Here is a 56943-nt window from a genome sequence, read left to right on the forward strand (position 1 = left end):
GGGGATCCATCACCCGGAAATAGATGACCGCGTTGACCTTGAGCGAAACGTTGTCCTTGGTTATCACATCCTGCGGCGGCACGTCCATCGCGATCGTGCGCAGGCTGATCTTGACCATCCGGTCGATCATCGGGATCAGGAAAAACAGTCCCGGCCCCTTGGCTTTGGGCAGCAGGCGGCCCAGGCGGAAGATCACGCCGCGCTCGTATTCACGCAAGATCTTGATCATACTGGACAGGAAAAGCACGACAATGACCAACAGGAAAAATAGCATGTAAATTTGCTGCTGCATCTGGAGCCTCCTGCTGTGAATGGAAAATATCCCGTCGCCGTTCCCGCACGGTATAACCATCACCCCGCGGGAACGGCGACACGGGCGCCGCGGTGCATCCGGGACTACTGTTCCAGCTGCTCTACGATCAGGATCAGGCGCTCCACGCCGGTAACGCGCACGGGCTTGTCGGTTTCGATGGTGCCCGAACTGCTGCGCGCGCTCCAGATTTCACTGTGGATAAACACCTTGCCTTCGGGCGCAAGCTCGCTGATAGCGCGGCCCGCTTCGCCAATGAGCCCCTCGTTGCCGGTGGTGGTCCTACTGCGCAGGCTCTGGACCGCCTTGCCCACCACGAAAACGAAAAAGGCCGCGGTCGCGATAACCGTCGGAATCAGCACTTCCCAACTGATCGATAATTCCGGCATGGTAGGTGAAAACTCTCCGCGATAAAGCATGATGGAGCCCAGCACCAGGGAGACAACGCCTCCCACGGTGAGCAGGCCGAAACTGGGGATTTTAATCTCCAAGATGAACAGTACGATCGCAAAGACTATCAGCAGCGCGGCCGCCATGTTGATCGGCAGGGTCTGGAAAGCGAAAAACGCCAGGATCAGGCTGATCCCACCCACCACGCCGGGGAAAATCAGTCCCGGGTTCGACAGCTCGAAATACAGGCCCGCCAGGCCGGCCATGAAGAGGATATAGGCTATATTGGGATCTCCCAGCCGGTCGAGTATCCGGTAGCGCCAGTTATACTCGTGGACGACTATCCGGGCTCCGGCCAGATCGAGAGTCAGCGAATCCCCGCCTACCAGCGCCACCACCCGGCCGTCGAGCATCTCCATCAGCTCTTCGACATCGGCGGCCACGTAATCGATCACACCTCGCTCGAGCGCTTCCTCCTCGGTGATCGATACGCTGTAACGCACCGCGGAGTCGGCCCAGGCTATATTGCGGCTGCGCTGGGTGGCGATAGTTTTGATGAAGGCGCGGGTGTCGTTGAGCACCTTGTCTTCCATCACCGAGCTACTGTCCCCGCCGCCCATGCCGCCCATGCCGATACTGACCGGGTGGGCCGCACCGATATTGGTTCCCGGCGCCATCGCGGCAATATGGGCCGCCATGGTGATAAACACACCGGCGCTGCCAGCCCGGCTGCCCGAGGGCGATACATAGACCGCAATCGGCAGGCGGCTTCCCAGCAGCAGCTTGACCAGTTCGCGGGTAGTGGTCAGCAGCCCGCCGGGCGTATCGAGTTCGATTACCAGCAGCTCGCTGCCGGACTCGACAGCCAGGGCGTGTTTCTCGCGGATAAACTCCTCGCTGACCGGTCCGATCATCCCGTTGACCCTGGCCACGTCAACCCGGGGCGCGGCGTTTATTCCGGTTACGGGAGCGCCGAACAGCGCTACCGCCAGCAGCAAGCCGGTTATGAGATGAGACTTTTTCATTTGTCGAGCGATCCGATAGTGACTGTTCAAAGGCCGGCCGGCGCTGATACTTCCGGCCGCGGCCGTGTGCGGGGAGCGCCGCGGGTGCTCCGCACCGGCTAGGGCACCTGCTTCAAGTTGCCACAAACCGCCGGCCATGTCAATAACACAAGGGTCGCCGGCGGCAGACTCGGGGACTCAGCCGTCGAACACACCGACCTTGACCTTGGCCGGGCGAATCAGCTTATCGCCGATCTTATAGCCGACCTCGAGTATTTCCACAACGGCCTGGTCCTGCTTCTCATCATCCACCGGCTCGGTCATCACCGCCTCGTGGAGGTTGTAGTCGACAGGCACGCCGGTTTCGTTGACCGCCTCCACACCGTGCTGAGCGAGCACTTTTTGCAGGGTCTTATGCATCAGCTCCACGCCCTGCACAAACCCGCCGTCGAGTTCACTCTGCGAGTTTTCCACGTGCTGGAAAAAGCGCTCGAAAGCATCGACCAGGCCCAGGATATCGCGGAATACGCCCGCCTTGACATAGCCCGCCAACTCGGATTTTTCTTTTGCGGTACGGCGTTTGAAATTGTCCAGTTCCGCCACCGCCCGCAGGTGCTTATCCGTGGCGTCGGCCAGTTCCTGTTCCAACTCCCCGATTTTCGCCAGGGCTTCGTCGAGTTCACCACCTGGCTGTTCCGCGTCCGTTTCCGTAGAGACTTCGACCTCGACACCGGCGTTTTCAGTTTCAACAGGCTTCTTGCTCTTCTTTTTTTTGTCCGCCTTGGTCATCAACACCTCACTCAAACGTTTATATCACCCGATTCGGCCCCTTAAACGATCTGGTGCACAGCAGTTGAAGAAAAACTATTGCTTTAATTCCAAGTACCCGTTAAATTAAGCTCTTCTTAAGTTTATGTCAATAAACCGTTTCGCCCGGAGCAACCCGGATCCGGGGCATCTACGGATACAGCGGCCCGCGATTTCTGGCGCCGGATGGGCAGGCTAAACTCGTAACGCGCAGGGAGGCAGCCGGATGAAGTTGCACACTCCGAAAGAAATGGCCGAAAAGGGCGGCTCCAAGTACCAGGGCTGCGTGATCGCGGCCAAGTACGCACGCAAGCTGCACAACCAGTACCGCGACTCCACCCAGTTCCTGGACAAGAAATTCACAACCGAGTCGCTGGACAAGCTGTCCGAGGGTAATCTGAATTACGAGATCGTCGACCGCAGGATGAGCAAGAAGAAAGCCAAGTCCATTTTCCCGGACAAGGCCTGAGTCCGACTCCCGAGAATGCAAACTGCAAAGCCCCCACCGGAATTTTTCCTGCGGGGGTTTTTTTCGCGCAGCTTAATCCTCGATAACTCAGGCCATGTAGGAAAACCGCTCCCTGTCGATCAACCCCCGTACCTCCCCGCCGCTGAAAAAAGCCTCCAGGTTGTCGAGCGCTTCCTCGATCATCCAGATCCGCTGGTCCGGGGTCGGTCCGGCGATATGGGGCGTGAGCAGCAGGTTGGGCATGTCGCGCAAGGGGCTGGCGGGGGCTGGCGGTTCGGGAAAGGTAACATCGACCGCCGCCTTGAACCGGCCGGTGCGCAGTTGTTCGATCAGCGCCTCCTCGTCGACCAGCATGCCCCGCGCGCTGTTGACCAGAACCGCCCCGGGCTTGATTCTGGAAAGCAGATCGCGGCCGATCATGCGACGGTTTCCGGGGGTGGCGGCCGCATTGATCGAGATCACGTCGCAGGTGGCGAAGATTTCCTCCACGGTCACCTGATGGAATCCCTGTGCGGCCGCCTCGTCATCGCTCAAGTACCCGCTGCTGATTACCAGCTCGACATCGAAAGGCTCGAGCAGCCTGACAAATTCCCGGGCGACCTGCCCCAGCCCGACGATCCCGACTTTCTTGCGCAGCAGGCTGACATTCCAGTCCGGCTGATATTCCCACCAGTTCCCATCCTGCTTGACCCACTCCCGGTACTCGAACAGGCTGCGCATCAGGGCCAAGGTGACACAGAGGATATACTCGGCCACCGGCTTTGACATCACCCGGGAAACGTTGCAGAGGACCAGGTCCGGTCTGATATCGAACAGTTCGGGGGATATGAAGGGCCGCACCTCGCCACCGCAATGGGAGATTATTTTGACCTCGGCGGCCGCCTCCAGCACCTCGCGGTCGATCAGCGGTGTGTTCCAGGTTGTCAGCACCGCGTCCTTGCCGCGGTAGAGGGCCGCATACTCCCGGCGGGACAATTCCCCGGGATCGACTGCCAGTTCGACCTCGCCCAGTCTCTCCAGGCGCTCCATGATATGTCCGGGCAGGAACCAGTCCCTGTAAATCGACTGCACCGGAACCAGAATTTTCGGCTCCATTACTTTTCCTTTCAGTCGGAATGAGAGCGGTCTCGCCAAAGCACGACTCTTCACGTAGCGCTTTACCGAAAAAGTTTGAATTAGAGAAATGTTAATATGTTAATCATTTACAAATTTTTTTCTTGCGGTTTTGAAAAACATGCAATAGTATAGTTTTTGCTCAATGCCACCGGAAGACCTCTCGCCGAGGAAACCGGAATACTCCGTAGAAAAAAAATCGTGTTGATAGAGTACCGTTCAATGAGTCCAGGAGGATTCTTTTCATGACCAAGGCAGATGTTGTCGAACTGATCGCCGAGAAAACCGGATTTACAGCCAAGGATGTCAAAGTCGTAGTCGAACAGTTTCTGGACGAAATAAAGGTATGTCTGCAGGACGACAAACATCTCGAAATCCGCGGTTTCGGCACGTTCAAGGTGAAAAACCACAAGGCCCGCAAGGCCCGCAATCCCAAGACCAACGAAGAGGTCTACGTGCCGTCCAAGAAAAAGGCTTTTTTCAAAGTCAGCCGGGAATTGAACAACCTGCTTAACTGAAGACTGCTGTCAGCCGGCTTCAGACAAAAGCCTTTCGCGCCGCCGCGGCACGGAAGGCTTTTTTGTTTCCAGCAACAGCGTCTGGAGCAATCCGGTATCAGCTGAATATCAGCCGGCCGAAACGCTGCGGAAGATGAAAATCAGCCGCGCCCGTGGGGCTGAACGCGCTCTCCTCCAGCGAGTCGCCGTCCTTGTCGATCCGGAACAGGTTGGCCCGCCACACATCGCCCGGACGGGGCGGCACCCTTCCGCCCAGGAACAGGTCGCTGAACGCAATCGCCATCTCGCATTCCCACCACTCGCACTCCCGGCCGCCTAGCTGTCCCTCCACGTGGACCGCGTGACTGAACCCCCGGGGGTCCCAATCGGTGAAACCCTGGAACCGCGGTCCGCGGCCCCCGGCGCCGGCTGGGACTGTATCGTTGATAATCAGGGCGTCGAACCCGGTGTTCAACGGGCTGACCTCGAGTTCGTAGTATGCTGTCAGCAGCCCGGTGGGATCGAGAAAAACTTCCACCACTTCCTCGTCGTAAATCGGCTCGTCGTGGCCGGTCATCGTGCCCCAGATATAGTTGTCCACCGCGTGGAAGCCGATATAGAGGCGTTCGTCATCGTAGAGCATGCGGGCGGTGGTGGGCTGGGAGGGTTTCCTGCCCGTAACTGTCTCCAGCAGTTCGATCACCTCGGCCCCGGCCCACGCTTCGTCGTCGAGCCGCCCGTCGATCCGGATCGGCCCGCTGGACCTGCGGACATGATATTCAGCCAGTGCGGGTAAGCCGGTCACTCTCACTTCCCCCCTTTCCTCTTTTGTTTCAGCTTGCTGATGATCTCCCTGCCCCGGGGACAGACCGCGCAGTCGTCCTGATGGCAGAGGAACGCTTCGGGGTCGGCTCTCATCATCCCGACCCCCACGTCAAGCATCTCCCGCGCGCTGGCGATCACCGAGTCGGCCCGGCCAACCTTGCCCCGTTCGAGCATCCCCCGGCGCTCCATTTCCCTGCGGACCAGCACGAACTCGGCGCTGTCGCCGGGCACCTCGCGGGGGATGTCGCTGATCACCGAACCGTCGGTGTGGCGCGCCACCACCCCAGTCTCCCAGCCCGGATAGGCCACGTCGAGAAACGGCACCTCGGCCAGCACCTCGGCCAGGTGCAGGATACTGCTGGTGCTCCAGTCGCAGCCGATATGCAGCACATACCCGTCCAGGTGAGCCAGGTGGTCCCAGGGGCTGCCGCGGCCGATATAGGAGGCGTGACGGTGCTCCTCGGCCATCTCCAGCGCTCCCGGCCCCAGGATACCGACAGAGTGGGTGGGATGGGCCGAGCGGATCACCCCCGGGTAATTGCGGAACGTCTCGGGCAGCAGACCAAGATAGGACTGGGTGACCGACAGATCGATAAGCTGGCCGCGCGGGCGAATGAACAGGGGCAGCATGATCCCGCCCCCGTCGCCCACTACCTCGCGCAGCGCCTCGATCACGCTCACCGGTCCGCCCTCGACCCAGCCGATCGCCTTGAGCGAGCTGTGTACCGCCACCCAGTGGCCACTGCCGAGCCCGAGGGCACGGAAATCGGCGACCAGCCCGGCCTTGTTAATTTTTTTATCCGGCGACATAAGCTTACCCGCAAAAAACCTGGCAATCCGTGGATTGCATTCACCCTTAGCGCAAAAGGTCAAAATACGCAAAAGGCGGTTGCAGGGCAAGTGGGTGCAGGGATATAAAAAAACCGCCGCGGCAATTTTTCATTGCCGCGGCGGCTCGTGTTTCAGCTACAGCATAAAGACGAATCGGCGGTTTAGTACATCCCGCCCATGCCGCCACCCGGAGGCATGGCCGGAGCCTTCTCATCCTCGGGCTTGTCGGTCACCATCGCCTCGGTGGTCAGCATCAGCCCGGCGATCGAGGCGGCGTTCTCGAGCGCGATGCGCACGACCTTGGTCGGGTCGATCACGCCGGCGGCGACCAGGTCCTCGATCTTGTTGGTGGCGGCGTTGTAGCCGACCGCCTTGGTCTCGTTCTTGATTTTCTCGACGATCACCGCGCCCTCGACACCGGCGTTGTTGGTGATCTGGCGCAGGGGCTCCTCGAGGGCGCGCTTGACGATATCCACGCCCACCTGCTCGTCCCCGTCACCGGCCTTGAACTTGTCCAGGACCTTGATGCAGCGCAGCAGGGCCACGCCGCCGCCGGCCACGATACCTTCCTCGACCGCGGCCTTGGTGGCGTGCAGGGCGTCCTCCACGCGGGCCTTCTTCTCCTTCATCGCCACCTCGGTGACGGCGCCCACGTTGATCACGGCCACGCCGCCGGCCAGCTTGGCCAGGCGTTCCTGGAGCTTCTCGCGGTCATAGTCGCTGGTGGTGTCATCGATCTGCTGGCGGATCTGGGCGATCCGGCCGGAGATATCGCTTTTCTTCCCGCCACCCTCGACGATGGTGGTGTTGTCCTTGTCGATGGTGATGCGCTTGGCCTTGCCCAGGTCACCGAGCACTATGTTCTCGAGTTTCAGGCCGACATCCTCGCTGATCACGCGGCCGCCGGTGAGGGTCGCGACGTCTTCGAGCATGGCCTTGCGGCGGTCACCGAAGCCGGGGGCCTTGACAGAGGCGACTTTCAGGGTGCCGCGGATCTTGTTGACCACCAGGGTGGCCAGGGCCTCGCCCTCGATGTCCTCGGCGATAATCAGCATCGGCTTGCCCTGCTGGGCCACTTTCTCCAGCACCGGCAGCAGGTCCTTCATCGTACTGATCTTCTTGTCGAAAATCAGGATGTAGGTGTCCTCGAGCAGGACTTCCATCTTGTCGCTGTCGGTGACGAAATAGGGGCTGAGATAGCCGCGGTCGAACTGCATCCCGTCGACAGTCTCCAGGAAAGTCTCGGCGGACTTGGCCTCCTCGACCGTGATCACGCCGTCCTTGCCCACCTTCTCCATCGCAGCGGCGATCAGATCGCCGATTTCCTGGTCGGTGTTGGCGCTGATCGTGCCGATCTGGCTGATCTCGAGCTTGTCCTTGCAGGGGGTGGAGAGCTTGCACAGCTCCTCGACCACCTTCTCGACCGCCTTGTCGATACCGCGCTTGATGCTCATCGCGTTGACGCCGCTGGTGACACCCTTGAGGCCGGCCTTGTAGATGACCTGGGCCAGTATGGTGGCGGTAGTGGTGCCGTCACCGGCCACGTCACTGGTCTTGGAAGCCACTTCCTTGACCATCTGGGCGCCCATGTTCTCGAACGGGTCTTCCAGTTCGATCTCCTTGGCCACGGTGACGCCGTCCTTGGTGACCGTGGGAGCGCCGAACTTTTTGTCGAGCACTACGTTGCGGCCCTTGGGGCCGAGTGTGACCTTGACCGCGTCGGTCAGTTGGTCCACACCGCGCAGCAGGCTGTTGCGGGCATCGGTGCTGAATTCAATAATTTTGGCCATAACGAAAGTCCTCCTGAACATTTCAGCGGCAGGACAGTGATCACGTCCCGGCCGCAAGCTTTGCGGTTAACTTGCTTAAGATAATCGGATTCACGAAAGAATCACCCGGCACCGGCTTCAGATGATAGCCAGTACGTCGCTCTCGCGCAGGATCAGATATTCCTTGCCGTCGATAGTGACCTCGGTGCCGGAGTATTTGCCGTAGAGCACCTTGTCGCCCTTCTTGACTTCCAAGGCGATCCGCTTGCCTTCCTCGCTCATCTTGCCCGGACCGACGGCGAAGATTTTGCCCTGCTGGGGCTTCTCCTTGGCAGTATCGGGGATAATAATGCTGCCCTTCTTCTGCTCGGTCTCTTCCAGGGGCCGAACGACCACGCGGTCAGCCAGGGGTTTGATCTTAGTAGCCATAGTGCGTACTCCGTTTCGGTTAGAGTTGAACCAGATGCAACTGCTTAACGATAACAGGGTTAAATGAAAATGTTAGCACTCGTCCCGGGTGGGTGCCAACACAGGGGATAAAAAAATTTCAACTGTCGCTGGCGGCCGACGGACATCGGCCGGAATCGGCGCAGGCGGGAGCTTGCTCCTTGGCCTTGCCCTTTCCTTTGTTTTTATAATCGGTGGCGTAGAAACCGCTGCCCTTAAACACGAACGCGACGGGACTCAGTATGCGCTGGATATCGGTGCCGTCGCACTTGTCGCAACTCAGCTCGGGAGTTTCGTTGATCCCCTGCAGGACCTCGAAACGCTTTCCGCAGCTTTTGCACTGGTATTCATAGATCGGCATCTGTGAACCTCTCGCTTAGGTTGTCGCTCACTGCATTTTCTTCCCCGATGTGAAAATGCAAGAGTCGTACCACACCGGCCGGTTATTACGGCAACCGCCGACAGACTAAAGAAAATAAAACACTTAGCGAAATTCCGCAAGGTTCCTGCCAGTACTTGATAAAAAATATACTGCCTGATTGGCAGTATATGCATGCCAATTGAGCGGCCATTGATTTTCATCGATGCCGTCTAATCGACGGCGGCAGCGGATTCACTCCCGGTTTCAGTCAGCTCGAAGCTTACGCTGTCCCCGCTTTGATTGCAGGATGCCGAGATCACCGCGCCGCGCCGCGGTTCGCCCTCGAGGATAAAGCGGGCCAGCGGACTCTGGATCTTGCGGTTGATCAGCCGCTTGAGCGGGCGGAGCGCCGATCAGGCGGGCTGATAATAACCGGGAAGCATTACGGGATTGCCGGCGAAGAAACACTCAGGCCAGATCGTTCTGCTCGCGGTAGCGCTCGGCAAGCACGATCGCCACGCAGACCAGCAGCAAGGCGGCAGCGGAGGCGATAGCGGTGTTCAGCAGGCGCCTGGGACGGTACTTGTACTCAGGCACCACCGGCTCGTCGAGCAGCACGGCGCTCGGGGTGTCGTCGGCCTCGTTGATCCTGGTTTCCTCGTACTGGGCGGTAAGCAGGAGCAGCAGCTCTTCCTGGACTTTCAGGTCCCGGAAAATCCGTGCGAAATCGAGCGAAATCTGCGGCATCTGGCTTTCAATCTTGGCGATAGTCCGGTCCAGCTCGTTGATCTCCTTCTTGAGCATCGCAATGTCCGGGTGGCGCGAGCGGTAGTACGACTGCATGACTCTCAGCTCAACCGACATGACCTCGCGCTTGGCCTCGATCAGCGCCAGCATCTCCAGGTTGCCCCGGACCGGCAGGAGGAGCAGCTCGCCCACGCCGCCCGGCTCCTCGGCAGGGACCACCAGGTTGCGGTCCTCCTGAAAACTGCGCAGGCTGTCTTCGAAAATGGTCAGCTGCGCCCTGGTCTCCTCGATTCTTTCTTCCAGGAATTGCCTTTTCGTACCGGCGGTATGGATACCCCTGTCGGTGAGAATGTTGTTGAGCTGGACGAAATATTCCGCGGCCATATCCCGCGCAAGCTGTGGGTCTTCTTTCGCCTCGACCGTAATCACCACCTGTCCCTCGGGCGGGAAATCGATCCAGGTGTGCCCCTGCAGTTCCTCGCGGGCCAGGAAGCGGTACTCGGAATCGTAGACTGTCTGGAGATCGAACTTATCGATCAGCGAGTCGGCGACCGTGCGGCTGTTGAGAATCACGACGAACAGGTACTGCGACTGGCTCATCGCCCCGATCCCGCTGGCGATCCGGCTGATCCCGCCGGGCAGGTCGGGAATCCGCGACAGGAGCATCCCCAGCCCGCTGAACGAGGAATTGTCCTGGGGCGGCATGATCACCGCCGTGGAACGGTACCAGTGGGGCAGGAAAAAGAAGTTGACCACGGCGGTCCCGGCTCCGGTCAGCAGGCAGACCATGAAGATGAGCCTCCAGCGCCTGAGCAGCAGGGCCACGGTCCGCATGGGATGCAGGTCTCTTTCCGCCATCGGTTTACTCCGTAAATTTATCTGAACAGGACGATAATCAGCGTGCCCAGCACGCCCGCTCCGATCGTGATATACCGATCCGGGCGGAACTTCTCCGGCACGTAGATCATATCTCCCGGATAGACCGGGTCGGTGAGGGCGGCGTCGTACTCTCCGCCGGTGGAGCGCCGCAGGACTATTTTATCCGAGCTTCCCAGCCAGTTCGGGGCGCCGGCATGGCCAAGATAGTCCTGGACCGTCCAGCCCGGCCGGTACTGGTATTCACCGGCGAAATTAGTGCTGCCGGTAACGTAAACCCAGTTTTTCCTCATCGGGAACTCGTAGTACTGTCCCTTCTCCAGCGGTGCGGTCAGCATATCGCGTGTTAAGGCCTCCACTTCCTCACTGCTGGGCACCCCCCTGCTGACCATCACGTTGCCCACCAGGCTGGTGTCGTCCATCTGGGGCACGCCGGTCAGTTCCAGGAGGTCGAGCAGGGTTTCACCGGGGAAAAACTCAACCGCATACTGGGTTTCCGCATCCTTTATGTTGTTGTTGATCCGCACCGAATCCGTGCCGTAGATATACGGGAAGCGGCCGCTTAAAATAACGTAATCCTCTACGGCGGGGACTTCCACAATCGCCCCGTCGGAGAGCTGCGGGTTGTCGGCAAGCTTGCCGCTCGATTTGTAGCGCAGCATGTCCACTTCTTTCAGCAGCTTGCGGTCGTTGTCGTAGAGTCTGATCCTGCGCATGCTGCCCCCCGGCTGGATACCGCCGGCGACCCGGATCAGGTCGTTGACCCGGTCCAGGGCCGTGGCCTTGAACGCGCCGGGGGTCCGGACAGCCCCGGTGATATAGGCTCTGAACGTGCGCGGATTGACCAGGGTCAGCGAAATCGTGATATCCCGGGTGAAATATTTGTGCAGCTTCTCCGCCACGTGCCTTTCCGCCTCGGCCAGCGACAAGCCGGCCACGTCCACCACCCCCTCGGGCGGGACCAGCAGCCTGCCCTCGGCGCTGACATACATGCTTTTGCTCACGGCCGGTTCCACGCCCCAGACGGAAAACATGATCAGTCTCCCGGACCCAGCAAATATTTTTCCCGGTCAATCGCGCCCTCGAGCGGGATCAGCTCGATATCCCGCATATCGAGCGTGGGCTTGCGCTCATCGTCTAGAATTTCGTCCTCGAACACGCCGGGCAGCGACTTCCGCGTCCTGTCCAACTGGCCCACCGCCGGCAAAGCCGGGATCACGGCCAGCAGGACCATCAGCAGGCAAACCCTGTCAAGCGCTCGTATCATCATCAATTCCGGTTGAGAATAATTCCCGGTTAACCCCGGGCGCTGGTCAACAGCCTTAACAACCCGGCGGAACAGGCCATAAATTAAATACTATGCCGATTTAAAACAACCGTTAAATTAGAACGTTACGGACACGGCCACACCGGACCGTGCGGATTTTACCCGGCTGTCAGCGGCAATCAGGGAGGGGGGCCAGTGGATTTTGCAATTTATCGCGACCAGAGATGATTGTACTTGCAATCCGCCGCCTTGTCCAGTAAAAAGCTCGTTTCAGTGTTTACAGCCCTCTGGCCGGCTAGTATGTTGAGATGGGCGTAGTGAAGAGGATTGTATCTGCCTGAACTGAACCCGGATAGGGAATGAAAGCGGGAAAATTTATTATCTCCGTACTGGCCGGCGGCTCGCTGGCCCTGGGCGGCCGTCTGGCACTGCGGGCACGCAAAAAGCGCCTGGCCGAGGCCCGCAGGGTACGCAACCTGCTGGTGCGGATAGTCAATCTGGCGCTGCGCACTCTCTCCGAGATGCGCGGCGGAGGTAAGGTAAGCGCCTCGGAAGCATATTATTTCACCTGGATTACCGAGCGGGCAGCCGCCAGACACCATATCGAGATGCCAAGCTTCAAGTTCGGCGTGCGCGACGGGGCGCTGGCCAGCAGCAGGCTGACCCTGATCCTGCGCAGGATGTTGCGCGACGGAGTATTAAAGATCGAAGACAGCTACCTGGAACCGGTCTGGGACGCGGAGTTGCCCGAACTGGACGACAAACAGCAGACGGTACTCGAAAAATGCGGCATGATTATCGACGAGGTGGCAGCGCAGTGGGACGACGAGGCGCCCGAGGACCGGCTTGTGCGGTTCGGCAAACTGTTCAAGTAAACTTGACAGCAGCCGGCTAAGAGTGGATAATCGGAACAGGTTGTAAAATTTAACGAATCACCGCCGCGGGACAGACAATGACCAGGCCACTGGACCACATTACAGTCCTCCAGCAGATCAATTTCGCCGAGCGGGTGCACCAGGACCAGCAGACTCACCCCGAGCTGACCATGCTGAAAGCCCAGACCGCCGGGCGGCGGATGAAGGCCGAGGAAAGACAGCGTCCGAACCCGACCACTTCCACCAGACGCACCGGTGTCAGGCTCCACGGTGAAAACTACCGGGCAGTCCGTCACAGCAGCGGCGCCAGGGTGGACCTCAAGGCCTGAGCTCCAGCTCATCGGCGGTTCCGGCCGGCCTTTTCGACTCCACAATCTCCACGCAGATATCCCGCAGAATCCGTCGCGCCCGGCCGTTGGGCATCAGCCAGTTATTGCCCATGATCGAGAATGCCACTTTCTCGCCATCGCCGGTCCAGGTGTACCCCGAGAGCGCGATCACCGATGCGATAAAGCCGGTCTTGGCGAACAGCCGGCCGGCGGCCCGGGTATTGCGCAACTGGCGCAGACCGTTGTCGCGCCCCCCGACCGGCAGGCTGGCCACGAATTCCTCGTTGTGCACATGGCGGTCCATCCAGGCCAGCAGCCGGATAAACATGTCGGTGGTAACCAGATTCAAGCGCGACAGCCCCGAACCGTCCTCCAGGCGCAACTGCCCGATATCCACTCCCAGTGAGCTCAGCACCCGCTTCTCCACGTCGATACCACCGGCGAAACTGCCCTCGCCGCCGGCTGCCGCTCCCAGGGTAAACAACAGCTGCTCGGCGTAAAAATTATGGCTGCGCTTGTTGATCACTTTAACGATTTCCGTCAGCGGCGGGCTGGTTATCTGGCCGACCAGCGACGGGGCGCGGTCGAGATAGTCCGGCTCCTCGCTCCCGCCGACCAGTACCTCCACCGGCCCATCGATCCTGATCCCCCGTCGCGCCAGGGCGTCGGCGAACGCCTCGGCGGCGAAACGGCCGGGGTCCTCCACCGCCACATGCTCCAGGTATCCCAGGCTGCCGCGGTAAATTCCGCCGCCGAGTGAAATCTCTCCTCCCGGAGTGTCGCGGGCGATAATCAGCCTGCTGTCGATCCGGCGGGCCACAGTCCGGGCGCGGTTGGCGATCGAGAACGGCGAGTTTTCGGGCTTGATTTCCAGCCGGGGGCGTTCCCCCGCCCGGCGGGCGGGCCACACCTGCACATCGATTGTGTTGTCGTTATAGCTCAACGCGCTGGCCGGTGCCGCGTACCACCAGGCCAGGTCCTCCCAGCCCCAGCCGCTGGCCAGGTACGGAGGTTTGAACAGCGAGTTATCGGCCAGCAGTCTCCCGCGGACCCGCGTGATCCCGGCCGATTCCACCTGCGCGGCCAGGCTGTCCCATGCCGAATGGACCTCCGGCCAGAACCGGTTGGAGATTGTCGGGTCGCCGCTGCCACGCAGCACCAGATCGCCGGCCAGCACTCCGCTGCTGTCGATTCTCCCATCGGCCATGACTGTCGTGCGCCAGCGGTAACCGGCGCCCAGCCTGTCGAGTGCAATCGCGGTCACCAGCAGCTTGAGGTTGCTGGCCGGCAGATAGCGCCTGCGGGGATTGAGATGCACGAGGTCATCGCCGCGCTCCAGCGATCTGATCTGCACTCCCCAGTCGGCGGGGTCTTGGCGGTAGCGGCCCAGCACCTCCATCACGGCTTCCTCCAGCTGCTGGTTGGCCGCCTGTGCGGCAGGCAGCGGGCCGGTCTCCACGACAACGGCGGACATCATCAGGAAGATGACAGCTTGAACGTAACGCATCATTTTTTTACCATCGATGGTTTTTTGTCGGCGACGAGTTGCTCGTGAGAATGTTATTCGGAGACGGACAGATTGTCAAGACAGGAGCACAACCGCGCGGCCGCCGCTCTGTTGGTTTTGCGGTAGATTTAACGATGATGCGGCTTTGAGCGGGATATCCATAATCTGGAATCCTGTTTTCCTTGACACGCCTTTTTTAAAGACTATCCTTCAAGTACAGCTTCGGTTTAGTTGACTCGGTTTGCGCCCTCCTATCCGGATGCAGCGCGGTTTCAGACTTCCCAGTTTTTGAAGCTGTCGGGAACACCCGCGGGTGTATTGTCTGCGACAGCCAGACGACAGGGTCTCCGGATCAGGGCCGTATTAGCTGTGCTTTTCGCTCAATAATATTTCATGGATGAGACAGCAGTTCGGGGGGTGGAAGGTGAATCTGCATTTTCAGGCACCGGGCTTCGGGCCGGCAGAGGATGGATTGTCTCCGCTGGTTTTCCCGCCCGGCAAAACGAAGCTTCCGGCCGGCCACAGGCCATCGCGGCTCTCACTGGATGGGTTGCTGCGGATGGACAAGCTCGAACTGATCGAGCTGCTGTGGGAGGTCGATCCCAAGATGCACCGTATCCTGGCCGAAAGCGAAACTATCCAGCAGGCCCGCAATAATCTGTTCAACTACCTCAACGACCTCGAACGCACCTATTTTAACATCTACGCCGACAGCCGCCTGAGCGAACTTCACGACGTCGAAAAGAAACACGCGAAATGGTGCGTCCGGGTGTTCAAGAACCTTATCCGCAGCGAAAACGAGCAGTTGGCTCATGGCAGTTCATTGAGCTTGCTGTGGAAAATCGCCCATCACCGGCCCAGGGCGATCTCCGGTGTGGGCGAGGGATTTTTGTGCGAGATGGTTTTCCTCTCGCTGGGAATCGACGGCAAGTTCGCTTTCTACCGCCAGCACGCCAGTCTCGAAGCCGAGCCGGAAGCGGAGGAGACTCCGGGAGTGCTGCGCTCCCGGCTCCTGGACCGCTACGCCGACCATATCCGGGATTACATCAGCCGCTACCGCAGCGGGCTGGATGGAGACATCGTGCGGATGCACGGCAGGCAGCGGCGGAAGATGATGAAGCATTTCGGCGTAAGTGAGGCCGAGTGGAACGACTACCGTTGGCAGCTGAAACACATTATCACCAGAAAAGAAGAGATCGAAAAGTTTATCGAGTTAACCGGCACGGAACGCGAGGGCCTGGACCTTGCCCGCCGGCACAATGTTCCGGTGCAGATAACGCCCTACTATCTGAGCCTGTTCAACCCGGAGGCGGGTACAAGTATCGACCGGGCCGTGAGGGCGCAGGTGCTGCCCAGCCCGCAATACGTAATGAGTGTCGCGGAGGCGCTGGCCAGCGGCAAGACACTGGATTTCATGGGCGAGGCCTCCACCAGCCCGATTCATGGAATTACCCGCCGCTACGTGCAGATTCTGATCCTGAAGCCGTTCGGCAGCTGCCCGCAGATCTGCGTTTACTGCCAGCGCAACTGGGAGCTTAAGGAGCTTGACAACTACCGGATTAACCGGGCCGAACTCCAAAAGGCGATCGAGTGGATCAGGGACAACAGCAGCATCGAGGAGGTGCTGATAACCGGCGGCGACCCGTTGACCCTGCCCGATGACACGCTGCGCTGGGTGCTCGATTCAGTGGCCGGGATCCAGCACGTCCAGCGGATCAGAATCGGCACGCGCACCCCGATCACCATGCCCGGCCGGATCACCGGCGAGCTGGTGGCGATGCTCAAGAGTTACCAGGAACTGGGACGGCGGGAGGTGTGCGTTATCACTCATTTCGAAACCGGCCTGGAGATGACGCCCGAAACCCTGGAAGCGGTCCGTAAACTCCGCAGGGCGGGAATCAGCGTTTACAACCAATTGGTATTTACCTATTACAACAGCCGCAAATTCGAGACGTTTCATCTGCGGAAACTGCTCAAGCGCTGCGGCGTGGACCCTTACTACACGTTCAATACCAAGGGTAAGGAGGAGACTCGCGACTACCGGGTCCCAATTGCACGCCTGCTCCAGGAGTGGACCGAGGAAGCCCGTCTGGCCCCCGGCCTGACGCGCACCGACACGCCGGTGTTCAACGTGCCCACCCTGGGCAAAAGCTACCTGCAATGCTGGCAGGACCACGAAATAGTGCAGATCCTGCCCGACGGCAGCCGGGTCTACCGGTTCTACCCGTGGGAGTCGATGCTCAAGCTGGCCTCGCCCTACCTGTTCACCGATACCCCGATCTATGAGTACCTCAAGCGGCTGCAGGACGACGGCGATGACGTGAACGACTACTACACGATCTGGTATTATTTTTAAAAAGGAAAGAAAGCTTGAGTTGAAAAGGCCCCGGAGCGTTTTGCGCTCCGGGGCCTTTTATCTGCTGTTGATTCAGGTTTCAATCCCCGCAGTTGGGACAGTTTTTTACCCAGCCGAAATAGCGGTGCCCGCAGTTGGGGCAGCGGCGCAGAAACGTGCCGCCGAACATGCTTTTCAACTCCCACAATGCGGATGGCCCGCGGGCCGCCACGACAACCACAACCGAGGCCAGCACCAGCAGGAGCGCCAGGATCAGCAGCGAGGAAAACCTGATCGTTCCCTCGCTCAGGAAAAAGAACACCGCCAGGACAGCCAGCGCTATCCAGGCCAGCTGCTTCCTCAGCCTCCAGGGCAGCACGCCCCAGGTCTTTCCCAGCGGACGCAATATCCCGCCCAACAGGCTCATGATCCCGCCCACCGCCCACAACAGGAACAGCGGCAGTGTTGAGGAGAAAAACGCGCTCAGTTTCTGCCAGATCGCCGAGAGCACCATCCGCCGACGGTCGATGCCGAGTTGCTGGCCGCACCGTCCGCAGCGGATCCGAACCTTGCGGCCCGCTGTCAGGCGCACCCTGTTTTTTGCCCCGCAGGCAGAGCAGCCGGCGATAAAATTGAACTCTTGCATTAATGGGATCCAATGGTTCAGCAGGTCTGGCCGCCGGGGAGCCCGCCTGCTCCATCGGTATCAACAGCGGTCAATCCATCGTGAACAGCTTGGCTACCGCATAGATAAAAAATATCAGCGTGCACACCGAATAGACTATAAACGGTGTAGTGTCTGCCAATGTGCCGCTGAAATCGGTGTGCTGCTGGACCACGTAGAAGCCCTTGCCCAGCACGATGCCCAGTATGAGCAGCGAGAGGACGTTGAATTTCCTGATCAGGGCGAATACCACCAGCAGCACCTCGAAGACCGATACCTGATAGCCCGTCCAATCGATCTGCCGGACGAACCCAAGGATGTCCTCGAACATGGCGCCGTCTCCTCTGGAAAGAGGCGGGGATAGATGCTGTTTGAATATAGACCGTCGGCAGCCCGCAATCAAGATAAACGTTGCATCATCATGATTGCGAAACCGTTGTCAACGGTTGTACGCGGAGGTTGCTCCTGCGGCCCTGAATCGTTAATATGCAATTCAGCAGGCACTTCCCGTTTGTATCGGGGACGCCTTTCGACGCTGGATTGCCAACCGGAGGGAGGGTGAGGTTATGGACAGCGACAATTTGGCCGCCAGGAAATGCAGACCCTGCAAGGGCGGAGTCAAACCATTGAGCGCGGGTCAGGCCGGGGATTTGCTTGCCGGAGTACCGGGCTGGGAGCTCGAGGGGAACTCGAAAATCAGCCGCAAATTCAACTTCGATGACTTCCGGCAGGCGCAGAGCTGGCTCAACAGTGTGGCGGATATCGCCGAGCGCGAGGACCACCACCCGGATATCTACTGGAGCTACCGCAAGGTGACAATCGAGCTGACAACCCACGCTATCGGCGGGCTCAGCGAAAACGATTTCATCCTGGCCGCCAAGATCGACGAACTGGGCTGATCGGTCGCTTTGCGGTAAAAAAAACGCCGGAACGCTTAATCATCTCGCTCCGGCGTTCCTTAATCCCGGTAATCTAATCCTCAGTTCTCCGCCAAATCCTCAATCGAATCCGGGATTTCAGCCAGAATACCGGCGTCCACCGCGAACGTGCGCCCGTCGCCGAGCGTGCGCAGGGCCACCAGTGCGGAGGCCTCGCCAGCCAGGCTGTCACCGAGAGCCACCCGGGCAACCAGGCTGTCGCCTTGCCAGATACTGACTGCCGCCACGGGGCTGTCGAACCCGAACGCCGAGCTGTCGGAAGCGCTTTCACCGAGCACGCGCTCGAACTCGATGTCGATCAGGTCCCAGAAGAGGTTCTGCACTTTCCAGCCCGCAGCGTCCTGCTCCCGCGGAGTTGTCACTTCCCACTCGCCCCCCTCGCCTGCCAGCTCGATCGCGGGCTGCCCGGAGCGTTCGATTCTTACCCGGTCGGCCCCGGAGGTCTCGAAATCGACCACCTTGCGGTCCTGCATCGAGTGGAGACTTTGATTCAGTTTGGCCGCAGCTGAGCTATCCACCAACGCCACGCCGGGAAACGCATTGGAAGATGCGCAGTACAGGGTATCTCCCTCCGCGGGCGCGAACGAAACCCTGCCCGTGTCCCCGTTAGCGCTAAAACTGACAGTGAATGCCGGGGAGTCCAGAGCACGCTGGACAGCGGCCGGGGGACGGGCGATAAACGCCCTGGCCCGCAGGTCACGGAGGTCCCAGAGGAAATTGTCCAGTCCGGCTTTATCGAGACGCACCCCGGACGGTTCGGCGAAACTCCAGTCCCCGGCGCTGTCGCGTTCAGCGGTCCAGCTCCCGCTATCGCCGCTGTAGCTCACGGAGGTGACACTGTCCCGGTCGACACCCACCAGGGCCATGTCGCGCAGACGCGCGGGATCGCCGGCGAGCAGGTCGAAAAGGTCGGCGCCGGCCAGGAATATTTTATCCTCGGCTCCCAGCCTGGCGGCGTAGTAGCTCCCGTCGACATCCCGGGAGCCGAAGACGAGTCCGTAAAGTGCGCCGCCGCCGCCGCGTATTTCGACTGACATCACCGGCTGATCGAGACCATAGACCGCCGCTCCCTCCTCCGGCAGGGTATCCACGAATCCCTCTGCCTCGGCCCCGGCGAGCTTCTCGATGATCGCATCCACGCTGTCGAGCTCGGCGATCATCGCCTCCGGCGACTCCATCCGCCAGCGCCCGCCGCCGCGGACAAGCTCCAGGTTTTCAGCACCCGGACGACGTACAACCAGCCGGTCGACTTCGTCCTTGTCAAACTCCAGCAGGCTCTTGTCGCGCAACTGGAAAACAGTGCGGTCCAGGTCGCCCAGCAACCAGCTGTTGAGCAGCACCACCCGCTGAGGCTGCTCCGGGTTGAGCGCATAAATATACGTGTCGCCGGGGTTCTTGCTGCCGAGATGGAGAGCCTGCTCGCCGCCATCGGCCGTCGTTACCGCGAAAGATAGCTGGGGACTGTCCAGTCCGAAAATCGAGAGATCGGCCGCCGAGTCTACCACCACCCGGTTGCGGGAGGCGCCGGCGGCGCTGCGCAGCAGGCGGGCCACCGCCTCGCTGTCGGCCTCGGCCTGGATCGGCCGGGCCAGCAGCCAGCCGTCCGCTCCGCGCTCCAGCCGGAGAGTGTCCGGTTTCTGACCGGCCGAATCGGTCCGGCTGATGATCCTGAACGCGGCGGCGCTGTCCGGGCTGAACTGCAGCGCTTTCTTTTGCTGCTCCTCGCGCTCGCTGCGCTCGATCCCGCCCTTGTGCTCGTAGAAGTAGTAACCCAGGGCCAGGGCGGCGAAAATACCCAGATAGATCAGTGGTCTGCGGTCACTCATCGCTTCGATCTCCTGCGCACCCAGACGAAGATGCCGATAAAAATCACCGCGGCGGGCAGCGCCACCACGCTGACCAGCCCGATCAGCATCATCTGCCCCCTCTCCAGCGACAACGGTGTATTCTCGGACACCTTGGGGGCGATCGTGATCTCATCGGCCTGGCCGCCCAGCCAGCGCATTGTGTTGAGCAGCAGATCGCGGTTGCCGAGCTGGCCCAGGTAGCCGTCGACAAACAGGTGGCGGTCGCCGAAGACCACCAGCCGGGATTTTTTACCGTCTGCACCTTGACCGGCAATAGTCGAGTCGGCGGGAAAGCCCGATTCACCAGGAAGCGTTACCGCTACGGCCAGCGGTGCGGCCTGGCCCTCGTCCAGGGCCTGGTCCACCACGGCGTTGAAATCGCCTTGCAGGGCCGAATCGGTTACCGCCGCGCTTTTATCGCTGCTGCGCGCCAGCACGGTCACCTCTGCTCCGGCGGGCGGGGTCTCGGCCCTGTCGACCGTGCGGGCCATGTCGAACACGATACCGACCTCGAAAAAGCGGGTGATATCGTGGGACGGGTAGTCATCGGCCAGAAACGCGAACGGAGTGCCGGGCGCGCCCTTGAGCATGTCGATCACGACATTGTCTCCCACAGCCACCCCGTACTGAGCCAGGAACGAGACCAGCGTATCGGCCATGAACGGCTCGACCATGAACAGCACGCTCCCGCCGCCGGCGAGATAGCTTTCGATCGCGGACAGCTCGGCGGGCAGAAGGTTGGTCTGCGGTCCGGCGACAATCAGTACATCGCAGGAGTCGGGCACGCTCCGTCCGCCGGCCAGCACCAGCTCGCTTACGGGTCCGATCTGGTCCTCGATCGCTCCCACCGCCTCGCTCATGCTGTAGCCTTCATTCTCCAGGCCCAGCGACGGTTCGCCGTGGCCGGTGAGGTAGAATATCGTCCCGGCCTTGCCGGGAGTGCCGGAATCGAGCAGGTTGGCTATCGCCTGGGTGATCTTGGCTTCCTGCTCGCTGTAGATTTTCTCCTGCCGCTCGCCGTAGGTCAGGATCATCGCGCTGGTGCTGGTGATCCCGAGCTGCATGGCCAGCAGCGGGTTGCGGTCGATATCGACCATCTCGTATTTCAGCCTGTCGCTGTAGTAGACGTAGGTGTCCAGCAGGTCGGCCAGACCCTGCTTGCCGCGCAGGCCTGTCTCGCCGCGGTAGAAGACGTAGAGCTGAAGGTTCAGCGTATCCTGCTCCAGTTTTTCGAGCTGCTGACGGCTTTGCAGGGCAATCGTGTGGGTCTTGCTCTTGGTCAGGTCCAGACGGTAATGGTGCTTCTCGCTGAACAGTCCGGCCATCACCAGGATCCCGATAAACCCGGCGGTCATCACCAGGCTCGCCGCGCCACGGCGCGCCCCGCGGCCGGTGAATATTGTTGCCAGATCAGCGCGGTTGGCCACTGCATACCACGCCAGCGACGCCGCGCCGGCGGCGTAGAGCGCCAACGGCCACAGGCCCAGTCCGGCCTGGACCACCTGGAGGATATAGCCGGCGATCAACAGCATCAAACCCAAAACGAACAAAATGAATTTACTGGCAGCCATTTATGCTATCCCCTCCACATTTTCGATTCCAGCACCCGCAGGGTCAGGAACATCCACAGGAGCGTGAAACTCAGGTAGTAGACTACGTCGCGCGTATCGATCAGGCCCTCGGCGAAGTTGTTGAAGTGCTCCAGCACCGATAGATGGCGCAGGATGGGGCTGGTGCCTGTCCACTGGATAATCCAGAAGATGAGCAGCATGCCGAAGGTGGCGATGGCGGCGATAATCTGGTTCTCGGTCAGCGAGGAAATAAACAGCCCCAGCGCGATAAACGACATGCTCATCAGCGTCAGGCCGAGATAACCGCTGATCAAGGTCCCGGCCTCCGGTTCGGAATAGATTTCGATAAACAGCGGATAGACCAGCGTGGCCGCCAGCATGGCCGCGAACAGGCTGAACGCCGCCAGGAACTTGCCCAGCAGCAGGTCCAGATCGCTGAGGGGATAAGTGAACAGCAGTTCGGCCGTGCCCGATTTGCGCTCCTCGGCGAACGGCTTCATCGTGATCAGCGGCATGACGAACAGCATGATGACGCACATGTTGCCCAGCAGGGGACGGACCACGCTGCGGGTGACATTCAGGTTGCGCGGGCCGTACTGGCCCGGGTTCATCGAAGCCATGTTGAAATCGCCGATAAAGACCATGAAGAAGATGCCGGTCAGCAGCAGGAAGAACAGCATCACCACGTAGGCCACGGGCGAAGTGAAATAGCTTCGCAGTTCCCTGACGTATACAGGTAGAAAGTTCATCTCGGCTCGGCTCCTCTATGTATTCCTGGTGGTTATCTGGATGAATATCTCTTCCAGGCTCAACGAAACCGGCCGCAGCTCCAGCAACCCGCAGCCCTCGCCCACCACGCTTTCGGCCACCGCGCGGCGGATATCAGCTCCGGCCTCGGCGCTCACCATCAGTTCCACATCTCCGGCCTCGGACCTCTCGTCCGTTTCGCGCACACCGGTCACGCCGTCGAGCCGCTGAAGCCTGCCCTTGAGCGCATCGATATCCCCCTGGACCCGGACCAGCACGTTGCCGCCCGCGGCGGCCGAGCCGGTGAGGTTTTCCAGCGAGTCCTCGGCCACCAGCCGGCCTTCGTTGATGATAATCACCCGCTCGCAGATGGCGCTGACTTCCTGGAGAATATGCGTGCTGAGGATAATCGTGTGCTCGCCGCCGAACGATTTGATCAGCTCCCGGATTTCGATTATCTGGGCCGGGTCGAGACCGGTGGTGGGTTCGTCCATGATCAGCACCTCCGGCTCGTTGACAATCGCCTGGGCCAGGCCCACGCGCTGGCGGTAGCCCTTGCTGAGGCTGCCGATCAGGCGGTTGAGCACCTTGCTGAGCCCGCACTGGCCGGCCACCCGGTCGATCTTGGCGCGGACCTCCGGGCGCGGCACGCGCTTGGCCCGGGCCACGAACCGCAGGTACTCATCGACCGTCATGTCGTTGTAGAGCGACACGCTTTCCGGCAGGTAGCCGATCCGCCGCTTGAGTTCCAGCGGGTTTTTGTCCGCCTGGTAACCGGCCACCTCGGTGGTGCCGCTGCTGGCGGGCATGAAGCCGTTGAGGATTCTCATCGTGGTGGTTTTGCCCGCGCCGTTGGGTCCCAGGAACCCGACGATCTCTCCCTTGTTGACCCGGAAGGAGATGTCCTTGAGCGCGTGCACGTCGCCGTAGAACTTGTTAACCCTGTCGAGTTGGATCATTCAGTTCCCGCTCCTGCAAATTATGTTGAAAACAGATTGCACCGCGACAAACCGCGGGGTGATCGGTAATAACCACATAAGTACGGTATCTTGCCAGTGCGTTATTTACTGTACTCTAGAACAGCATATTTTTTCTGCTTCTGTTTCGGCAAAAGCAGCTAAACCAGTTGGGGGCCGCGAACTCGCATCTGCTCCCGCTGTTTTATTTACTCGGGAGTACACGATGAAAATACTCCGCCCCCACGTGCAAGGCAGCAGTCCCTGTCTCAGGGGTGAACTTTAAGTTCGCCCGCTCAATGCTCAATCTGTCCCGAGACATTCCGCACCCGGGAGCCGAATGAGATAAACTAAAACGTTTCCAAGCAGCGTGCCAGTCCATCGTTAACCAGCGGATCCGCCGGGCAAGGCTCAACCGGACCGGCCATGCCGGCCAGCCAACAGTGCCGCCGGTCTCGGGCGGGAGAAATTCGGATATTTTCGCTCCATTTGCGGCACAGCCCAGAAAGGAGCACAAAAAACGGCGGCCGGTCAGATTAAAAACCGGCCGCCGTCAGACTTAGGATATACCTGCAGGTTACTATTTTTCTTCTTCTTCGGGGTCTTCCTTTTCGGGTTCGTCACCTGAATCTTCGGGTTCGTCACCTGAATCTTCGGGTTCGTCACCTGAATCTTCGGGCTCGTCACCTGCATCTTCGGGTTTGTCACCTGAATCTTCGGGCTCGTCACCTGCATCTTCGGGTTTGTCACCTGCATCTTCGGGCTCGTCACCTGCATCTTCGGGTTCGTCACCTGCATCTTCAGGCTCGTCACCTGCATCTTCGGGTTTGTCACCTGCATCTTCAGGCTCGTCACCTGCATCTTCGGGTTCGTCACCTGCATCTTCGGGTTCGTCACCTGCATCTTCGGGTTTGTCACCTGCATCTTCGGGTTTGTCACCTGCATCTTCAGGCTCGTCACCTGCATCTTCAGGCTCGTCACCTGCATCTTCAGGCTCGTCACCTGCATCTTCGGGTTCGTCGATAACTTCTTCAGCTTCGGCCGGCTCGGTGACCCCGGTGTCGGCAGCGTCATCGACCACGGACACGTTGGCTGCCTGGGGGCCGCGCGGGCCCTCGACAACTTCAAACTCGACCGTCTGATTTTCGGCCAGGGTCTTGAAACCCTCCATGGTGATAGCAGTGTAATGTACGAAAATATCGCTACCCGATTCCTGCTCGATGAATCCGTAGCCCTTGGCGTCGTTAAACCATTTGACTTTTCCGCGAGGCATAATGCGTAACTCCTGACGATGAATTAACACTTCCCCGGCTCGTAGGCAGGGCCGGTGGATTAAAATCTAGAAAGTTAAGTTAACGGTTGATCGGCGGTACTGCAAGACTGTTCGCCAGCGAAAGAAAGTCCCCTCCGGATCTCGATCACCAAAGCCAGGTTACGCGAAACGGAAAGAAAGTGCAATTATCCGGAATATACCTGTCATTGTTTGAGATAAAAAAATAGCTGTCCGTTTTCAATCAGTCAACTGTTTCTCAAAAAAAGTAATGCAGATTCATCACTGCGGCTCTTTAGCGGAACCGGTAATCTGCTCATTATACCTGGCGCACCAGTTCGGCGCAAAGTACTCGGGCGGGAAAGATCCGCGCCCAGTATTTTTCGTAGCGCCTGACACTGAGACCGGAGATCAGCCTGCCTGCGACGGCACGCAAGCCGTTCCCGAAGCCCAGTTTCCGTCGCCGGTATATAAACTTTACCCCGGTATAGTCGGCTGGTTTCATCCCGTCAATAAAATAGTCCAGGCTGCCCCAGGTGAAAAAGCGGACGTGGGTCGGATCGCGGAAAGCGTCGGGGTGGGCGAAATACGGCACCTCGACCCGCAGAAGCCCGCCGGGGGCGAGCACGCGGTGGATCTCCTCCATCAGGCGCACGAGGTCCGGGACATGCTCCATGACGTGCTCGGCCACTATCTCGTCCACACTGCCGCTGGCCAACGGCAGGCCCTCGGACAACTCGGCCAGCAGGTCGGCCATGGCGGCCGGATAGCGGTCGAGACCGATCTGGCCGGGCAGCTTGCGGTTGCCGCAGCCCAGGTTTACCACCACAGGCTTGTCATCTTTCACTTCGTTTCCCTCTCTAGTACACTGATATTATCGGGTTGCACTCTCAAGAGCCGATAATGTCCCGTTCTTTTCCAGACGATAAAAAGAACTCTAATCTTTGCGCCACTAAGGCTTTAAGCAAGCGCTTGCTTTTTTAGCGGCTCTTAGTTTTCCCCCAGCCGAAACAAGTTCTTGAAATATTTAACCAGCTCGGTTTCCGTGCGCCCGGTGCGCTCCAGGCGCGCCGACTGCTCCATCTCGATATCCATCGCGTACCACTCGCGGTACGAGTACCACGACCAGCCCAGCCGCTCCTGCTCCAGGATCGAGATCATGTCCCTGATCCAGTCCCCCGCCCCGACAGCCCAGCGCGTGCAGCCGAACTCGCCGCACCACATTTTTGCGGCGTATTTGTCGCGCCAGTCAAGAGCGGGCTGGAGGTGCCGGCGGATTGTGGACTTGTCCCAGTACTCGCCCTGGATATGGCCGGGGTATTCGCGCTGCCGCCACTGCTCGTCGGTGGCTTTGAGCATCCCGCGGTTGCGCTGATGGGTGAAATCCATCGGGCCGTAGAAATGAAAACTGTAGACTGTGTTCCCGTCGCCGGTGGGCTCCAGATGCTCGTAACCGTAGGGCCAGCCCCAGCCGGGCGGCTCCATCACGATCGTGTGCAGGGTGTCGATCTCGCGGATGGCGGCGGTGAGCTTTTTTGCAAATGGCAACCAATGAGTGTTCGCCAAACTAGCATGCGGCTCGTTCATCAGGTCCCAGGCCACCCCGCGGGGATCATCGGCGTAACGGCGGACCACGGTGCGCCAGAAATCGAGATAGGCGTCCAGGTAGGATTCGTCGGAGAAAAACGCATCGTTGTCCTCGAACGCGGCGCTGAAGGAGAGGATCGTGTAGAGTCCGGCGTCCAGGCAGATGTCAATCGTGCGGAAGACAGCGGCCACTTTTTCCGGATCGGGTTTGGCGGGCGGAGCGGGGATCAGGTTGTTGACCAGAATGCGCACCGAGTTACCACCCCAGTCGTCGACGAAGTGGTCGATATCTTCCTGCGTGATCCGGGGAACGATATTCATGCCGCGCAGACGGTGGCCGGGCCAGGCGGGGCCGTCGGCGCGCAGGTGGGCAGCCAGCAGAACGGCCGCCAGCAGAACGGTAACTGACAGGACTCTCATCATAGGCTCACGGGTAAAATAATGGTAATCTTGCGAAAGAGACTTTGTGATTATAGCAGAAACGGCTCAATAAATCGAGAGGGGGACCGTGAGCTTGATAAACAGCGCCCGGTCGCGGCGCTCGACCACCCTGGCCAGTTGCTCGTTCATCATCTCGAACCGGTCGGCCGTGTAGGCAATGTAGAGCGCGCCAAAGGGCGGACTGAACCGCCAGCCGAACAGGCCGTAGAGGTAGAGCCTGTCGTTGTTGGAGTTGTACTGGCTGGTAAGGCTCAGCCAGAGGTTGGGGGTGAAATTGTAAACGGCGCTCATGTCGTAAAGTTCAGTGCCCTGGCCGGTTGTGTCGGGCGAGAACCGTAACCAGGTAACTCCTGCGCTGAACGAAAGATTATCCAATGGTTTGAAAGCACCCCGCAACCGGGTGCGGTGAAAATCGCGGTCGAAATTGCGTCCCCAGATATGAAGCAGTCCCACGTTGTTCCAGCTTTGCTGGTTCCAGCCGCCCTCCACAAGCTGTGTGTGGTTGCGGAAACGCTTCTCGAACAGTTCCGTTTTGTAATTGCCGCCGTAACCGACCAGCCAGTTCGCAAGAAAAGTGATTCCGACCCAGCTGCGTACACGGACCAATTTTAGCGCGTCGCTGTGTCGCCAGGACACGTCGTTTCCCTGATTGAAGCTTATCTTCTCGATCCCATGCCGTCTGATCCAGTGCTCGCCGCTGAACCAGCTGAAGATGTCGCGATGGTCATCGTCGGGGATGAATCCGACCTGGTTGACGTTTTCCCGAAAGCCGGGATCGAAATTCACGTAGCCCAAGGTTCCCACGTAAAGCCCTTTATTATACGAAAGTCTCAGGGAGGAGGCGCTGGCAATATCTTCACCGTCCGACGGGAAACTTCCGACAAACTGGCCGCGCAGCCGGGTGCTTGTCGTGAGGTTAAGAGTCCCGTCTGTGCTCAGCACCCGCGCATAGCCGCCGTCCCAGCTGCGGCTGACCGCTGTCAGCCCTATATTGGAGGAACCGAAGATATCGCGCTGCAGGCGGACAACCTCCGTGTGAGCAGCCGGATCATCGCCGGTGGCGCGCTCATCGGCGCCCAGCACCGCGTAGTTGAACTTGCCCAGCCGGCCGTTGGTTTTCACTCCCCAGTCGATATCGCCGATCCGGCGGCTGTAGAACACGTTGATCGGGTTGCTGAACAGCTCGGCGCCCTCGAGGAAATAGAGTCTTTTCTCCGGGAAAAATGTTTCGTAGCGGGTCAAGTTGATAATCGTCAAGTCCGCCTCGACCGTAGCGAAATCCGGGTTCCAGGTGAGATTGCCGTCGAGCGAGTTGCCCAGCTTCAGCCGCAGGTCCGCCCCGCCGATCAGCTCGCTGCCGCCCGAGGAGGCGATCGTGCGGCGGCCGGCCGAGGGCTGGTTGGAGTCCAGGCCCACCATGTAAGGATAGAGCGTGGCCGAGAACAGCTTGTCGAACGCGGGCAGGCCGTGCAGGTCGCCGGACTGGGAGATCCGCCAGGCCACGTCGCGGTGCTGCCAGAAACTGGTCTCGAACAGCTCCGGGTAGTTGCGGCGGAAATTGATCCCCCAGACCAGGCCCTCGCCGCGGGGGATCCTCATCTCGGAGACCGGGATTTTCATCTCGCAGCTCCAGCCGACGCTGTCCTCGAAACTGGCCACTGTCCAGGGGCAGTCCCATTTCTTGTCGTTGGCCGCCCCGTCCTCGCCGATCCGGCCATCGACCTGGGTGCCCAGTGAGTTGGTGGAAAAGTAGTAGCAGTCGCGGCGGGTGTGGTAGGTATCGAGGTAGAGCGTGACCGCGTTGTCCTGGTCCATGTTGCCGTCGCGGGCGGTTATTTTGCTGTTAGCGGATGAGCCTGTAGGGTTAAAGCACCTGAACGCGGTGTAGATATGCTCGCTGTCATAGCCGATTGCCACCCTGGTTATCGCCCGGGGTTCCGCGCCGGGGTCGGGCTTAAGCTGGCTGAAATCGGTCTGCCAGTCCGCCGCCTGCCAGATGGGGTCATCCAACCTGCCGTCGATAACGGGAGGGGTTTCGGCCTCGATGGCTGTAATCGAGCGGCGGGGAAATTGCCCGGTATCCTGAGCGAAAGCGGTTAACCCGCTGACAAGAAAAAGCACAAGCAGAACTGACGGTATGACGAAAACAAGATTGCGCAAAGCACCTTCCACATGAAAAGGAGAACAGGCTGCGGGAGTGACCGGTTAAAGTAGCAGGGCAAAGGGGGATGTGTCAATGGATTGGGGAAATTAGCGGAAAGAGAGATACCCTAGGGCCACGGCATGCCGTGGCCGGCAACCTTGCAATCAATCGCCGACACACCCCGCCCCGGCAAGCCGGGGCACCCCTCTTGTTAGAGGGGACTTACCCCGCCCTGCCCAACCAATGGAGCGACTGTTGGGAGAAGCCGTTTTCAGTCCCCTCTAACAAGAGGGGATACAGGGGTATGTAAATAAAAAACCTGACGTGGCTGGTGTGGAGTGCTGTCAATGCTCAAATATCATTGCACTAATTCTTTTAGGGCTCGCTCAACTCCTTCGGGGTCTGGAATTGTGTAGTATGCTCTTTTGCCGCCCCGTGATACATCTTTTCGCTCTAAAATTTCAAAGGCCACCAGTCTCCTAAGATGCGGAAACCTATCTATCCCTTTTTCTTTCATTTTGTTTAATACCCATCTACCTGCAAACTGATCACCTTGACAACTTTTTGATACTACTAAGGCTGCTTCTACAAGTGGTATCCAATCTGGATAGGTTGACGCCAGCTTCTTTACAGCTTCGTAGCCAGTCATTTTTTATTTGCCTCCTTTTTTATCGCTTTACATACTACACTACAGATTTACCCAACTCGATCAACAACTGTGCCGCAATGCTCCCGCCTGCACCTTCCAATATCTTCCTGATTGAATCTATGCTCTCAGAGATAATTACCTTCTTTGGTTCTGGGGAATCCAATTGAGATTTTATAGTATTGATTTCTGCATCAACTTCAGCCTCTTTTTCTTTCTCCAAATTTAGTTCTGCTTTTTTCTCGATAATTTCTGAAATGAAAGCTCGTAAAGCTTCTAAATCTACAGTCTGTATATTGGATATTTGGGTAGCGGTAACGTTTCCCTGCTGAATTTGTAAATTATCAACTGGTGCGTAGAAATTAGCAACATTTTGAGGTCTCTTACTAGCAGCCTCTTTTTCTTCTTTTGAGAATGAAAGATTTTCTCCGAGAATACCCTGTTCCTCAGGCTTAAGAGCCCATTTTAAAACAATATTTCGCACAGCATCAAGAATTTTAATGAATTGGGTTCTGGATAAGAAAAATCTAAATTCAGTTTCTACCCCCAATGCCTTACATATAGACACGTTCACTTTTGCCGGTAATTCTCTGTACAACTCAGAACTTCCTTGCTCATTTGCTTGTGTTGAGAGCTCTTCGATTTCAGCTATTGGAAATCCGATCAAATGGCTAGATAATTTTTCCTGGAAGTCTGTATCTTCAAACATCACAGATTTCCAGCCTTCAATTTGATGCCAACCCTTTATTGTTCCGTTCATCTTTCTATATGTTGGTATTTTATCATTATCTGAGTACCCGTTCAACTCCTTTTCAATCCAGTCTTGAAAATCTTTTTGCCCCAATTTATTAGATAAAACAAGGGCTTTTCTAAGTAAGTCTGCCATGCGTACTTTGGGATTTAGTGCATCCTGTTGTAGTTCCTGTACTGTAGTACTCATTTATCCTCCCCTATTATATGTTTTTTTTCAATGTATCTTATATTTAGTATCCCTCCTCTATAAAATCTACCCTTCAAAAAAAGCCCGGCGGGTTTCCCCACCGGGCTTTTTTAATTAGCGGTTCCAACCGCCTACTTCTCCTCTTTATCTTTCTCATCATCCACTTTATCCTTCTGCTTATCCTCCTCTTTATCCTTCTCCTCATCGTCGACCACTTCGTAGTCGGCGTCGACCACGTTCTCGTCCGTGGAGCTGGTGGAGGATTGTTCTCCACCTCCGCCGCCGGCCTCCGCACCGGCGGCCGCTTCCTGGGCCGCCTGGGCCTGGTAAAGCTGCTGGGCCGCCTCGTTCCAGACAGCGGTCAGCGCTTCCTGGGTGCTCTTGATCGCCGCTGTGTCGCTGCCCTTGAGCGCCTCTTTAGCCGCGTCGAGTTTCTCCTGAAGGTTGCCCTTGGTACCCTCGTCCAGCTTGTCGCCCAGCTCACCGATCTGCTTCTCGGTCTCGAACACCATCTGGTCGGCGCGGTTGCGGGTCTCCACAGCCTCGCGCTTCTCCTTGTCCTCGGAGGCGTGGGTCTCGGCGTCCTTGACCATTTTTTCGATTTCGCTCTCGCCGAGGCCGCTGGAGGCCTCGATCCGGATTTTCTGCTCCTTGCCGGTGGCCTTGTTCTTGGCCACCACGTGCAGGATCCCGTTGGCGTCGATATCGAACTCGACCTCCACCTGCGGCACGCCGCGCGGGGCCGGAGGAAGGTCGGTGAGCTGGAAACGGCCGATCGTGCGGTTGTCGATCGCCATCTCGCGCTCGCCCTGCAAAACATGGATTTCCACCGTGGTCTGGTTGTTCTCGGCGGTGGAGAATATCTCGCTCTTCTTGGTCGGGATAGTGGTGTTGCGCTCGATCAGCCTGGTGAACACTCCGCCCAGGGTCTCGATACCCAGGCTCAGCGGGGTGACATCCAGCAGGAGCACGTCCTTGACGTCCCCGGCCAGCACGCCGCCCTGGATCGCCGCGCCGACAGCCACCACCTCGTCGGGGTTGACCCCGCGGTGCGGCTCCTTGTCGAAAAACTCCTTGACCACTTCCTGTACTTTCGGGATACGGGTCGAGCCGCCCACCAGAATTACCTCGTCGATATCGCTGGCGCCCACACCCGCGTCTTTGAGCGCGTTCCTGCACGGCCCCACAGTGCGCTGGATCAGGTCGTCGACCAACTGCTCGAACTTGGCGCGGGTGAGCGTGACATTCAGGTGTTTGGGCCCCGAGCTGTCGGCCGTGATAAACGGCAGGTTGATATCGGTCTGGGGGGTGGAGCTCAGCTCGCACTTGGCTTTTTCGGAGGCTTCCTTGAGCCGCTGCAGGGCCATCGCGTCCTTGCCGAGGTCGATACCCTGGTCTTTTTTGAACTCCTCCACCAGCCAGTCGATCACGCGCTGGTCGAAATCATCGCCGCCCAGGTGGGTATCGCCGTTGGTGCTCTTGACCTCGAAGACACCGTCGCCGATCTCCAGCACCGAGATATCGAACGTGCCGCCGCCCAGGTCGAAGACCGCGATCCGCTCGTCTTTTTTCTTGTCCAGACCGTAGGCCAGGCTGGCCGCGGTTGGTTCGTTGATAATCCGCAGGACATCCAGCCCGGCGATCTTGCCGGCATCCTTGGTGGCCTGGCGCTGGCTGTCGTTGAAATAAGCCGGGACAGTGACCACGGCCTTCTCGACCTTCGATCCCAGGTAGTCCTCGGCGGTCTGCCTCATCTTCTGCAGGATCATGGCGCTGATTTCGGGTGGACTGAACTCGTCGTCCTTCACTTTTACCACCACCGCATCGTTTTTGCCCGCTTTTATCCCGTAGGGCACCTTGCGCTGCTCATCGGTGACCTCGGCGGTCTTGCGCCCCATGAAGCGTTTGATCGAGAAAAGAGTGTTCGTGGGGTTGGTGATCGCCTGGCGCTTGGCCACCTGGCCCACCAGACGTTCGCCGTCCTTGTTGAACGCAACAATCGAGGGCGTGGTGCGGCTGCCCTCGGCGTTGGGGATAACCACCGGGTCTCCGCCTTCCATTACGGCCACGCAGCTGTTGGTGGTCCCCAGATCGATTCCGATTACCTTGCTCATAAAATCCACTCCTGTTTAGTCATTGGCTGGTTATAGAGACAAACAAATAATTTTCAAATCGAAAATCCAGCAAAAGCGCCGAAATACGTACGAGTGTTAAGCGCAATTCCCGTGCCCGAAATAAACGGGTCAATACGGCACATTATATGCCATAATGGCAGGATGCAAATTTTCTTTTGACAGGAAAATGCAATGAGAATAAATTACATTCAAATTCTTGCAACGCGGGGAAAAGGGAGTTAGATGAAATCTGTCAAATATCTGGTCGCACTGCTGATCACCACAGTGTGCCTGTACGTGGCCTTTCGGGGCGTGAATCTGGGCAGGGCGTGGTCGATTGTCACCGACCAGGACCGGATCAGGCTGCTGCCGCTGGCCGCGTTCAGCGCGATCAGCCTGGGCGTGATGTGGATCAGGGGCTGGCGCTGGAAATACCTGTTCCAGAGCGAACACCACGCCACGGTCAACGGCCTGACCACGGCGAACCTGATCGGCTTTACCACCAACAATATCCTGCCGCTGCGGATCGGCGAACTGGTACGCGCGCTGGTGGCCCGCCGCAAGGTGGAGGGGCCGATGAGCTACGTGCTGGCCTCGCTGGTGATCGAGCGCATCTTCGACTCCATCTGCCTGCTGCTGTGCCTGGTGATTCCGCTGGCCTATACCGAGAGTTTTCCGCCGGCGATACTGAAAATCGCGCAGGTGATGCTTTATCTGCTTGCAGGCGCGGTAGTTTTGCTTATACTATTAGGGAATAAACCCCACACCGCCGAAAAAGCGGTGGTCAAGCTGACCGGTTTGCTTCTGCCCGCGCGCTTTCACGAAAAGGTGAAAGGGTTCATGGGGATGTTCACCGAGGGGATGAAAGTGCTGCGTAAAAAGGACGTGCTGGTCAAGGTCAGCGTCCTGAGCGTGCTGCACTGGGGAGCGGTAGTATTCAGCTTCCGGCTGGCGTTCGCGGGATTCAGTTTCGATTCGCTGCCCTGGACCTCGCCGTTTCTGACCCTGGGGATAGTGGGGATGGGCGTGGCGCTGCCCTCGGCGCCGGCGTTCATCGGGCCGATCCACTGGGCGATCATTTTTTCGCTGCATACGGCCTATGGTTTGCCCAACGACGATGCGGCCGCGCTCGCCGTGGTGATGCACATCCTGATGATGGTCCCGGTGACAGTGGCCGGATTGATCGCGATGGCCCGGGAAGGGATGACATTCGGCCAGCTGCGCTACGGCGCGGAGCATCTCGATGAGGCCGCCGAGCCGGAACAAGTCTCCGTCCAGACCGACTGACGGTGCGAAAGGACTCTCGATGTCCGGAAACAACAACAAAACGCTCAAGCTGGAAGTGTTCGCCAAGGTCAACCTGTCCCTGCGAATCCTGGGCCGCCTGGAGGGCGGATACCACTCGCTGGAAACCATTTTCCAGAACGTCTCGCTCTCCGACAAACTGACTGTCAACACCACTCCCGGCAAGGTGATCGTCCATTGCGACGCTCCCCGCGTACCGGAAGGCGAGGACAACACCGCCCACAAAGCCGCCACGCTCTGCCTCAAACGGCTGGGAATCAGCGATCGGGGAGTGGAGATCAGGATTGAAAAAGGGATTCCCGCCCGGGCCGGCCTGGGCGGTGGAAGCGCCGATGCCGCCGGTGCGATTGTCGCCTGCGAGCGCCTGTTCGGACCCCTGCCCGGCGGTGACAGCACGCGCTTCGCCCTGGCCGCCTCGGTTGGGGCCGACGTACCGTTCATGCTCTGCGGAGGCCGCGCGCTGGCCTGGGGAATCGGTGAGCGGATGCTGAGGCTGCCGGTCAAGAAACGGACGGCGCTGATCGTGGTCATTCCCCATATCCCGGTTTCAACTTCGTGGGCCTACCGCGCCCTGGATAACGCCCAGGCCGAGGGCAATTACACCGAGACGATGGAACTCAACGGCGGGCCGCTGCGCTGGGAGGAGATAATCGGGACACTGGGTCCGCAGGACACGATGGTCAACGATTTCGAGCCGGTAGTCTACGCCCACCATCCCGGCCTGCGGGAAGCCAAACAGATGCTGCATGAATCAGGGGCGTCGGTCGCCCTTCTTTCCGGCAGCGGAAGCGGAATTTTCGGCTTGTATTCCAGTATCAAGAAACGGAACGCGGCTCTTAAAAAACTCGCCGCCGGGCAGGATGAGTTCCGGGTAGTGGGCGCTGAGTTTATCGACCATGCCTACCGTATACTCGACTGAGAACCCGTTCAGCGGGTCCCCGCCTGAGATGTGCTGTCCGTACCGGTCTGACCCTGCAGTTCGCGCAGTCTGTCCCGCGCGCTTCTGAGCCAGTCGCCACCCTGCCCCGCCCTGGCCTCCAGAAGCTGGTAAACCTTTATCGCCTCGGGTGTCCGGCCCATCTCTTCCAGCAGCATACCTTTGCGGTACAAAGCCTGCAGCGCGAATTCGCTGCGCGGGCCCGCTATCGACTCCACGCCATCCAGCGCCCCGAGCGCCGGGCGGCTGTATCCGGCCGCCCGGTACTGCCCGGCCAGCGCCAGGCGGGCCCGGGCATTCTGTGTGGTATCGGGACTCCAGAAAGAACTCAGTACGTCCAGCGCCTCGCTCACCCTGCCGGCCCTGACCGCTGCATCGGCCCATTCGCGCACAACCTTGTCATGCCCGCCCAGACCACGTAGAGCTGCCCACTGCCGGCGGCGGAAGTCGAGAGCATCGTCCCAGCGGTTCTCCGCCCCCGCAATCAGCGCGTTGACGGCCATGGTCTGCTCCTCGTTCAGTTCGGCCTCCGGATCGACTGACTCCAGCAGAGCGAGAGCATTATCCGCTCGCCCGGCGCTGACATACAGTCCGGCCAGTTCCACTCGCGCCAGTTTGCCGACCGGACTCCAGGGGTATTTCCCGGCCAGAGCGGTCAGTCTGCGGTTGGCCTCGGCCACATCGGCCGCGGCACGCGACAGCCGCCAGCCGATCCAGAGCAGCCGGTCCCCCGGGGAGACGTCGGCAAAGAGCAGTTCGAGATCCTCGTGGAGGCTGGTCGCATTCTGGAGCCGCCCCCGGTCGATACAGTAGGCGATCTCATCGAGCATCAGCACCGCCAGTGCCGCGCGGCGCTCAGGGTACTTGCGGCGGAAATCGTCGCGCGACTCCGCCACCTCGTCCAGTTCCCCGGCCGCCGCCCGGCAGGCCATAATCCCGCGATAGGCCTGGAAGGCGACATCAATCCGGAAGAACCGGTTCCACGGCGCATCGCGCAAGTCCTCGAAATCTTTGCGGATTTTCCCGATCGTTTTCTTGTCGCCCCCGCGTGCCAGCCGGGCCTGAATGGAAAACAGCTCGGCCAGTTCCTCGTACGCGTCGATATTTTTCAGCCGTTCGCGGTAGCTGTCGGCCAGGCCGGGATTTCCGGCGGAGTAGTAGAGTTCTGTGGCCAGGACAGCCACAATCCGTTCCGATTCGGGCTCCCGGTAGTTATCCCTGAAATTCATCAGCCGTGTGGCCGCCCCGCCGTAATCGCCAAGGGCGGTCAGCGCCCTGATCCGGTAGGCGTCGAACCGGCGGCGCAGAGCGGTGTCGAGATCGCCGGGAGAAAGCTCGTCCATAACCTTCACCGCCCGGCCGTAGCGCCCGGTGAGAAAACTGGCCTCGGCCAGGGCCGTGCGGTAAGAGATATCCTCGACCGCGTATGGATGCTGCTCGCCCCACAGGCTGATCGTGCGATAGGCCAGGAACTGGCGTTCCTGCTTGAGGTGGATCGCGCCCAGTTTCAAACCGGCCAGGCTGGCCCAGCGGCCTCCGCCGTCACTCTCAGCCAGCCTGCCGTACAACCCGGCCGCACTGTCCCGCGCACCCGCGAACGAGGCGCCCTCCAAGGATTCAGCCAGACTGAACGCCGCCTGTTGACCGATACTGCTCAGCCCGGCGATCCCCACGGCCTCGGTCCACATCGCCCGCGCGGAATCGGCCAGGATCATCACCGCCATCCCGGTATCGGCCTCGGCCCTGACGATAAACCGCCCGGCCAGCCAGTCCAGGACCTCGGTCCGGACTTTTCCGTTGTTCAGTGCCGCCAGTTCGCTAAGCAGTACGTCCTCAGCCTGGGAGATTTCGATCGGACCCAGAGTCGGGCCGATCCGCTGCAGGATCTGAAGATAGGTTTCCAGAGCCTGGTCCCGTCCCGGAAACTGAGGTTCACCGCTGAGCAGCAACCGGATGTCCCTCCAGGCCTGGGCCAGCCGCTCACTGCCCTCGAAAGAACCCTCGCGCCTGAGTTTCAACGCGCTGAGGTATTTATAGCGGATCAGCCGCAGGCGGTCGCCGGGGGCCTGCGAGTTCTCGCGCTGCATGATCGCCAGCGCCCGTTCATAGTCATCGAGTTTATCGGCGGCGATCTCCGCCAGCCGGACCCCGTCCACCCGGCCCGCCTGCTGGAGATAGATGTCCAGCAACTCCTCGGCGGCCTCGGCCGGCCGGGCGGACTCGAACAGACCGATTTCCTCCAGCCTGTCGGTCGCCTGCTGCCAGTAACTACTCGCCGGGTATTGTTCCGCCAGTTGCTCCAGCAATTCCCTTTCCGCCTCCACTCCGCGGGTGTCGCGCTGCAGCTCGGCGTATGCCAGCAACTGCCTGTCCTTGTCGTGCAGAGGGTCACCGGAGGAGGCCAGGTAGTCGCGCAACAGCGCTCCGCCGCGGAGCGTATCGCCGTCGGCCAGGTGCAGGTGCGCCCGCTCGAGCAGAATGCGGGCCGCAACCGCTGAATTGCTCTCGGCGGTCTGCGCCTCCCGCAACACTTCGAGCGCCCTGTCGATCCCCGATTCAGTACGGGCGAACCGTGCGCGGATCAGGGCCAGAGACGCGTCATCCCCGGCCGCTCCGAATCTGGCGACGTAGTTGTCCAGCCCCTGCCGCGCCTGCTCCATCATCCCGGTCCGTTCGGCGGCGTCCACGATCCGCTCCAGCAGAGCCAACGCCCGCTCGCGGTCATCCTCCAGTTCTATCACGCGGGCGGCGTAGCTGAAAAATCCCCGGCGGTCGTCGCGGCGGAGGCCGATCTCCATCAGCAGCCTGAACAGCGAATCGGGCGGGACACCTTCCTGACCGAGCCCCTCGCGGCCGGCCAGCAGGCTCAACGCGCTGTCGGCCGATGAAAACTCGTCCTGGGCCAGGTGCGCTTTGCCGACAAGGTAGGTCAGTCCCGGTGAACTCAACGGCGCATCGCCCGAGGTACGTCTGATCTCCTCGACTACCCTCAGGGCGGAGTCCGGCATGCCCACTCCGGTGAGCGCGCCGATTGCGATAATCTGGACCGGGAGGTCCTGCTGGGAGAGCGTTTTTTCGCTTTTGATGGAAATTCTGCTCAGCAGGTAGACCGCTTCCTCCGCGCGGCCCTGGGCGACCAGCAGCTGGGCGGCGAGCTGCAGCGCACTCAGCAGGTGCTGCTCGTTGTCCCCGCTGCGTAGGTACTGGAGGTAAGCTTCCAGTGCCCGGCTGTCCAGACCGGAGCGGCGCGCGCTATGGCCGATACCGATCAGCGCGGCCAGGGCGAACGAAGAATCGGCGAAATTGGCGGCCACCGGTTCGAGAGTGCGTACCGCGGCGGTGTCGCGTCCATTCCGGCTCAATATCAGTCCCAGCCGCACTAGGCTTTGCCCGGTCCAGTCGCTGGAGGGATAGTTGACTATCGAGGTGCGCAGATAACTTTCGGCGCTGTCGGTTTGTCCCCGGCCATCGAGCAGCATCCCTTTCAGAAAGAGAGCGTAGGCCTTGGCCGGTTCCCTTCCCGGCTGGTCGAGGTAACGATCGATAACCTGCATCGCCGTGGCGGTGTCGCCGCGCGAGGCCTGGCGCAGAGCACCTTTGAGCAGGCGTAGGTTGTCACCGGCGGCAGAAAGCCATCCCGAGGCGGCTAGCAGAGATACCATGACAATTGCCGTAACACTTTTTCTCTTACTCAATGGACCCATGCTCCCCGTTGACCGGCTATCCGCCCGGGCCATCAGGCGCAGCCGCATAAGCTATATCCCAGGACAAAAAGATGACAAATCGTCCGAGTTGCGATATATTGATTATCCCGGTCCGCTGAATTCCGGGAGATATTATACCCGCAACATCCGGACCGTGTTCGATTTTCGGCGTTAAGCCGCTGCAATAAAATTGCCCGCGCAAAACCGGCGGGCGCAAGTTGTAGGATTATAACACATTCGGGACCGGACTGTAAACAGTAAGTTGTTGCTGGGCAACCCGGACAGTTACAGTCGGCAGAGTACGGGGAGCGGACAGATATTCCCCCCGGCAGATGGAGGCAGCAATGAAGGTAGTGGTTCTTGCCGGCGGCGTCAGCGCCGAGCGGGAAATTTCCCTGGCCAGCGGCAAGGCCGTGCGCGAAACTCTGCGCAACGCCGGGCACGAGGCCGATATCGTGGACCCGGGCAGTGGCTGGAAAGTTGTCGAGCCGCACGAGGTGCCGCTCGAGGCGAACCGCACCTCGTGCGGCCTGCCCGGGGGCGAGGGCACCGGGTTGCTGACTGCCGCCGACATCGTGTTCAACACTCTGCACGGGGGCCAGGGTGAGGACGGGACGGTAAACGCCGTGCTGGAACTACTGGGAGTGCCTTATGTCGGAGGAAAGCCCGCCGCCTGCGCGGCCGCGATGGACAAGGCCACCAGCAAGATGCTGTTCAGCCAGGCGGGGGTGCCGACCCCGGATTACATCCTGCTGGATGGCTGGAACCGGGGGCTGTGGACAGATTCCCTGGCCGAAGCCGCCGGACGGTTCGGCCTGCCGCTGGTTGTCAAGCCGGCCGAGGAAGGCTCCACGGTTGGATTGACCAAAGTCGAGAGCGACGATCAACTCTTCCCGGCCGCCGAGGAAGCCGCCCGGTTCAGCCGCCGGGTGGTGGTCGAAAAATTTATCGCCGGCAGGGAACTCACTGTCGGCGTGGTCGCCGACGAGGCTCTGCCGGTGCTGGAAGTAATAGTTCCCGGCGGGCTCTACGATTTCGAGGCCAAGTACCGCAGCCACGACAATAAGTATATCTGCCCGGCCGAGATCGACCCGGAAGTGGCGGAGGAGGCTCAGAAATTTGCCCTGCTGGCTTTCGACTTGCTGGGCCTGCTGGATTACTCCCGAATCGATTTCCGCCTGGACGACCGGGGCGGACTGTGGTGTCTGGAAGCCAACAACCAGCCCGGGATGACCAGCAGCAGCCTGCTGCCGAAGGCAGCCGCGGTCTCCGGTCTCGAATTGCCGGGCCTGTTGGAAAAAATTATCGCCAGCGCGCTCTCGAGGTACTGAAGATGCCGATGCGCCTGGCGGTGTTTACTATATACGCGGTTTCGGGAATTCAGCAAAGGACGGCGTGATGAAGGGTTATATCGAAACATTGAATGAAAAAAAGAAATCCGGGCGCAGCCCGTTACGCGATATCCAGAGCGAAAGCGACCACCGCAACCTGGAAATCCAGAAAGTGGGGGTGAAAGGCCTCCGTTATCCGATAGTTGTGCAGGACCGGGTCAACGGGACCCAGCACACCGTGGCCGAAATCCAGATGGCGGTTCACCTGCCCCACAATTTCCGCGGTACGCACATGAGCAGGTTTCTGGAAATACTCAACCGCCATCGCGGGAATATCGCCTCGGATAATTTGACTGAAATCCTGGCCGAGATGCGGAAAAAACTGGACGCCGAAGTGGCTCACATGGAGCTTGAGTTCCCCTACTTTATCGAAAAGCTGGCCCCGGTGACCAAAGCCGCTGGCCTGCAGGAGTATATGTGCACGTTCGACGGGTCGCTGGGGGCGAACGAGGAAGATTCGAACTTTACCCTGCACGTGAGGGTTCCAGTCACAACCCTGTGCCCGTGTTCCAAGGAAATCTCCAGCTACGGGGCGCATAACCAGCGCAGCTACGTGTTGCTGTCGGTCCGGTTCGAAGGGTTTGTGTGGATCGAGGACCTGGTGGAAGTGGCCGAGGAATCGGCAAGCTGCACGCTGTACCCTCTGCTCAAGCGCAAGGACGAAAAATACGTCACCGAGTACGCCTTCAACAATCCCAGGTTCGTGGAGGACGTGGTCCGCGAGTGCGCGATCCGTCTGGAGGAAATGCAGGACGTGTACTGGTATCGGGTGGAAGCGGAGAATTACGAATCAATCCACAACCACAATGCCTACGCGCTGATCGAGAAGAACGAGAACGACGATAAGTAAGGACATCCACAGCCGGCGGATTTCGCAAACCGGCGCCGAAGTCGCAGTCCAGTCTGCCTGTGTTCAGCGCAACGTATTTCTGGTTATCATGCTCTTGCAACGGTTATATTGAAATTCACGATTAAACCAGCTCTGCTGATAACGTGCAATTGCGCAAAATACACCGCAAAATAATTACGTGAATTTACTTGACACGCCGCGCCAGGTTCATTAGTATTTGGAAGCATCGGGGTTTTATTGCGCCCCAGTGTTTTCCCCGCCTTTTACGGAGACTGCACATGCGCCTGAAAGACTGGACTGTTCTCGTAGTCCCCCATAACGAGTTCCAGCCGCACAGGTTCAAAATCTCCAGGTTTATTGCCCTCAGTCTGATGCTGTTCGTTATCGGCGTAGGAGCCGGTGTCTCCTACCTGATCGTCACCTCGTCCAGTAAAAATTTCGATTATCTGCGCTATCTCAACCTGCAGCGCGAAAACGGGATATTGACCCAGAAACTGCAGGACGTGGAAGGCAAGATCGAGAAGATGGACGCGCAGGTTTCCGGGCTGATGGAGGAAAACCAGCGATTCCGCAGTATCGCCGGGCTCGACTTGCTTGACGAGGAAATCCGCGAAGTGGGTATCGGCGGTACGTTCATGGGCGCCCGCGAGGAGTTGCTGGAGATCAAACCGTCGCTGGCCCGTCGTCTTTACAGCCAGGACGAGCAGGTGGACGTGCTGCTGCGTAAGTCGGCGCTGATCCAGCAGAGTCTCGAGGAAGCGATCGCCAGTATCGAGGAGAGCCGGGAAAAGTGGACGCACTACCCCTCGATCATGCCCACCAGGGGATACATCTCCAGCTATTTCGGCAAGCGCAGCCACCCGATCTACCATGTCTCCCAGTACCACAACGGCATCGATATTTCCTGCGCCAAGGGTGAGCCGATTATCGCCCCGGCCGACGGGAAAGTGATTATGGTCAAGCAGCAGATCGGCTACGGCTTGACAGTGGCTATCGACCACGGCTACGGGCTGCTGACACGTTTCGCTCACTGCTCCAAGGCCAAGGTGCGTAACGGCCAGCAGGTCAAGCGCGGAGACCTTATCGCACTGGTGGGACAAAGCGGGATCACCACCGGACCCAACCTCCATTACGAAGTTTACCTGGACGGACGGGCGCGCGACCCGATGAATTTCATCCTGGACAACTACGTCCCCTGAGCCCGGCACTCCCCTTCATTTACCAGATCGTGCTGACCCGCTTTGCAGACCGGGGGCGAAGTGCGCCTTGACAACACACGCGGCATTCCCTTATTTTAGAAGCGTCCCAGGTCCACAGGACAAAAGCTCGCTAACCCCGTCAGGACCGGAAGGTAGCAGCGGTATGCTTGTAGCGTTTGTCGCTGTGGGAAGCCTGGGACATTTTTTTCCATCCGCCGGGCCAGTTGCAGATCATCTCTCCCTGACGCTTAGTTCCGTATCCCTCAACCCGAACCGCGGAGCACGCGCAGATGTTCATTGTCGATTCCTACTCCACCGCCATTTTCATGTGCATCATCACCATGCTCTGCTGGGGCTCCTGGGCCAACACGCAGAAACTCGCCGGCCGTCACTGGCGCTTCGAGCTGTTCTACTGGGATTACGCCCTGGGCGTGCTGATATTCTCGGCTCTCCTGGGCCTGACTCTGGGCAGCACAGGCGCGCAGGGCCGTCCGTTTCTGGCCGATATCGCCCAGGCCGGCTCGGGAGCGATCGGCTCGGCCGTGCTGGGGGGCGTGATTTTCAACCTGTCAAATATCCTGCTGGTGGCGGCGATATCCATGGCCGGAATGGCCGTGGCGTTTCCGGTGGGAGTGGGCCTGGCGCTGGTTATCGGGGTGATAACCAGTTACACGGTCAAGCCCGAGGGCGATCCGTCGATGCTGTTTCTCGGCGTGGGTGTGGTGGCGCTGGCGATCCTGCTCGACGCGGCCGCGTACCGGCGGTCCGGCGCCGGCGCCGGCGGCGGGTTCAAGGGACTTGCCCTGTCGGTGGCCGCGGGTGTGCTGATGGGCTTTTTCTACCGCTGGGTGGCCGCATCGATGGCGACCGATTTCGCCTCGCCGGCAGACGGTATGCTTACGCCCTACACCGCAGTGTTCTTCTTCTCGCTCGGCCTGTTCGCCAGTAATTTCCTCTGGAACACCCTGGCGATGAAATTCCCGTTTGCCGGAGAGCCGGTGAAAATGGGTGATTATTTCCGGGGCAGTGCCGGAGTGCACCTGACCGGTATCATGGGCGGCCTGATCTGGAACCTCGGGATGAGTTTCAGTATTATCGCCAGCGGCCAGGCGGGGTTCGCGATCAGCTACGGCCTGGGCCAGGGCGCCACGATGGTTGCGGCATTATGGGGCGTCTTTATCTGGAAGGAGTTCGCCGGCGCATCGAAAGGTACCGGCAAACTGCTGGCGGCGATGTTTGTCTGTTACGTCGTGGGGCTTACCCTGATAGTCTATGCCCGGACCGCCGGGGGATAAAACCTACAAAAAAGGCCGCCCGGAAATTCGCGCTCCCGGGCGGCCTTTGACCCGACCACACCATCCCGCCCTCAGGCAAAGATTTCCACCATCACCGGCTTGACCAGCCGCTTGAAATCCTCCCACTTCATTCTCACCGCCTCGTGATGGGTGCAGGCGTTGAATGTGATCGTGTCGTCTTTCTCCAGATGCTTGTCGCAGAACACCTTGATACCGTAGAGATTTCCGAACGGCGGCATGGCTCCCGGTTCACAGTCGGGGAACAGCTCCCGCATGGCGGCTTCATCGGCCAGCACCGCGCCCTCCATGCCGGATGCCCGGGCGAAACTGTCGAGGTCCACCTGGTGGGGAGCATCCACAACTGCCAGTGCATACTCCTCGCCATCGGTAAGCAGCACCGGCTTGACCACCTCCCGTCCGGGCCTGTGCACGCTGGCCGCGGTCTCCTGGGCGGTGTAAGTAACCGCGTGCGGGATTACTTCGTAGTCGACATCATTCTGCTCCATGAACTCCCGGACTTTAGCGGCGATAGTCATGGGTTAACTCCTTCCAGTATGCCTGGACACAGTCGTCCGGCTGGTGAGACCGCGTGGTTACGGATCTGCAGGGTACAATTACCGGCAGTATCCGAAGAAGTGCCGGATGTGCAAAAGACATTTCCGAGGCCTGCCCCTTCTCGGCGCTCTGGTAACAAATCTGCTGCAGTGGTAAGCCTGTACCGCAATGCCGGCTGATCAATCGGAGTTGGATTACGGTCCCTGAGTAATCATAGGCATGGAGAGGAAAAAATTCAAGCAGGCGAATGATAGAATGAGAAGCGAAATCTCCGGGCCGGGCGGGCGGCGCCGGTGCTTGCGCACCGGCAACCGCTCGGTTGCGCGCATTTATGCGCGCGCCGCCCGCCCGCGGAAGCCCGGACCACTAAGCGATCTCCAGCAATCCCGCGGCCTCGATCAATTGCGCCCTGGTGTCCAGGCCGTGGGGGCAGAGATTCTCGCAAGGCGCCTGGCAGTTCCGGCAGTGCGAGGACCGCTGGGCTTCCGGCAGGGCCGCATACCGGGCCATCGCTTCTTTCTCGAACCCGTACTGGCTGAAATACATCTTGTAGCGCATGATATCCGCCACGTTTACCCCGTGGGGACAGGCGGCGGTACAGGCCGCGCAGTTGCGGCAGTATGTGCTGTCGAAAGCCTGGCGGTAAAGTTCCAGTAACCCGGCGTCATGCAATGACAGCTTCTTGTTGAGAGTCTCGAGGAACGTGTCGATTGCGCTGAAATTATTGAAATGGGCGCAAACCGAGGTCACGTCGTGATTACTCAGCGCCCAGCGCACCCGGGCCTGGTAGAGTTCCAATCCCTGCTGCTCGAGTTCCCTGACCTCGGCCTCACGGGCCCCGGCGCGAACCTTGAACACGATCACGCCGATGCCGTTGTCTGCCGCGCGACGGAAAAGTTCCATCTGGCTCTTATACTCCATGAAGTTGTAGCGGCAGAGGATCACGTCGTAGTAGCCCAGCTCGATCGCCCTGTTCAACATCGGCTCCAGCTGCCCGCTGTGAGTGGAGATCCCCAGGTATCTGGCCTTGCCGGCCGCTTCCATCTTTTCGAACGCCCTGGGGATCGCCGGGTTGGTGACATTTTCCAGCGTATCGGCCTGGTGCGGAACATAGATGTCCATGTAGTCCAGGCCCATCACCTCCAGGCTCTCGTCCAGCCGACGGAGCATCGTTTCCTCGTCGGGGTTGCGCATGCAGTCGATCCCGGACAGGACGAACACTTTATCGCGGTGTTTGGCCAGGGCGGGACCCAATGCACGCTCGGCCGCGCCGCTCTGGTAGTCGGCGCAGGTGCAGACCAGATTTACTCCAGCCCCGATCGCCGCCTCCAGCACCGCGGTGGTCTGCCAGCCGTAGGTCCCGAAACAAACTTCGCTGACCTCCATCCCAGTACGGCCAAGCTGACGGTATTTCATTTTCAGCCGGGCCTGTTCCGGCCCCGAGCTCTCATTGGCATAAGTGTTTGCGCCGGAGAGCGACACGGCCCCGGCGGCCAGCAGTCCCCTGCCCACGAATTTTCTGCGATCCATCGGCCGCACTCCTTTCCAGGTTCAGCGCATCGGAGGATATGGGTATGTTTGGAAGCTTTTGATTTCCAGCTTGGCGCTCAGGCACTAAGTGCGAAATAATTATCAAATTATTCCCGAAAAGGGAGAACTAGTTACACAATTTAACAAATCCAAGGCAGCTAAAACGGCAGTGACTATGAAAAGAATTAAAAGGTTTAAACTTTTCCGTTTTGGTTCAAAAATGTAAAAAAACGGCCCTGACTGAAATCGCATCGGTCAGGGCCGGCCCACCGGTTAAAACTACTCGCTGATCTCCCAGGTTTTGATTTTCGACGGGTCGGTGATGATCTCGAGCTTTCCGGCCAGACTCGAGTTCTGCGGCGACAACTCGGTTGCCACCATGTCGATATTGTCGTTGGGGCAGCGGTAGAGACAGATGCCGCAGGCAACGCAATCCTCGGCGCAGATCTTCACGTAGCTCTCCTCGTGATCCCAGGCGCGGGTCAGGCAAAGCTCCTCGCAGATCTGGCAGCCCACTCCGCAACCGCAGAACAGGCAGCGCTCCGCTTCCTCGACCGCCTCCTCCCGGGTCATGGTGAACTCGTAGGGCTCGAAATTATCTTTCCGCTTATCGCTCCCCACATGCCTTACGGGCACCTTGGGCTTGAGATTGAAATCCGGGTTCCGGTTGATTACGTCCTCCGGATCGACCGGGTGCAGTTCAGGCATGTAATCCAGGAACGCCTGCCCGCCCTTCAAATTTTTATCCAGGGTCACCGCGGCGTTGTGGCCCTCGGCCACCGAACGGATTACCGTTGCCGGTCCCATCGAGGCGTCCCCCGCGACAACGAATTCATTGACCTGAGTCGCTCCGGTTTTTTCGTCGTACTTGAGAGTTCCCCAGTCGGTCATCTCAAATCCCATCTCCCGGGTCCCGAGATCAACGTGCTGGCTGATCGCGGTGATAATCGTGTCGCAGTTGACATCGAACTCGGCTTCTTCCACGGCCTCCGGCGGACGGCGGTCGTCACCCCCGGCAATACCCAGTACGTTGTTGCGCATGCGGATGCCGGTGATCTTGTTCCGGCTGTCGTGCTTGATCTCCAGCGGACTGACCAGGTACATCACCCGCACACCCTCTTCCTCGGCCTCGTACACTTCCTCGGGGATCGAGGTCATCTCGTCCTTGGTGCGCCGGTAGAGCATGTAAACCTTTTTCGCGCCGCGGCGCACGCAGGTCCGCACGGCATCCACCGCGGTAAAACCGCCGCCGACAACTACCACCGTATCGCCGATCGGCAGGTCGACCCCGCGCTGGCGCTCCTTGAGGAACTCGAGCGCCATGTAGTACTGCTTGAGTTCCTCGCTTTCGCCCGGTACGTTCAGCCGGTTGCCGGACTGGGTACCGAATGTCAGCACGAACCCCTCGTATCCCCGGGTCTTGAGCTCGTCGATAGTGAAATCCTCGCCCAGGGCCTTTTCCGTCTCGAACTCGATCCCGAGCGCCCTCAGTGCGTCGATTTCCAGGCCCAGGATCTTGCGCGGCAGACGGAACTCGGGGATACCGTAGCGCAGCATCCCGCCCAGCTTCTTCTCCCGCTCGAACACTTTGACCTTGTAACCGGCCCTGGCCAACTCGTGGGCCGCAGTCAACCCGGAGGGGCCGGAGCCGATCACCGCCACTTTCGTCCCGTGCTTGTTGTCGCTCAGAACCACAGTAGGCTGCCAGCCTTTCTCCTCGGCCATGTCCATCACGAAACGCTTGATCGCCCGGATGCGGATCGGTTCGTCCTTGACTCCCCGGGTGCAGGCGCTCTCGCAGGGGAAGTTGCAGACATAGCCGCACACCGACTGCAGCGGGTTCTTGCTGGTAATCTGTTCGTAAGCTTCCTTGAACCGCTCCTGGGCCACCAGCCGCACATAGGCCTGGGCCGGGACGTGGAACGGGCAGGCGTAGTCGCAGGGAGCGACCAGATACTTGTCTTTCAGCCGGGCGTAACCCTCGTGCAGGGTCAGCTCGGGAGCGGCGGTAACCGATGAGACAACCTCGTCGCGCATCTGGGCTGCATGTTCCACCTGCCGTTTTTCCATGTAATTGCGGAACTCGCGGAAAAATTCGGGGAAATAGCCGAACCCGTATAGAATGGTCGCCGCGCACACGCCCACCAGGTCGGCGCCGGCCTGGATCATCTCCACCCCGTCATGCCAGGTGGTCACTCCGCCGGTGCCGAGGATTGTCGGCTCGGGGCCGACCATCCGCCGCATCATGTAGACATCGCGCAGGGCCAGGGGTTTGAGCCAGCTGCTGTTCATGCAGTACATTCCCTGCTCTTTCTGCAGGTAGATATCGCTCCGGCCCGGCTTGTCCTTGCTGATCTGGGTCAGCGCGAGGCGGTTGCCGACACCGCAGACCATGTCCGCGCCGGCGTCGAAACAGATCTTGGCGATCAGGTGCTGGCGGCTGCCCTCGGGGGTAAGTTTCACGCACAGGGGGATCGACGTCTCTTCCTTGATCGCGGAGATAATCGCCCGCAGCGCCTGGGGGTCCTGGCCCTGGCTGGCCCCGGTTTTACGGATAGCTTTCTCGGGGTCCTCGGCCAGTTCGACATTGAACGACATGTTGGGACAGCACATGTTCAATTCGTTGATATAAGCCCCGGCCTCCTCGAACTTCCTGGCCATGTTCACCCAGCCCTCGGCCCCCTCTTCCGAATAAGTAAAGTTGGAGAAGAGTACGAAATCCGGGATTTCTTTCCGCGCCTGCTCGATCAGCCGGCAGGCCTCGTCGAAATTCAGCCGCTTTTCAGCGGTAAAATAAAGCAGGTGCTGGGTGGGATCCCAGCCGTAGCGCGGCCGCCGGTTGATATATGGCGGAGGGTCGAAAGTGAGCTTGCAGCTTGCCCCCGCCCAGCCGTACTCCGCCGCCCGCTTGAGCTGCGAGAGATACATCGTGGTCGGTCCGCTCGAAACAAAGAACGGGTTGCGGAACCTGACACCGCTCACTTCCACCGGCATGTCGAAATCAACGTCGTCGAAAGGCCTGCGGTTGAGATAGAGAATATCACCGCGAGGTAAATTAGACTTGCGTGGCATTTGCGCCCCTTGCATCAGGAATCAGTTATCGTTTCGGTGGATTATGTAGTTATCAATGGAATTAAGACCCCTATTGTTACAGTGACTTATCTAAGCCGCCCTCTGCGGCACATCAGCTGGCAATCCCGAATCCAGCCCGGAACCGTGCAATTGACAACTAAAAATATAATCATTGGCCGCTGACTGCTATAATTTTTTCAATATCACGGGCAGCCTGCGGCCGATGGTGTTCAAGTTGCAAATGTTCGCCGCCGGCGATAACAGTCTCTCCTGTTACAAGAACCTTGCGCCGGAAGCAATATCTCTGAACTTTTAACCAAGCCGCCACTGAGACCGCCGACTCAATCGAGTCCGGTCTCCCTCCTTATATCAGCCGGAGCCGACCGAACGATGAGCACTTCTCTGACCAGGCGCGGAAGACTGCTGTCTCTGGACGCTTACCGAGGGTTCACGATGTTTTTCATGGCCAGCGCGGGCTTCGGGTTTGCCGTGCTGGCTGACGATCCGGGCTGGCAGTGGCTGGCCCATCAGTTCAGTCACGTGCGCTGGGAGGGGTTTACGCTCTGGGACCTGATTCAGCCCTCGTTTATTTTCATTGTCGGCGTGGCGATGCCCTTCGCCTTCGCCATCCGCACCTCCCGCGGCGAGAGCCGGACCTCGCAGCTCAAGCACGTGGCCAAGCGCTCGCTCACCCTGCTGGTTGTCGGCATGGCGATTGTCTGCGTGCACAAGGACGACGTCCAGATAAACCTGACCACCGTGCTGCAGCAGATCGCGATCGCCTACTTCTTCGCCTTTTTCGTCCTGGGACGGGGCTGGAAAGTGCAGGCGCTGGCCACGCTGGGAGTGCTGGCGGTCCATGCCCTGCTGTTCCAGTTCGGTCCGGGACCGGGCGCCGATGTCTACGCCAAGAACGCCAATTTCGCCGCCTGGCTCGACTTCACCTGGCTAGGCCGCTACGACGGCGGCGGCTACACGAGCTTCAACGCGTTCAGCTCAATCGCCACGGTGATCCTGGGAATCATGGCCGGCGAAATGATCCGCAGCGATAACCCGGAGAAAAAGAAAGTGCTCTGGATGTTCGCCACCGGGATCTGCCTGATCGCGGCCGGCACGGCGCTGCACCCGGTGATTCCGGTTGTCAAGCGGATCTGGACTGCCTCGTGGACCCTGTTCAGCGGCGGCTGGGCGTTCCTGCTGCTGGGTGTTTTCTACTGGATGATCGAGATCAGGAACTGGCGGCGTTGGAGTTTCATCTTCCAGGTCGTGGGCATGAACTCGATTGCGATCTACGTACTCTACCAGATGCTGCGCGGCTCGATAGACAGCTGGCTGTGGGTATTCACCCACGGGTTCCTGGGACCGATGGGCGACATCGGGATCATCCTCCAGGCCTGGCTCGTGCTGGCGATTCACTGTTATTTCGTTTACTGGCTGTTCAAGCGCGAAATTTTCCTCAAGGTCGGCTGAGTTCAGCGTGCCGATGAAAAAAGTATCCGGAAGGAGCGGCAGATATGCGATTAGGTAAGCTGCTGGCTGTCTTGACATTGGCCTGCCCGCTGGCGGCGGCCGCCCAGATGGTGGAGCTGACTGACGAGCAGATGCTCGACAAGATCAAGGGCGGCTGGGTCGGCCAGGTGGTGGGCTGCACCTACGGCGGCCCCACCGAGTTCCGCTGGAACGGGACCTGGATCCAGGACTACGTCCCCCTGCGCTGGGACAGCGAGATGATGTACGAAGCCTACACCGACCATCCCGGCCTCTACGACGATATCTACATGGACCTGGCGTTCATGGCCGTGCTCGCCGAACAGGGCCTCGATGCGCCGGTGAACGAGATGGCGCTCAAGTACGCCAACGCAGGCTTCACTCTCTGGCACGCCAACCAGGCCGGCCGCTGGAATATCCTCAACGGGATCATGCCGCCGGCCAGCGGGCACTGGAAAAACAACCCGCACGCCGATGATATCGACTTCCAGATCGAGAGCGACTTCATCGGCCTGATCAATCCCGGCATGCCTGCTACCGCGCTGGACTACGCGCTGAAAATCGGACATATCATGAACTACGGCGACGGGGTCTATGGCGGCGTGTTCGTCTCGGCCCTCTACGCCCACGCGTTCGTCGAAAATGATATCGTCACCGTGGTGGAGAAGGCGCTGTTGAATTTACCCGAGGCCAGCCGTTACCGCCGCTGTGTCGAGGACGTCCTTGGCTGGTGGCGCAACTACCCCGACGACTGGAAGGAGTGCTGGTTCCAGGTCCAGCGGGAATACACGGACGATGTCGGCTGTCCGGCCGGTGCGCTGCTCCCGTTCAATATCGATGCCGTGGTCAACGGGGCCTATATCGTGATCGGTCTGCTCTACGGCCAGGGAGATTTCGGCAAGACTGTGGATATCTCCACCCGCTGCGGATTCGACTCCGACTGCAACCCGTCCAACGCCGGCGGTGTGCTGGGCACGATGATCGGCTTCGGCAACATCCCGGCCGAGTGGCTGGCCGGCCTCGAGCGGGTGGAAGACCTCAAGTTCAGCTACTCCGACTACAGCCTGAACGATATCTACCGGGTTAACCTGCGGCTGGCCGAGGAACTGGTGATCGAGGGCGGGGGCGAGGTGCAGGGCGGAGTCTGGACGATCAAGGTCCAGCAGCCCAAGGCCCCTGAAACCCTCGAAGTCGCCTTCGAGGGGCTGGAGCCGGCAAGCAGGCGGCGCCTCAGTCACCGGTTGGAAAAATCATGGACAACGCAGTTCGAGGGCCGCGGGTTCGTGATCGACGGCCGGATGCTCAACAACGAGGGCGCGGCCCGCTGCCAGGTCAAGGTGGACGGCGAGGTGATCGAAACTCTCACCCTGGAGGGCGAGTACCGTTACCGCCGTACGCCGCTGTTCTGGTACTACGACCTCGAGCCGGGTCAACATACTCTCGAGATTACCCGCCAGCGCGGCAGCGGGGTTCCCCAGTTGAACCAACTGCTGATTTATCGCTGAGAGAGACCCGTCCGCGAACTTTACAGTCGAAGGGCGCGGCGGCGTGCGCGCCCTTCTTTATTTGTACCGTCTTGCCCTGAGGCTTGAATGCAGCGCCCGACCGGTTGTCTTCTCCAGTGGAGATGCGCGACGGAGTCCGGCTGCCGGCCAATATCTATCGCCCGGACGCCAGGAGACGCTTCCCGGCCCTGCTGATGCGCTCTCCCTACGGCAACGGCGGCGCGGGCAGCGGTGAGGATATTGCACCGGCAACGGACAGACGCTATCTTAAGATAACGGAAATCTGGAGCTTACTTTCGGAGAACTGAAGCGGCAAGTTATGAGCTACCTTGTACTTGCGAGAAAATACAGACCGACTGTCTTCGGCGAGGTGGTGGCCCAGGAGCACGTGACCCGCACGCTGGTCAACGCCCTTGCCGCCGAGAGGATCAGCCACAGCTATCTGTTCAGCGGGCCCCGCGGAGTGGGCAAGACCACCACCGCGCGCCTGCTGGCCCGGGCTGTCAACTGTACGGGCAGTCAGGGCACCGATCCCTGCAACGAGTGCGACAGTTGCCGCGCTATCCTGGCCGGCAACTCGATGGACGTGCTGGAGATCGACGGGGCCAGCAACCGTGGGATCGACGAGATCCGCGACCTCCGCGAGCGGGTGGGCTACGTCCCCAGCAGCAGCCGCTACAAGGTGTATATCATCGACGAGGTCCACATGCTCACCACCGAGGCGTTCAACGCCCTGCTCAAAACCCTGGAGGAGCCGCCCTCGCACGTGATTTTCATGTTCGCCACCACCGCCCCGCACAAGATCCCGCCTACCATTCTCAGCCGCTGCCAGCGGTTCGATTTCAAGGCGGTGCCCACCGCGGATATTGCCGGGCAGCTGGAAAAAGTTTTCGAGGCCGAGGATGTGAAGATGGACCGCGAGGTGGTCGAGATGGTGGCCCGCAAGGCCGAGGGCGCCATGCGCGATGCGCTCAGCCTGGCCGACCAGGTGATCGCTTTCTGCGACGGGGACTACACCGTGGAGAAAGCCTCCCAGGTACTGGGCGTGCTCGACACCGGCCTGTTCCTGCGCCTGAGCGGCCTGATCGAGGCCCGCGACACCCTGGGCGCTGTCGAGTTCGCCGACGAGTTGGCCGGCAACGGCGTCGACCTCGAAGAGTTCTATGCCGAGCTGGCGCGCCACTACCGCAACCTGATCATTTTCCGTCTCGGCGTAAAGGACCCCTCGGCTGTCGATATCCCCGGCTCGCAGGTGAACGCTTACCGCGGCTGCGCACAGAAGTTCGCCCTCGAGGACCTGGTCCGCTCGCTGCAGCTGATCCTCCAGTTCGAAGAAATTTTCAAGTTCAGCGGCCAGCAGAAAATCTCGCTGGAACTGCTGCTGGTCCGTTTGACAATGCTGGACAAAAGTATTAACATTAGCGACCTTTTGACCCGCCTCGACAGCGGTGCGCAGCCGGCTGCGGCAGCCGGCGAACTAAAAAAAAAGAGCGGAACGCTAACTGAGCCGCCGCGCACCACCGGCAGCCCGCCCTCCGGCGGCCCCCGGCTGACCGCCCAGCCCTCGGGGCCCCCCTCTCCTGGGCCACCCGGGGAACAGGAGGAAGCGCCGCGGCTCGAGGAGGTCAAGCTCGACGGGCCGGTGGACCTGGAAGCAATCCAGTCCAACTGGAGCGCGGTGGTGGCCCGGATCAGGAGGGGAAAACAGACACTGGCGGCGCAGATCGGCGAGGCCAGTGCGGTCTCGTTCGAAGGGAATACGCTTAAACTCGAAGTTCCCGCCAAGGGGTACAGCGCTACCAGGCTGAAAGACAGACAAACCCGCAGGCTGATCGCTGATTGTGTGCGGGACACTTTCGGGCTGGACTCGGTGGCGGTCGAGATCGAGACGGTCAGGCCCGCGACGGACCTAGCGGGCGACAAAAAAGACACACAGGAAAATCCGTCGGCCGGGAGTTTCGAGCAGCTCTGCCGGACCAACCCGCTGATGGGCAAAATCAAGGAACTTTTCGACCCGGAGCTGCTCGACCAGTAGCACGCCGGAAGTTCGCCCGATGCAGCCGGTGCGGGCAAATCACCCTCGCAAAGGGGGAGGCAGCCATGATGAACAACCTGAAGCAGATTTTACAGCAGGCGCAGAAGATGCAGGGCCAGTTTCAGCAGATCCAGGCCGAGTTGGAGAACAAGAAAGTCGAGGCCTCGGCCGGCGGCGGGATGGTGCACGCGGTGGTCAACGGGCGGCAGGAACTGCTGGAACTGAGGATCGACACGGAGGTTGTGGACCCGAAAGACGTCGAAATGCTCGAGGAACTGGTCTGCGCCGCGGTCAACAAGGCGCTGGAGAACAGCCGCGAGATGATGGGCCGGGAGATGCGCAAGCTGACCGGCGACGTTCAGCTGCCGGGCATCTTCAACAACCTGTTCACCGGCTGACGGACGAATTATGAGCAGGAGCCTGGAAAAGCTGATCAAGTCTCTGAGCCGCCTGCCGGGGATCGGCGAAAAAACCGCGGGCAGGCTGGCCTACCACCTGCTCAAGTGCCCCGAGGAGCAGGCCCGCCAGCTGTCCGAGTCTATCGGCCAGCTGCGGGAAAATGTCTTTTTCTGTCCGACCTGCGGCAATATCACCGAGGAAGACCCCTGCGATATCTGCCGCGACAAGCGCCGTGAGCGCGAGGTGGTCTGCGTGGTCGAGGAGCCGGCCGATATCCGCGCTATCGAAACCAGCGGCAGCTACCGTGGCCTCTACCACGTTCTGGGCGGACGGCTGAGCCCGCTGGATGGTGTCGGCCCGGATGAACTCTCGCTCGACCGGCTGCTGCAGCGGATAGAGACCAGCAAACCCAGGATCAGCGAGCTGATTGTCGCTACCAATCCCAGTGTGGAGGGAGACGCAACCGCCCTGTATATCCAGCGGATGCTCAACGGTCACCGGGTACGGATCAGCCGGATCGCCTGCGGCCTGCCCGCCGGAGGCCACCTGGAATACATGGACTCGCTCACGATCAGCCAGGCGCTGGAAGGACGGCACAACCTGTGAGCACGCAGACTCCCGACCAGATTGCCCCGGAAACAGCTCCGGATTGCAGCCCGCTGATGCGCCACCTCCCCAATGCGCTCACTGTCCTGCGGATTCTGCTGGCACCGGTCCTGTTCTGGCTGATTCTCCGGGCCGATTCCTACGGCGACTACGTGCTGCTCTATTACCTGTTCGTGTTCGCCGGAATGACCGATGTCTATGACGGCAAACTGGCCCGCAGTCACCGCACTATCACCACTTTCGGCAAGTTTGTCGATCCGGTCGCCGACAAGCTGCTCCTGGTGGCCACGCTGGTCCCGTTTTACATGCTCAGCACCAAAGTGCCGATGTTCCGCATGGTGACCCTGGAGGTCCTGGTGATCCTGTTGGGCCGCGAACTGCTGATCACCATGCTGCGCTATTACTCGATGTGGACCGGGAAAGTGTTCAGCGCCAGCCGGCTGGCGAAGTTCAAGACCGTGTTCCAGATGTTTTTTATCGGCTCGTTGCTGGTTCATCTGGTGCACAGCCGGACGATCGTCGACTACCCTGCCTGGGCGTTCGCCTGGTTCGACTCCTTCCATTACAAACTGAACTGGGTGGTAATCGTGGTGGTGGTGGGCTTGTCGATAGCCTCGGCCATCGAGTATATCGCCCGCAACGTGCCCCAGTTGGCCAAACAGTCCCGTTCATGAATTTTCTTACCAAACTGGTCGCATCCGGTCTGGGTACTGGTTTCAGCCCCGTGGCACCGGGCACCGCCGGCAGCGCTCTTGCCGCCGCCGCCGCCTGGCTGCTGCGCGATCTCTGGTCAGTCCCGCTGGCCCTGGGCCTTTCGGCTATCGCCGCCGCCGCCGGAGTTGCCGCCTGCAACCGGGCCGAACGGTTCTGGGGCCACGACAGCGGCCGGATGGTGATCGACGAGATAGCCGGTCAGTGGCTGACCCTCTGCCTGGTTCCGCTGAACGTCACAACAATTTCAATCGGGTTCCTGATTTTCAGGACGCTGGACATAATCAAGCCGCCGCCCGCCCGCCACGCCGAAAGTCTGCCGGGCGGCTGGGGCGTGATGGCCGATGACCTGGTGGCCGGCGCGCTGGGAGCCGTGATTCTGTGGGGAGTGGTGCGATGGATGTGATGATCCTCTCGGTGGGATCGGAAATACTCAAGGGCCGCACGGTCAATACCAACGCGGCCTATATCGCGGGAAAGCTCTACGCGGCCGGGTTCAACGTGGTGCAGGAACGGACGATCGCCGACGGGGAACGCCTGATCGGCCGGGCGCTGGAGGAATGTTTCAACACGGCGGATATCGTGATCGCCACCGGCGGACTGGGACCCACCCGCGACGATGTCACCAAGCCGGCGGCCTGCAGATTTTTCAACCGCAAGCTGGTATTCGACCAGAAGTATTACGACCGGCTGGAGCGCTATTTCAGGCGGCTGGGTTACGACGGGGTGCCGAAACGCAGCTACGGCCAGGCCGAGGTCCCCGAAGGCGCCGAGGTGCTGCCCAACAGCCAGGGCACGGCGCCGGGGCTGATGCTGGGTGACGGCAGGCGTCTGCTGGTTTTATTGCCCGGCGTGCCCCGCGAGATGAGTCACCTGATCGACGAGGAAGTGCTGCCCCGGCTGGTCGAGCGCTACACCTCCGGGACCCCGTTCTCCGCCGTGGTGCGCACTGTCGGGATCGGCGAAAGCACGATTGCCGAGCGGATCGAGGAGGAACTGGCCGAGGAGGAGCGCGAACTGCTCAACTACTACCCTCACGGCGGATTCGTGGACATTGTCGTGGCCGCGGCGGGCGAGGTTAAGCCGGCACACGGCGAGGTGGTCGCGAAAGTGGCCGGGCATGTCCGCGGAGTGCTGGCAGATCACGTCTACGCCACCGGGGAGAAAGATATCCGGGAGGTGATCGCCGAGCACCTGACAGCCGGGAACCAGACCCTGGCCGTGGCCGAAAGCTGCACCGGCGGCCTGCTGGCGGAGACTCTCACCAACATTCCCGGCGCCAGCACCTGGTTCGCCGGCGGTGCGGTTACCTACTCCAACAAATCGAAAGAGACCCTGCTGGGCGTGCCCGGTAGCCTGATCGAGCAGCACGGGGCGGTCAGCGAGCAGGTGGCCATCGCGATGGCCCGGGGCGCGGCGGAGAAGTTCGCCACTCAGTGGGCTGTCGCGATAACCGGAATAGCCGGGCCCGGCGGCGGAACCGAGGACAAGCCTGTGGGCACCGTGTTCATCGCGCTGGAGACCCCTGTCGGCCAACGCTGCGAACGCTGCGCGTTCAACGGCAGCCGCGGCCAAGTTCGCCACAGGAGTACAATCAAGGCCACTGAGTTGTTGTGGCGGGCTTTGAGGCGGTTATCTGAAAGCTGAGCAAGCAAGCCCTGCCGGCTGACTCTGGTTGCGGAAATCGGCGACGAGACCCCGGAACTCATCCTTACCCCGGTGAGCGGCGAAGCTCTGA

At 60.0% G+C, this 56943-nt stretch carries 50 protein-coding genes, 1 other RNA gene and 3 pseudogenes (1 of these 54 running past the window's edge); 22 read left to right on the plus strand and 32 right to left on the minus strand.

The genetic code is table 11. The features are described from left to right. The 3 genes and pseudogenes from FVQ81_05635 to FVQ81_05645 form a co-directional block, all read right to left on the minus strand. Positions 1-292, minus strand: a pseudogene (locus FVQ81_05635) (slipin family protein) (it extends 497 nt beyond the left edge of the window). A gap of 104 nt (positions 293-396) precedes the next feature. Continuing rightward, positions 397-1725: a nodulation protein NfeD gene (locus tag FVQ81_05640; GenBank protein ID MBW7996050.1), complete on the minus strand. Its 1329-nt coding sequence runs from the start codon at positions 1723-1725 to the stop codon at positions 397-399. A 177-nt stretch (positions 1726-1902) separates the two neighbouring features. Beyond that, the gene (locus tag FVQ81_05645) at positions 1903-2493 is read right to left on the minus strand and encodes a nucleotide exchange factor GrpE (GenBank protein MBW7996051.1); all 591 of its coding nucleotides are present in this window, start codon (positions 2491-2493) and stop codon (positions 1903-1905) included. A gap of 244 nt (positions 2494-2737) precedes the next feature. Between FVQ81_05645 and FVQ81_05650 the strand changes: the two genes are divergently transcribed. After that, positions 2738-2980 carry a DNA-directed RNA polymerase subunit omega gene (locus tag FVQ81_05650; protein ID MBW7996052.1) on the plus strand — a complete coding sequence of 81 codons (243 nt, stop codon included), beginning with the start codon at positions 2738-2740 and terminating at the stop codon, positions 2978-2980. A gap of 87 nt (positions 2981-3067) precedes the next feature. Here the strand turns inward: FVQ81_05650 and FVQ81_05655 are convergent, their stop codons facing one another. Continuing rightward, positions 3068-4075 carry a hydroxyacid dehydrogenase gene (locus tag FVQ81_05655; protein ID MBW7996053.1) on the minus strand — a complete coding sequence of 336 codons (1008 nt, stop codon included), beginning with the start codon at positions 4073-4075 and terminating at the stop codon, positions 3068-3070. 263 nt (positions 4076-4338) lie between these two features. Between FVQ81_05655 and FVQ81_05660 the strand changes: the two genes are divergently transcribed. Next, positions 4339-4611 carry an integration host factor subunit beta gene (locus FVQ81_05660; protein ID MBW7996054.1) on the plus strand — a complete coding sequence of 91 codons (273 nt, stop codon included), beginning with the start codon at positions 4339-4341 and terminating at the stop codon, positions 4609-4611. Positions 4612-4708: 97 nt separating this feature from the next. Here the strand turns inward: FVQ81_05660 and FVQ81_05665 are convergent, their stop codons facing one another. From FVQ81_05665 to FVQ81_05705, 9 genes and pseudogenes are all read right to left on the minus strand, one after another. Further along, the gene (locus FVQ81_05665) at positions 4709-5482 is read right to left on the minus strand and encodes a hypothetical protein (GenBank protein MBW7996055.1); all 774 of its coding nucleotides are present in this window, start codon (positions 5480-5482) and stop codon (positions 4709-4711) included. Then, the gene (locus FVQ81_05670; GenBank protein MBW7996056.1) at positions 5398-6225 is read right to left on the minus strand and encodes an AAC(3) family N-acetyltransferase; all 828 of its coding nucleotides are present in this window, start codon (positions 6223-6225) and stop codon (positions 5398-5400) included. Before FVQ81_05670 ends, FVQ81_05665 begins: the two co-directional genes overlap by 85 nt. A 182-nt stretch (positions 6226-6407) precedes the next feature. After that, the gene (gene groL, locus FVQ81_05675; protein ID MBW7996057.1) at positions 6408-8036 is read right to left on the minus strand and encodes a chaperonin GroEL; all 1629 of its coding nucleotides are present in this window, start codon (positions 8034-8036) and stop codon (positions 6408-6410) included. Between the two features lie 117 nt (positions 8037-8153). Then, entirely contained in the window at positions 8154-8444 is a 291-nt protein-coding gene (locus tag FVQ81_05680; protein MBW7996058.1) for a co-chaperone GroES, read from the minus strand. A gap of 118 nt (positions 8445-8562) precedes the next feature. Beyond that, positions 8563-8823: a zinc ribbon domain-containing protein gene (locus FVQ81_05685; GenBank protein MBW7996059.1), complete on the minus strand. Its 261-nt coding sequence runs from the start codon at positions 8821-8823 to the stop codon at positions 8563-8565. Positions 8824-9053: 230 nt separating this feature from the next. Continuing rightward, a pseudogene (locus FVQ81_05690) lies at positions 9054-9266 on the minus strand (hypothetical protein). Between the two features lie 25 nt (positions 9267-9291). Continuing rightward, positions 9292-10428 (minus strand): hypothetical protein, encoded by a 1137-nt coding sequence (locus FVQ81_05695; protein MBW7996060.1) that lies wholly within the window; start codon positions 10426-10428, stop codon positions 9292-9294. A 17-nt stretch (positions 10429-10445) separates the two neighbouring features. Further along, a complete protein-coding gene (locus FVQ81_05700; GenBank protein MBW7996061.1) occupies positions 10446-11480 on the minus strand; it encodes a hypothetical protein in 1035 nt (344 codons plus the stop codon). Positions 11481-11482: 2 nt separating this feature from the next. Further along, positions 11483-11713, minus strand: a complete 231-nt coding sequence (locus tag FVQ81_05705) for a hypothetical protein (GenBank protein ID MBW7996062.1) — start codon at positions 11711-11713, stop codon at positions 11483-11485. Between the two features lie 359 nt (positions 11714-12072). On the opposite strand from FVQ81_05705, the gene FVQ81_05710 reads away from it, so the two are divergent. Both FVQ81_05710 and FVQ81_05715 read left to right on the plus strand, forming a co-directional pair. After that, positions 12073-12588 (plus strand): hypothetical protein, encoded by a 516-nt coding sequence (locus FVQ81_05710; protein ID MBW7996063.1) that lies wholly within the window; start codon positions 12073-12075, stop codon positions 12586-12588. Between the two features lie 77 nt (positions 12589-12665). Next, a complete protein-coding gene (locus FVQ81_05715; protein MBW7996064.1) occupies positions 12666-12917 on the plus strand; it encodes a hypothetical protein in 252 nt (83 codons plus the stop codon). On the opposite strand, the gene dacB is transcribed toward FVQ81_05715, so the two are convergent. Then, on the minus strand, positions 12907-14427 hold the full coding sequence (gene dacB, locus FVQ81_05720; protein ID MBW7996065.1) for a D-alanyl-D-alanine carboxypeptidase/D-alanyl-D-alanine-endopeptidase: 1521 nt from the start codon (positions 14425-14427) through the stop codon (positions 12907-12909). The genes FVQ81_05715 and dacB overlap by 11 nt on opposite strands. Positions 14428-14821: 394 nt before the next feature. On the opposite strand from dacB, the gene FVQ81_05725 reads away from it, so the two are divergent. Then, on the plus strand, positions 14822-16780 hold the full coding sequence (locus FVQ81_05725; protein MBW7996066.1) for a KamA family radical SAM protein: 1959 nt from the start codon (positions 14822-14824) through the stop codon (positions 16778-16780). Between the two features lie 79 nt (positions 16781-16859). Here FVQ81_05725 and FVQ81_05730 read toward each other — a convergent pair whose 3' ends face one another. Both FVQ81_05730 and FVQ81_05735 read right to left on the minus strand, forming a co-directional pair. Further along, positions 16860-17405, minus strand: a complete 546-nt coding sequence (locus tag FVQ81_05730; protein MBW7996067.1) for a hypothetical protein — start codon at positions 17403-17405, stop codon at positions 16860-16862. Positions 17406-17475: 70 nt separating this feature from the next. After that, on the minus strand, positions 17476-17754 hold the full coding sequence (locus FVQ81_05735; protein ID MBW7996068.1) for a hypothetical protein: 279 nt from the start codon (positions 17752-17754) through the stop codon (positions 17476-17478). A 235-nt stretch (positions 17755-17989) separates the two neighbouring features. On the opposite strand from FVQ81_05735, the gene FVQ81_05740 reads away from it, so the two are divergent. Next, positions 17990-18322 (plus strand): 4a-hydroxytetrahydrobiopterin dehydratase, encoded by a 333-nt coding sequence (locus FVQ81_05740; GenBank protein MBW7996069.1) that lies wholly within the window; start codon positions 17990-17992, stop codon positions 18320-18322. An 80-nt stretch (positions 18323-18402) separates the two neighbouring features. Here FVQ81_05740 and FVQ81_05745 read toward each other — a convergent pair whose 3' ends face one another. The 12 genes and pseudogenes from FVQ81_05745 to dnaK all read right to left on the minus strand — a co-directional run bounded on the left by FVQ81_05745 (position 18403) and on the right by dnaK (position 32623). Next, complete coding sequence (locus tag FVQ81_05745; GenBank protein MBW7996070.1) at positions 18403-20187, minus strand: DUF4340 domain-containing protein; 1785 nt, start codon at positions 20185-20187, stop codon at positions 18403-18405. Beyond that, on the minus strand, positions 20184-21779 hold the full coding sequence (locus FVQ81_05750) for a hypothetical protein (protein ID MBW7996071.1): 1596 nt from the start codon (positions 21777-21779) through the stop codon (positions 20184-20186). Before FVQ81_05750 ends, FVQ81_05745 begins: the two co-directional genes overlap by 4 nt. A gap of 5 nt (positions 21780-21784) precedes the next feature. Beyond that, entirely contained in the window at positions 21785-22528 is a 744-nt protein-coding gene (locus tag FVQ81_05755; GenBank protein ID MBW7996072.1) for an ABC transporter permease subunit, read from the minus strand. Between the two features lie 15 nt (positions 22529-22543). Further along, entirely contained in the window at positions 22544-23485 is a 942-nt protein-coding gene (locus FVQ81_05760) for an ATP-binding cassette domain-containing protein (protein MBW7996073.1), read from the minus strand. Between the two features lie 528 nt (positions 23486-24013). Further along, positions 24014-24556 (minus strand): hypothetical protein, encoded by a 543-nt coding sequence (locus FVQ81_05765; protein MBW7996074.1) that lies wholly within the window; start codon positions 24554-24556, stop codon positions 24014-24016. A 1-nt stretch (position 24557) separates the two neighbouring features. Next, a pseudogene (locus tag FVQ81_05770) lies at positions 24558-24755 on the minus strand (cold shock domain-containing protein). Positions 24756-25071: 316 nt separating this feature from the next. Beyond that, positions 25072-25599 (minus strand): methyltransferase domain-containing protein, encoded by a 528-nt coding sequence (locus FVQ81_05775; GenBank protein ID MBW7996075.1) that lies wholly within the window; start codon positions 25597-25599, stop codon positions 25072-25074. A gap of 143 nt (positions 25600-25742) precedes the next feature. Next, positions 25743-26762: a glycoside hydrolase family 5 protein gene (locus tag FVQ81_05780; GenBank protein ID MBW7996076.1), complete on the minus strand. Its 1020-nt coding sequence runs from the start codon at positions 26760-26762 to the stop codon at positions 25743-25745. Between the two features lie 63 nt (positions 26763-26825). Beyond that, positions 26826-28940, minus strand: a complete 2115-nt coding sequence (locus tag FVQ81_05785; protein ID MBW7996077.1) for a carbohydrate binding family 9 domain-containing protein — start codon at positions 28938-28940, stop codon at positions 26826-26828. Positions 28941-29281: 341 nt separating this feature from the next. Continuing rightward, entirely contained in the window at positions 29282-29572 is a 291-nt protein-coding gene (locus tag FVQ81_05790) for a hypothetical protein (GenBank protein MBW7996078.1), read from the minus strand. Between the two features lie 34 nt (positions 29573-29606). Further along, the gene (locus tag FVQ81_05795; GenBank protein ID MBW7996079.1) at positions 29607-30509 is read right to left on the minus strand and encodes a hypothetical protein; all 903 of its coding nucleotides are present in this window, start codon (positions 30507-30509) and stop codon (positions 29607-29609) included. A 131-nt stretch (positions 30510-30640) separates the two neighbouring features. After that, the gene (gene dnaK / locus FVQ81_05800) at positions 30641-32623 is read right to left on the minus strand and encodes a molecular chaperone DnaK (GenBank protein ID MBW7996080.1); all 1983 of its coding nucleotides are present in this window, start codon (positions 32621-32623) and stop codon (positions 30641-30643) included. Positions 32624-32866: 243 nt separating this feature from the next. On the opposite strand from dnaK, the gene FVQ81_05805 reads away from it, so the two are divergent. Then, positions 32867-33910, plus strand: coding sequence for a flippase-like domain-containing protein (locus FVQ81_05805; protein ID MBW7996081.1), 1044 nt, complete (start codon positions 32867-32869; stop codon positions 33908-33910). Continuing rightward, positions 33867-34847 carry a 4-(cytidine 5'-diphospho)-2-C-methyl-D-erythritol kinase gene (ispE, locus tag FVQ81_05810; GenBank protein ID MBW7996082.1) on the plus strand — a complete coding sequence of 327 codons (981 nt, stop codon included), beginning with the start codon at positions 33867-33869 and terminating at the stop codon, positions 34845-34847. Before FVQ81_05805 ends, ispE begins: the two co-directional genes overlap by 44 nt. 8 nt (positions 34848-34855) lie before the next feature. Here the strand turns inward: ispE and FVQ81_05815 are convergent, their stop codons facing one another. Further along, the gene (locus FVQ81_05815) at positions 34856-38560 is read right to left on the minus strand and encodes a hypothetical protein (GenBank protein MBW7996083.1); all 3705 of its coding nucleotides are present in this window, start codon (positions 38558-38560) and stop codon (positions 34856-34858) included. A gap of 341 nt (positions 38561-38901) precedes the next feature. Here FVQ81_05815 and FVQ81_05820 point away from each other — a divergent pair, with 341 nt between their 5' ends. The 5 genes from FVQ81_05820 (at position 38902) to FVQ81_05840 (ending at position 43304) form a co-directional block, all read left to right on the plus strand. Beyond that, positions 38902-39900, plus strand: coding sequence for a D-alanine--D-alanine ligase (locus FVQ81_05820; protein ID MBW7996084.1), 999 nt, complete (start codon positions 38902-38904; stop codon positions 39898-39900). A 67-nt stretch (positions 39901-39967) separates the two neighbouring features. Beyond that, the gene (locus FVQ81_05825) at positions 39968-40810 is read left to right on the plus strand and encodes a GTP cyclohydrolase I FolE2 (protein MBW7996085.1); all 843 of its coding nucleotides are present in this window, start codon (positions 39968-39970) and stop codon (positions 40808-40810) included. A gap of 278 nt (positions 40811-41088) precedes the next feature. Then, positions 41089-42009, plus strand: coding sequence for a peptidoglycan DD-metalloendopeptidase family protein (locus FVQ81_05830; GenBank protein ID MBW7996086.1), 921 nt, complete (start codon positions 41089-41091; stop codon positions 42007-42009). Between the two features lie 104 nt (positions 42010-42113). Beyond that, an RNA gene (gene ffs, locus FVQ81_05835) (signal recognition particle sRNA small type) lies at positions 42114-42211 on the plus strand. 88 nt (positions 42212-42299) lie between these two features. Further along, positions 42300-43304, plus strand: coding sequence for a multidrug DMT transporter permease (locus tag FVQ81_05840; GenBank protein MBW7996087.1), 1005 nt, complete (start codon positions 42300-42302; stop codon positions 43302-43304). Between the two features lie 71 nt (positions 43305-43375). Here FVQ81_05840 and FVQ81_05845 read toward each other — a convergent pair whose 3' ends face one another. The 3 genes from FVQ81_05845 to FVQ81_05855 all read right to left on the minus strand — a co-directional run bounded on the left by FVQ81_05845 (position 43376) and on the right by FVQ81_05855 (position 48476). After that, positions 43376-43840 carry a YbaK/EbsC family protein gene (locus tag FVQ81_05845; protein MBW7996088.1) on the minus strand — a complete coding sequence of 155 codons (465 nt, stop codon included), beginning with the start codon at positions 43838-43840 and terminating at the stop codon, positions 43376-43378. Between the two features lie 385 nt (positions 43841-44225). Further along, positions 44226-45389, minus strand: a complete 1164-nt coding sequence (locus FVQ81_05850; protein ID MBW7996089.1) for a hypothetical protein — start codon at positions 45387-45389, stop codon at positions 44226-44228. Between the two features lie 279 nt (positions 45390-45668). Continuing rightward, positions 45669-48476, minus strand: coding sequence for an NAD(P)-binding protein (locus FVQ81_05855; protein MBW7996090.1), 2808 nt, complete (start codon positions 48474-48476; stop codon positions 45669-45671). 375 nt (positions 48477-48851) lie between these two features. Between FVQ81_05855 and FVQ81_05860 the strand changes: the two genes are divergently transcribed. From FVQ81_05860 to FVQ81_05900, 9 genes are all read left to right on the plus strand, one after another. Then, the gene (locus FVQ81_05860) at positions 48852-49931 is read left to right on the plus strand and encodes a DUF5009 domain-containing protein (protein ID MBW7996091.1); all 1080 of its coding nucleotides are present in this window, start codon (positions 48852-48854) and stop codon (positions 49929-49931) included. A gap of 44 nt (positions 49932-49975) precedes the next feature. Next, entirely contained in the window at positions 49976-51454 is a 1479-nt protein-coding gene (locus tag FVQ81_05865) for an ADP-ribosylglycohydrolase family protein (GenBank protein ID MBW7996092.1), read from the plus strand. Positions 51455-51570: 116 nt separating this feature from the next. Continuing rightward, a complete protein-coding gene (locus tag FVQ81_05870; protein ID MBW7996093.1) occupies positions 51571-51762 on the plus strand; it encodes a hypothetical protein in 192 nt (63 codons plus the stop codon). A gap of 11 nt (positions 51763-51773) precedes the next feature. Further along, positions 51774-53489 carry a DNA polymerase III subunit gamma/tau gene (gene dnaX / locus FVQ81_05875; protein MBW7996094.1) on the plus strand — a complete coding sequence of 572 codons (1716 nt, stop codon included), beginning with the start codon at positions 51774-51776 and terminating at the stop codon, positions 53487-53489. A gap of 65 nt (positions 53490-53554) precedes the next feature. Continuing rightward, the gene (locus FVQ81_05880) at positions 53555-53887 is read left to right on the plus strand and encodes a YbaB/EbfC family nucleoid-associated protein (GenBank protein MBW7996095.1); all 333 of its coding nucleotides are present in this window, start codon (positions 53555-53557) and stop codon (positions 53885-53887) included. Positions 53888-53897: 10 nt separating this feature from the next. Continuing rightward, complete coding sequence (gene recR, locus FVQ81_05885; protein MBW7996096.1) at positions 53898-54494, plus strand: recombination protein RecR; 597 nt, start codon at positions 53898-53900, stop codon at positions 54492-54494. After that, positions 54491-55168 carry a hypothetical protein gene (locus FVQ81_05890; protein MBW7996097.1) on the plus strand — a complete coding sequence of 226 codons (678 nt, stop codon included), beginning with the start codon at positions 54491-54493 and terminating at the stop codon, positions 55166-55168. Before recR ends, FVQ81_05890 begins: the two co-directional genes overlap by 4 nt. Beyond that, positions 55165-55611 (plus strand): phosphatidylglycerophosphatase A, encoded by a 447-nt coding sequence (locus FVQ81_05895; GenBank protein ID MBW7996098.1) that lies wholly within the window; start codon positions 55165-55167, stop codon positions 55609-55611. The genes FVQ81_05890 and FVQ81_05895 overlap by 4 nt, the downstream gene beginning before the upstream one ends. Further along, positions 55602-56852 (plus strand): competence/damage-inducible protein A, encoded by a 1251-nt coding sequence (locus FVQ81_05900; GenBank protein ID MBW7996099.1) that lies wholly within the window; start codon positions 55602-55604, stop codon positions 56850-56852. The genes FVQ81_05895 and FVQ81_05900 overlap by 10 nt, the downstream gene beginning before the upstream one ends. Positions 56853-56943 lie beyond the last annotated feature (91 nt).

This window comes from Candidatus Glassbacteria bacterium (assembly GCA_019456185.1).
GTDB lineage: Bacteria > Gemmatimonadota > Glassbacteria > GWA2-58-10 > GWA2-58-10 > JAJRTS01.

What these genes read in the sequence shown, in the direction of transcription:
- FVQ81_05640 (MBW7996050.1), bottom strand. Translation starts at nt 1,725, where the DNA reads ATGAAAAAGTCTCATCTCATAACCGGCTTGCTGCTGGCGGTAGCGCTG.
- FVQ81_05645 (MBW7996051.1), bottom strand. Translation starts at nt 2,493, where the DNA reads ATGACCAAGGCGGACAAAAAAAAGAAGAGCAAGAAGCCTGTTGAAACT.
- FVQ81_05650 (MBW7996052.1), top strand. Translation starts at nt 2,738, where the DNA reads ATGAAGTTGCACACTCCGAAAGAAATGGCCGAAAAGGGCGGCTCCAAG.
- FVQ81_05655 (MBW7996053.1), bottom strand. Translation starts at nt 4,075, where the DNA reads ATGGAGCCGAAAATTCTGGTTCCGGTGCAGTCGATTTACAGGGACTGG.
- FVQ81_05660 (MBW7996054.1), top strand. Translation starts at nt 4,339, where the DNA reads ATGACCAAGGCAGATGTTGTCGAACTGATCGCCGAGAAAACCGGATTT.
- FVQ81_05670 (MBW7996056.1), bottom strand. Translation starts at nt 6,225, where the DNA reads ATGTCGCCGGATAAAAAAATTAACAAGGCCGGGCTGGTCGCCGATTTC.
- groL (MBW7996057.1), bottom strand. Translation starts at nt 8,036, where the DNA reads ATGGCCAAAATTATTGAATTCAGCACCGATGCCCGCAACAGCCTGCTG.
- FVQ81_05680 (MBW7996058.1), bottom strand. Translation starts at nt 8,444, where the DNA reads ATGGCTACTAAGATCAAACCCCTGGCTGACCGCGTGGTCGTTCGGCCC.
- FVQ81_05685 (MBW7996059.1), bottom strand. Translation starts at nt 8,823, where the DNA reads ATGCCGATCTATGAATACCAGTGCAAAAGCTGCGGAAAGCGTTTCGAG.
- FVQ81_05695 (MBW7996060.1), bottom strand. Translation starts at nt 10,428, where the DNA reads ATGGCGGAAAGAGACCTGCATCCCATGCGGACCGTGGCCCTGCTGCTC.
- FVQ81_05700 (MBW7996061.1), bottom strand. Translation starts at nt 11,480, where the DNA reads ATGTTTTCCGTCTGGGGCGTGGAACCGGCCGTGAGCAAAAGCATGTAT.
- FVQ81_05705 (MBW7996062.1), bottom strand. Translation starts at nt 11,713, where the DNA reads ATGATACGAGCGCTTGACAGGGTTTGCCTGCTGATGGTCCTGCTGGCC.
- FVQ81_05710 (MBW7996063.1), top strand. Translation starts at nt 12,073, where the DNA reads ATGAAAGCGGGAAAATTTATTATCTCCGTACTGGCCGGCGGCTCGCTG.
- FVQ81_05715 (MBW7996064.1), top strand. Translation starts at nt 12,666, where the DNA reads ATGACCAGGCCACTGGACCACATTACAGTCCTCCAGCAGATCAATTTC.
- dacB (MBW7996065.1), bottom strand. Translation starts at nt 14,427, where the DNA reads ATGATGCGTTACGTTCAAGCTGTCATCTTCCTGATGATGTCCGCCGTT.
- FVQ81_05725 (MBW7996066.1), top strand. Translation starts at nt 14,822, where the DNA reads ATGAGACAGCAGTTCGGGGGGTGGAAGGTGAATCTGCATTTTCAGGCA.
- FVQ81_05730 (MBW7996067.1), bottom strand. Translation starts at nt 17,405, where the DNA reads ATGCAAGAGTTCAATTTTATCGCCGGCTGCTCTGCCTGCGGGGCAAAA.
- FVQ81_05735 (MBW7996068.1), bottom strand. Translation starts at nt 17,754, where the DNA reads ATGTTCGAGGACATCCTTGGGTTCGTCCGGCAGATCGATTGGACGGGC.
- FVQ81_05740 (MBW7996069.1), top strand. Translation starts at nt 17,990, where the DNA reads ATGGACAGCGACAATTTGGCCGCCAGGAAATGCAGACCCTGCAAGGGC.
- FVQ81_05745 (MBW7996070.1), bottom strand. Translation starts at nt 20,187, where the DNA reads ATGAGTGACCGCAGACCACTGATCTATCTGGGTATTTTCGCCGCCCTG.
- FVQ81_05750 (MBW7996071.1), bottom strand. Translation starts at nt 21,779, where the DNA reads ATGGCTGCCAGTAAATTCATTTTGTTCGTTTTGGGTTTGATGCTGTTG.
- FVQ81_05755 (MBW7996072.1), bottom strand. Translation starts at nt 22,528, where the DNA reads ATGAACTTTCTACCTGTATACGTCAGGGAACTGCGAAGCTATTTCACT.
- FVQ81_05760 (MBW7996073.1), bottom strand. Translation starts at nt 23,485, where the DNA reads ATGATCCAACTCGACAGGGTTAACAAGTTCTACGGCGACGTGCACGCG.
- FVQ81_05765 (MBW7996074.1), bottom strand. Translation starts at nt 24,556, where the DNA reads ATGACGCTGCCGACACCGGGGTCACCGAGCCGGCCGAAGCTGAAGAAG.
- FVQ81_05780 (MBW7996076.1), bottom strand. Translation starts at nt 26,762, where the DNA reads ATGATGAGAGTCCTGTCAGTTACCGTTCTGCTGGCGGCCGTTCTGCTG.
- FVQ81_05790 (MBW7996078.1), bottom strand. Translation starts at nt 29,572, where the DNA reads ATGACTGGCTACGAAGCTGTAAAGAAGCTGGCGTCAACCTATCCAGAT.
- FVQ81_05795 (MBW7996079.1), bottom strand. Translation starts at nt 30,509, where the DNA reads ATGAGTACTACAGTACAGGAACTACAACAGGATGCACTAAATCCCAAA.
- dnaK (MBW7996080.1), bottom strand. Translation starts at nt 32,623, where the DNA reads ATGAGCAAGGTAATCGGAATCGATCTGGGGACCACCAACAGCTGCGTG.
- FVQ81_05805 (MBW7996081.1), top strand. Translation starts at nt 32,867, where the DNA reads ATGAAATCTGTCAAATATCTGGTCGCACTGCTGATCACCACAGTGTGC.
- ispE (MBW7996082.1), top strand. Translation starts at nt 33,867, where the DNA reads ATGAGGCCGCCGAGCCGGAACAAGTCTCCGTCCAGACCGACTGACGGT.
- FVQ81_05820 (MBW7996084.1), top strand. Translation starts at nt 38,902, where the DNA reads ATGGAGGCAGCAATGAAGGTAGTGGTTCTTGCCGGCGGCGTCAGCGCC.
- FVQ81_05825 (MBW7996085.1), top strand. Translation starts at nt 39,968, where the DNA reads ATGAAGGGTTATATCGAAACATTGAATGAAAAAAAGAAATCCGGGCGC.
- FVQ81_05830 (MBW7996086.1), top strand. Translation starts at nt 41,089, where the DNA reads ATGCGCCTGAAAGACTGGACTGTTCTCGTAGTCCCCCATAACGAGTTC.
- FVQ81_05840 (MBW7996087.1), top strand. Translation starts at nt 42,300, where the DNA reads ATGTTCATTGTCGATTCCTACTCCACCGCCATTTTCATGTGCATCATC.
- FVQ81_05845 (MBW7996088.1), bottom strand. Translation starts at nt 43,840, where the DNA reads ATGACTATCGCCGCTAAAGTCCGGGAGTTCATGGAGCAGAATGATGTC.
- FVQ81_05850 (MBW7996089.1), bottom strand. Translation starts at nt 45,389, where the DNA reads ATGGATCGCAGAAAATTCGTGGGCAGGGGACTGCTGGCCGCCGGGGCC.
- FVQ81_05855 (MBW7996090.1), bottom strand. Translation starts at nt 48,476, where the DNA reads ATGCAAGGGGCGCAAATGCCACGCAAGTCTAATTTACCTCGCGGTGAT.
- FVQ81_05860 (MBW7996091.1), top strand. Translation starts at nt 48,852, where the DNA reads ATGAGCACTTCTCTGACCAGGCGCGGAAGACTGCTGTCTCTGGACGCT.
- FVQ81_05865 (MBW7996092.1), top strand. Translation starts at nt 49,976, where the DNA reads ATGCGATTAGGTAAGCTGCTGGCTGTCTTGACATTGGCCTGCCCGCTG.
- dnaX (MBW7996094.1), top strand. Translation starts at nt 51,774, where the DNA reads ATGAGCTACCTTGTACTTGCGAGAAAATACAGACCGACTGTCTTCGGC.
- FVQ81_05880 (MBW7996095.1), top strand. Translation starts at nt 53,555, where the DNA reads ATGATGAACAACCTGAAGCAGATTTTACAGCAGGCGCAGAAGATGCAG.
- recR (MBW7996096.1), top strand. Translation starts at nt 53,898, where the DNA reads ATGAGCAGGAGCCTGGAAAAGCTGATCAAGTCTCTGAGCCGCCTGCCG.
- FVQ81_05895 (MBW7996098.1), top strand. Translation starts at nt 55,165, where the DNA reads ATGAATTTTCTTACCAAACTGGTCGCATCCGGTCTGGGTACTGGTTTC.
- FVQ81_05900 (MBW7996099.1), top strand. Translation starts at nt 55,602, where the DNA reads ATGGATGTGATGATCCTCTCGGTGGGATCGGAAATACTCAAGGGCCGC.